Origin of the sequence: Actinocorallia sp. B10E7, assembly GCF_039871655.1 — a bacterium.
Taxonomy (GTDB): Bacteria; Actinomycetota; Actinomycetes; order Streptosporangiales; family Streptosporangiaceae; genus Actinocorallia.
This window is the reverse complement of record NZ_JBDPLZ010000010.1, coordinates 172,541-228,797: the sequence shown is the minus strand read 5'-3', so window position 1 is coordinate 228,797 and position 56,257 is coordinate 172,541. Positions and strand designations below refer to the sequence as shown.

The window sequence follows — 56,257 nt, the reverse complement described above, 5'->3', positions numbered from 1 at the left end:
GACCCGGCCTCATCCCTTCGGAAGACCGTCGTGGGAGGCGACTGATGGCACTCAAATCCTTCCGCGACCGCGACCAGGCGACGGTCGGCATCGCCTCTCTGCTGGCCCTCACGCTGGCGCTCGTCACGGTGTTCCTCACCGGCAGCACGGGCCTGCTCGAGAACCGCTACACCATGACCGGCGTGTTCGCCGGGACGGGCGGCCTGCACTCGGGCAACGAGGTCAGGGTCGCCGGGATCAAGGTCGGCGAGGTGACCGCGGTCGAACCCGACTTCGCCCACGGCACCGTCCTCGTCACCTGGAAGGTCGACCGGGAGGTGAACCTCGGCCGCCAGACCCGGGCGGAGATCAGCACCTCCAACATCCTGGGCGGCCGCTACCTGCGGCTCAGCGGCCCCGTCTCCCGCCCCTACCTGGCGGACCTGCCGGACGGGCGGCGCCGGATCCCCCAGGAGCGCACCCGCCTGCCCGTCACGGCGGGCGACCTGGTCGCCACCGGGACCCGCACGTTCGAGCAGTTGGACACCGAACTGATCGGCGACGTCATCGACCGGCTCGGCGGGATCTCGCCGAAGACCCGCGAACGCCTCACCAGCGCGCTGCACGACCTGGCCCGGCTGGCCGACGCCCTCCAGAAGGCGGACCCGCAACTGCGCGAGCTCATCTCCAGCAGTGACCGCCTCCTGTCCACGGTCCGGGCCAAGGACGCCCAGCTCGCCCGGCTCGCCCGCGGCATCCAGGCGCTGCTGGACCAGCTCCGCGACCGGCAGGCCGAGCTCTCGGTACTGCTGGGCAGCGGCAGCGGCGCGGTCACCCGGCTCTCCCGGCTGATCGACGTGCAGCAGCAGGGCCTGATCGACCTGATGGAGGACATGGGCGGCACCGTCGCGGCCCTCCAGCCGCGGCTCGACGACATGAACACCCTGCTGACCTGGCTCGGCCCGTCCATGGCCGGCTTCGCCTCCGGCAACTCCTACGGTCCTTTCCTCGACACGGCCATCACCCAGCTCGGACCGATGGCGCCCGAGGACCTGGCCAAGCTCACCGGGAGGAAGCGATGAGACCTCCGCGGATCGTCACCGCCGCGCTGCTCGCCACCGGACTCGCCCTGACCGCCGGAGGCTGCTCCGTCCTCGGCGCGCCCGACGGCTACCGGATGACCGTGTACTTCGCCAAGGCCCCGTCGCTTTACGAGAAATCCCTGGTGAAGATCATGGGAGCCGAGGCCGGTGTGATCGAGGACGTCCGGATCGAGGGGAACAAGGTCCGGGTGGACCTGCTCATCGACGAGCACGTGCCCGTCCCCGCCGACGCGCGCGCCACGATCGCCGCGGACAGCACGATCGGCGAGCGGAGCGTCATCCTGTACCCGGCCTGGAAGCCTGGGACGGGACGGGCCGCGCCCGGCGCGGTGGTCCCGGTCGAGCGCACCGACCCGCCGGTCGAGATCGACGAGGCGCTCGACTCCTTCACCACCCTGGCCGAGTCCCTCGACCCCGACAGGCTGCGCGGGCTCGTGCGCACCGGGGCCGAACTCCTGGACGGCCGGGGCGAGGGCATGAACGACGCGTTGGGCGACACCGCGGACCTGGCCGAGAGCCTGGCCGCGCAGGACGAGCAGATCGTGTCCGCGGCGACCGGGCTGCGCGATCTGGTCACCTCGCTGAACCGGCGCGACACCAAGCTGAGGGCGCTCATCGACGCGTTCAGCGCCACCAGCAGGCAGTTGGCGGACGAGCGGACCAGGTTGAAGAACCTGCTCGTCGGCCTCGAGGCCCTGGTCCGCAAGGGACAGGTGATCGTCGTCGCCTACCGCGAGACGCTGCCCCCCACCCTCGCGCAGGCCTCGTCCGTACTCATGACGCTGAAGGCCGACAGCGCGTCCATGGCTCAGGCCATGACCGGCTTGGCCGACACCACCGACGCGATCCTGAACGCCTGGGACAGGAAGAACCACCTCCTGGTCATCCGGGCCCAGCTCAATGCGACCCTGCGGATCTGGCTCCAGCCGATCTTCGACGCCATGGGCTGGGGCCGGGTGCCCTGCCTCGACGAGCCGGTCGGCAACTGCCCCACCACGATCGAACGGAAGGGGCGGCCATGAGGCGCGTCCAGGCGGTGCTGCTCGCCCTCGCCTCGGTGGCCTCGTTCACGACGGGGTGTTCCCTGCAGACCCTCGGCGCCCCCACGGGCGACCTCACCCTGTACGCGGTCTTCGACGACGTGCAGAACCTGGTGCCCGGACACAGCGTCCAGATGTACGACGTGCGGGTCGGCTCGGTCACCGACGTCCGGCTCCGGGGCTACCGCAGCCGGGTGGCCTTCTCGCTGGTGGACGGCACGCGGATCCCGGTCGGGACGAGCGCGACCATCGCCAAGACCAGCCTGCTCGGCGAGAACTACATCCAGCTGACCCCGCCCGCCGGCTCCGTGCCGCGCACCGCGCCCGCCCTGGCCGACGGCGACCGGATCACGCAGACGGCCGTCCAGCCCGATCTGGAGCGGATCACCGAGCGGGTCGGGCCGGTGCTGGCCGCGCTCGGCGGGGAGAACCTGGAGGAGATCGTCTCCGAGCTCTCCACCGGCCTCGGCGGCGCCGGGCCGCGCCTGCGGCAGATCATCCAGCGGGCCGCGGAGATCTCCGACGGTTACGCCGCGGCCGGGCGCGACCTGCGCGAGGTGATCGACGGGATGGGCCGGCTGAGCCGGTCCCTGGCCGACGGGGCCCCCGCCCTGGACCGGCTGCCCGGATCCCTGTCGGAGATGACCGAACGGGTCCGCAAGGACCGGGCCGAGCTGAAGAAGACGCTGACCGGCCTGACCGAGCTCGCCCGGACGGCGAACACCGTGATCAAGGAGCGGCACGGCGCCCGGCTGCGGACCATGCTGCTGAGGCTCGACGCCGTCCTCCGCGCGATGATCCGCGGCAAGGACCAGCTGAAGACCGTCATGCGGGACCTGCTCGACAAGCTCATGCTGGCTCCGCGCATCTCCCACGAGGGGCAGATCCTCGCCGTGGCCTGGCTGGGCGGATTCCTGCCCGAGCAGAAATCCTCCCGTCGGCGCGACCTCGGCTCGCAGCTCGAACGGCTGCTGGCACCGAGGTGAGGGGAACGCGATGAGACCACGCATCCTGCTGAACCTGTCCGTCTTCGCCGCCGTCGCCACCGTCATGTTCGTCTGGGCGGCGCTGACCCTGCTGCCGATCCGGTTCGGCGAGGAGTTCATCCGGATCGAGGCCCGGTTCGCCTCTTCCCCCGGCCTGCGCTCCGGCCTGGAGGTCGACTACCTGGGCGTGCCGATCGGGAGCGTCGAGAAGGTCCGGCTGCGTCCCGGCCGGGTCGAGGTCACCCTGCTCGTGGACCCGGACCTGAGCCCGCCGGGCACCGTGACCGCCCGGGTCCTGCGCAAGTCCGCGGTCGGAGAGCCCTATGTGGAGCTGGAGCCTCCAGACTCGGGCGCCACCGCGCCGCCGCTCGAGGACGGTGACGTCATCCCGCTCTCACGCACTGACGACACGGTGGAGTACCAGCGGCTGTTCGAGAACGCCGGGCGGATGTTGCGCGCGGTCGACCCCGAGGATCTGAAGACCCTGACGCACGAACTGGCGACCGGGCTCGACGGCCGAGGCCGGCAGGTGCACGACACCCTCGCCGACCTCGACCACCTCACCCGGACCGTCGCCGACGAGGCGGGTGTGCTCGACGCCCTCGCGGTCCAGCTGACCACCCTGGCGGGCACCCTCGCCGACAAGGGACCGCGGCTCGCCTCCGGGATGAACGACCTCGCGGCCTTCACCGCCGCGCTGAGCGATTCCGACAACGAGATCGACAGCGTGCTCGACAACGCGCCGAACCTCACGGAACAGGTGAACGCGCTGCTCGAGGAGTCACGGCCCGGCATGCGGTGCGTGCTCACCGCGGCGGGCACTCCCGGAACGCCCGTGTTCACCCCGGAGAACTCCAAGGCCCTTCAGCACGCCCTGAAGCAGCTCCGTTACGGGTTCCCCGCGATGGTCGACGACGTCCTGGTGCCTGGTCCCGAAGGCGGCTCCTACGTCCGGGCCACCGCCGTCATCACCCTCGCGGGTCCGATACCGAACTCGCAGGAGTACCCCGAGCCCCTGGCCGCTCCCGAAAAGCCGCCGCTCTACCACTGCCGCGACGCCCCCGTCCGGGACCGCTCCGTCAATGACGCCGACCGCCCGGCCCGGGAGCCCGACGAGGCGGCGCGCCCCGCGGGAACCGACCCCGAACAGGTCTTCCGGACCGTCGCCCCCCGGCCCGCCGCCGGACCCCGGGCGAAGGGGCCGACGGACCGGTGGCTGCCGCGGCTGCCGATCGCGGCCGCCGCTCTGGTCCTGCTCGGCACCGCCGTCCACACCGTACGCCGGATGCGTTCCCTGTCCGACCCGAGGAGGAGACCGTGACCACCAGGACCAGCGAAGAGCTCTCAACCGAGAAGATCCCCGAGGACACCGTGGCCGAGGACACCGCGAAGGAGACGGAGCGGAGGCGGTGGCCGTCCGCCGGAGTGTCGCGGAGGCTGGTCATGGCCGCGCTGGCGCTGGTCTTCCTCACCGCCGTGGCGACGGCCGGCATCCAGTGGCGGGAGGCCGGCCGGCTGGCCGACCGGGACCGCACCGAACAGCAGGTGCGCACCCGGTCCGCGGAGTTCGCGCGGGCTCTGCTGGCCTACCGGCACACCGAGCTGCCCGCCGCGCGGGCGCGCATCCACGACCTGACGTCCGCCGACTTCGGCCGTACCTATGAGACGGCCTTCGACGGGCTGGCCGAGGTCATCGCCAAGTACCGGGCGGACGCCACCGCCACCGTGCGCGAGAGCTACGTCGACGACTTCGACGGCGAGCGCGCCAAGACCCTCGTCGTCCTGGACAGCGAGGTGAAGAGCACCCTCGGCACCCGCCGCGTCCTGGGCACCAAGCTGATGCTGGAGCTGGTCCGGGAGAAGGGCTCCTGGCGCGTCGACTCCATGGTGACGCTCCCCGCCGACGACGAGACCCTCACCAAGCCCGACGGCACCGTCGAGAAGACCGGGGACGCCGACGCCGCGGAGCCCACCGGGCAGCCGACCCCCTGAGCGCGGAGGAGAAGGACGCGAGGGCCGGACCTCACGCTCCGCGGCCGTCCGCCGCGTAGTCGTGGTGGATGGGGCCGCTGGTCCGGCCGAGCGGCAGGGCTCCGCCCCCGCGGCGCCCTGCCACGATCTCCGCGATGATCGCCACCGCGGTCTCCTCGGGGGTGCGGGCTCCCAGATCGAGCCCGATCGGCGAATGGAGCCGTGCCAGCTCCGCGTCGGTGAGGCCGGCCTCGCGCAGCCGCTCCAGTCTCTCGGCGTGCGTGCGGCGTGAGCCCATCGCGCCGACGTAGCCGACGGGCAGCCGCAGCGCGACCTCCAGCAGCGGCAGGTCGAACTTGGCGTCATGGGTGAGGATCACGACGGCCGTGCGGGAGTCGATCTCGGTGGAGGCCAGGTAGCGGTGCGGCCAGTCGACGACGACCTCGTCGGCGTCGGGGAACCGCGCGGGGGTGGCGAACACCGGACGGGCGTCGCAGACCGTCACGCGGTAGCCGAGGAAACGGCCGAGGCGGACCACCGGCCCCGCGTAGTCGATCGCGCCGAAGACCAGCAGCCGGGGCCTGGTGGCGTAGGAGGCGATGAAGACCTCCAGGCCCGGACGGCGGCGGACCGAACGGATCCCGGTCGCGCCGCCGTCCAGCATGGCTCTCGCCTCCGCCACCACGGCGGTGTCCACGGCCGCCGTCCCGCTGCTCCCGTGGTGCCCGTCCGGCAGGATGACGAAGGTCGCGCCTGAGCCGTCCAGGACATGCGCCACGGCCACCGGGGAAGAGGCGGAGACCGCTTCGACCACCTGCGCCGGCGGCGCGGGCTGGACGAACACCTCGATGGTGCCCCCGCAGGTCAGGCCGACCGCGAAAGCGGTGTCGTCGGAGTAGCCGAAGCTCTCCCGCACCGCCGAGCCGGTCCGCAGGACCTCACGGCACAGCTCGTAGACGGCGCCTTCGACGCATCCGCCGGACACGCTGCCCACGGCCTCCCCGTCCTCGGAGACGGCCATGGCCGCGCCGGGGCGTCGGGGAGCGCTGCCGACCGCCCCGATGACGGTGGCCAGCGCGTACCGCACACCCGCACGGCTCCAGGCCTCGAGCCTCGAGGCGATCTCACGCATGCGCCTGCTCCTGGTCGGTCTCCGGGCTCAGCCGATGATGAGCGGGAGGGTCTCCCAGCCGCGGACCGTCGACGTCTGCGCCAACTTCGCTCCGTCCCAGTCCACCTCCCAGCGCGGGAAGCGCCTCAGGATCTCCTCCATCGCGATCCTGCCCTCCAGCCGGGCCAGCGCCGCGCCCAGGCAGTAGTGGCCGCCCAGGCCGAAGGCCAGTTGCTGGCTGATGTGGCGGCGGATGTCGAAGCCGTCGCCGTCGGGGTAGCGCCGCTCGTCCCGGTTGGCGGAAGCCACGTTGAAGAGCAGGGCGCTGCCCGCCGGGACGGTCTCGCCGTGGAACTCCACGTCCTGGGTGACGTACCTGCCGATGGAGTGGCCGGCCGGCTCCATGCGCAGGATCTCCTCGATGGCGTTGGGGATCAGGGACGGGTCGTCCACGAGCTCGCGGCGCTGGTCGGGATGCTGGGCGAGCAGGGATCCGATCCAGCCGATGAGCCGTCCCGTCGTCTCGTTCCCGGCGCCCGCGACGACCGTGACGTAGGTCAGGACCTCGTCGCGGGTGAGGGTGCGCGTCCGGCCGTTCTCGTCCTCGAACTCGGCGTTCAGCAGCTCGGTCATGAGGTCGTTCGACGGGTGCCTCCTGCGCCAGTCGATGTACTCGCCGAAGGCCTCGTTGCTGAGGACCGCGCCTCCCCGGAAGTCCATCTGCCCGCCGTCCTCGGTGCGCAGGACCTCGTCCGTCGTGTCGCGGATCGCCGGCTGGTCGGACTCGGGGATGCCGAGGAGCATGCCGATCACGCGCATCGGCATCTCGGCGCCGACGGCGGCCATGAGGTCGAAGCGCTTCTCGCCGAGGACGGCGTCGAGGGCGTTGGTGCAGAAGCGCCGCACCTGCGGCTCCAGCATGCCGATCCGCCGGGGGGTGAACACGCGGGCGAGCAGGCGGCGGTGGATGTCGTGGGTGGGCGGGTCCTCGAAGATGAGGGTTCCCGGCGGGATCTCGAAGTCCGACTTGATCAGCTCGAGGATGTTGCCCTTGGACGAGCGGAACGTCTTCCAGTCCGGCAGGCCGCGCTCGACGTCGGCGAAACGGCTGACCGCGTAGAAGTCGTACTTCTCGTTGTAGTAGAGCGGCGCCTCTTCCCGGAGCCGACGGTAGATCGGGTACGGATCGGTCGTGAACTCGGCGTCGTAGGGGTCCCAGTAGACCTCGTCGTCGGCTGCCATCTGTGTTCCTCCAGAGATGATCAGAACGTTCACTCGGGCGGGGGCCGGTGAGGCGCCCGCCCGGTCACTTGAGCAGGGACCCCGCGTCGATCGGAAGCGTCACGCCGGTGATGTAGCGGCCCTCGTCCGACGTCAGGAAGAGCACCGCGTTGCTGACGTCCACCGACTCCACCCACGGGACCGGCAGCATGTTCATCATCTGTGAGATCGGCGCCATGTCCTCCTGGGTGGGGTTCTCCAGGTCGGGCCGGAACATGCGGTACGTCATCTCGTTCATCAGCATCGGCGTGTTCACCTGGGTGGGGTGGACGGAGTTGACCCTGATGTTGTGCTGCGCGAGCTCCACCGCCATGGTGCGCATCAGCCCGACCACGCCGTGCTTGGTGGCGACGTAGTTGGCGATGAACGGGTGGGCCTTCAGTCCCCCGACGGAGCTGGTCAGCACGATCGAGCCGCCGCGGCCGCCCTCGATGATGTGCGGGACCGAAGCTTTGGCGGTGTGCCAGACGCCGGTCAGGTTGACGTCGACCGAGTCCTGCCACGGCTTGGCGTCCAGGTCCTGGACCGGGTCGCCGGAGGCCGCGAGGCCGGCGTTGGCCACGACGATGTCCAGTCGGCCGAGCCGGCTCACCCCGTCGTCGACGGCCGCCTTCAGCGCGTCGTAGTCGCGCACGTCCGCCTGGGTCGCGATGATGCGCCGGCCCAGCGCCTTCACCTGCTCGACCGTCTCGTCCAGGTCCTCCGGGGTGGACATGGGGATGGGCACGGTGTCGATCTGCTTGCAGATGTCGACCGCGATGATGTCCGCGCCCTCCTCCGCCAGTCGTACGGCGTGGCTGCGTCCTTGGCCGCGTGCCGCACCGGTGATGAAAGCCACCTTGCCTTCTACTCTTCCGGGCATCACTGACTCTTCTCTTGACTCGATGGCCGGCGCCGGCGGGTGTGCGGCGCGGGTGAATTCGTGGTTCTGCGGAGCCGGGGGCTGCCGGTCTCAGGCGTTCTTGCGGCCCTGCGTGTTCCTTCGGCGGTTCAGGATGATGAGGAGGAGGGTGAGCAGGGCCGCCGCGGCGGCGATGGGGCCGACCCGTTCGAGGAGGCCCCCTCCGGCCGACCGAAGGAGGTCGATCGGCTCGGCGGGGGGCGGGGGGTTTTCGTCCGGGGTCTCCTGTTCCGGCGGTTGGACGGCGGGGACGGCCGTGTGGCCGATCGCGGCCCCGCCGCCGTCCGCCGGGGGCCCGGCGAGGCCGGCGGCGAGGTTGGTGGCGAACTGGTCGATGAGGCCGGCTGCGACGTCGGCCAGCGTGCTGCGGCCGAACTGCGCGGGTCTGCCGGTGATGGCCAGGTCGGTGTCCACGAGGACGCCGGTGGTGTCCCCGTGGTCGGTGAGCGTGCAGGTGATGGTCGCCTTGGCGGTTCCGCCGCCGCGCGTCTCCCGGCCGCCCGCCTCCATGACCACGGTCCTGGCCGCCTCGTCGAGGGAGAGGAAGGTGACGGTGCCGCTGTAGGTCAGCCCGATCGGCCCGAGCTTGACCTTGACCTTGCCGCCGAACCGGTCGCCGTCGTGCGAGGTCAGGGTCGCTCCGGGCACGCAGGGGGCGATCCGCTCGATGTCGAGCAGGACCTTCCACGCCTCCTGGACGGGCACGGGGATGCTGAGGGTGTTCTGGAGCTTCATCCGGTCTCCTCCGCGGCGGCGCCGTCGGCCGCCGCCCGGACGGCCTTGAGAATCCCCTGATAACCGGTGCAGCGGCACAGGTTCCCGGACAGGCCGTCGCGGATCTGTTCGTCGGTGGGGTCGGGGTGGTCGCGCAGGAACGCGGTGACCGAGACGATCAGCCCCGGGGTGCAGAAACCGCACTGCAGCCCGTGGTGGTCGCGGAAGGCGGACTGGACCGGGGAGAGACCGCCGTCCGGCGAGGCGATCCCCTCGACGGTGGTGATCTCCGCCCCATCCGCCTGCACGGCGAACATCAGGCAGGAGCGGACGGCCTCTCCGTCCAGGAGGACCGTGCACGAGCCGCAGACGCCGTGCTCGCATCCCAGGTGGGTGCCGGTGAGCCCGCAGTGCTCGCGCAGGTAGTCGGCGAGGGTCAGCCGGGGCGGCACGGTCGCGCGCCGCGCCATGCCGTTGACCCGCATCCGGACTTCGACGTCAGGCATCGTTCGCCTCCTTGACGGCTCGCTGCCAGGCGCGCGCCACCATGACGGCGCCGACGTGTCTGCGGTAGTCGGCAGAGGCGTGCAGGTCCGAGGGCACCGACTCCGGTTCCGACAGGGCGATGCGCCCGACCTCGCCGGGCGGGAGCTCGTCGGCGCCCCGGCCGGCCAGCGCCTTTTCGGCGGACGAGGCGCGCAGCGGCGTCGGGCCGAGGCCGAACAGGCCGATGGCGCACCGGTGGATCCGCCCCCCGGCGTCGAGTTCGACGGAGACGGCGGCGCCCGCGATGGCGAAGTCGCCGGACCTGCGGGCGAACTCCTCCACGGCGAAACCGCTGCGGGGTCTCCGGACGGGGAAGGTGATCCCGGTCAGCAACTCGTCGGGTGCCAGAGCGGTGCTCCACATGCCGGTGAAGAAACCCGCCGCGGGGAGGGTCCGCCAGCCTCGCGGCGACACCGTCTCCAGTTCCGCGTCGAGCGCCAGGGCCACCGCCGGGTACTCCGCTGCGGCGTCGGCGTGGGCGATCGATCCGCCGACGGTGCCGCGGTTGCGGATCTGGAAATGCCCGATCAGCGGGGTGGCGCGGGCCAGCAGCGGGACGTTCCGAACGACCTCCGCGGACCGCTGCACCTCGGCCTGGGTGGTGGCGGCGCCGATCCACAGTCCCGTGCCGCGCCGCTCGACGCCGCGCAGCTCGGTCAGGCGGCGCAGGTCGACGAGATGGTCGAAGACCGCCAGCCGCAGGGCGAGCATGGGGACCAGGCTCTGCCCTCCGGCGATGACCTTGGCCTCCTCGCCCAGTGCCGCGAGCAGGCCGACCGCCTCGACGGCGTCCTCCGGCGCGTGGTAGGTGAAAGGCGCGGGCTTCATCCGGTCACCGTCCCCCGCGTCCGGGCCCGGCGTACCAGTGTGACGATCGACTCCGGCGTCACCGGCAAGCGGGTGATCTTCGCGCCGAATGGCGCGAGCGCGTCGGCGACCGCGTTCACGACCGCGGGAGGCGCCCCGATCGCGCCGCCCTCGCCGACGCCCTTGTAGCCGCCGGGGCCCGGCCCCGGGGTCTCGACGTGGCCGTACTCGATGACCGGCACCTCGGTGGAGGTGGGCAGGAGGTAGTCCATGAAGGTCGTGGCGATGGGGTTGCCCTCCTCGTCGTAGGCGAGGTGCTCGTACAGCACGCCGCCGATCCCCTGCACGGTGCCGCCCGCGATCTGGCCCTCCACCACACTGGGATTGATCATGGGGCCGCAGTCCTCGCTGACGATGTGGCGCAGCAGCTTCACCTCGCCCGTGGTCACGTCCACCTCGCAGGTGCACAGGTGCGTCGCGTTGGCCCAGATCATCGGAGCCCGCGCCCGGTACCGGCCGCTGGCCTCCAGGCCCGGCTGCACGCCGGGCGGCAGGTTCTCGGGCTGGAAGTAGGCGGTCGCGGCGACTTCCGCCAGGGAGAGGACGGCCTCGGGCTTGTCCGGGACGCGGGCCTGCCCGTCCGCCAGCTCGACGTCCTCGGCGGACACGCCCAGGCGGTGCGCGGCGATCGCCGTGATGCGCTCCCGCAGGACCGACGCGGTCTCCGCGATGGCCCCCGCGGTCATCGACCCCGACCGGCTGCCGCCGGTGCCGCCGCCGAACGGCGTGATCGCCGTGTCGCCCTGGATGGTGTTGACGTCCTCGATGTTCACGCCGAGGGCGTCGGCGGTGAGCTGGACGACGGTGGTCTCGATGCTGTTGCCGCTCGAGCCGCCCGCGACGTACACGTTGACCTTGCCCGAGGGCTCGATCCGGATCGTCGCCCCCTCGGTGGCGTACAGCGGCATCACGCCCGTGGTCGGCTCGACGTAGGTGCACGTGCCGACGCCCAGGAAGCGGCCCTCGGCGCGGGCCCGCTCCTGCTCCCGGCGGAACGCCCCGTAGTCGAGCATCTCGAGGGCCTGCTCGAACGTCTCCAGGGGGGTGATGTCGCTGTAGGGCATGCCGCAGGGGTTCACCAGCGGGAGCTCGTCGCGCCGCAGCAGGTTCCGGCGGCGCAGCTCGACCGGGTCCATCCCCATATCGCGGGCAGCGATGTCCAGGAGCACCTCGCGTGCCACCGACTCGAACTGCCACGGCCCGCGGTAGGCGGTGCGCCCCACGGTGTTGGAGAACACCGCCGTCGTGGCGAACGTCCCCTGCGGGACCCGGTAGGGGCCGGGGAACAGCAGCCCGACGACGGGGAGGGTCTGCACCGGCCACGGGATCGGGTAGGCGCCCACGTCCTGCACGTAGTCGATCGCGGCGGCCAGGATCGAGCCGTCGGCGTCGAAGGCCATCCGGGCGTCGGCGTGCTCGTGGCGAGCCTGCCCGGCCGACAGCAGGTTCTCCCGCCGGTCCTCGATCCACTTCAGCGGGCCGCGGACCTTTCGCGAGGCCAGCATGACGCACATGTCCTCGCGCTGCGGCATCACCTTCTGGCCGAAGCCTCCGCCGGTGTCGCGCATCACGACGCGCACCCGGTGTTCGTCGAGCCCGAGCAGCCGGGCGCAGAACAGGCGCACCTCGTGCGGCGACTGGGTCGCGGCCCAGATCGTCATCTCGCCGGTGGACGCCGACCACTCCGCCACCAGGCCCCGCGTCTCGATGGGCACGGCCGCGTAGGCCTGCTGGTGGATCGTCTCGCGCACCGTGAACGCGGCCTCGTCGAAGACCGGCGCGAGCTCCTCGACGGGAAGCCCCGCCATCTCGCCGGCGACGTTGCGGGGGTATTCGGCGTGCACCAGCTCGGCGGCCTCCCGCGCCGTGGCGTAGTCGACGACCGGAGGCAGCGGCTCGTAGTCGACGACGACCAGCTCCGCGGCGTCCTCGGCGATGTAGCGGTCGGCGGCGACCACCAGCGCCACCGGGTCCCCGACGAAGCGCACCTCGCCCTCGGCCAGCGGCGGCCGCGGCGTGTCCGGGACGTCGCGGCCGACCAGGGTGTACCACTGCTCGCGCACGCCCGGGTTGAGGTCCTCGGCGGTGAAGACCGCGTGGACCCCCTCGACGGCGAGCGCCTCGGTGACGTCGATGCCCTCGATCCGGGCGCGGGCCAGCGGGCTGCGCACGAAGTGCGCGTGGAGCATCCCGGGCCGCACCACGTCGTCCACATAGGTTCCGTGGCCGGTCAGCAGCCGCGGGTCCTCCACCCGGGGCACCCTGGTGCCGGCGTAGCGCGCCGGAGCCGTCTCCGCGGCGCTCATCCGCCGGCCGTCCTCATGCCGCGCCCGAAGGCGTCGGCCCGGCCGTCGGAGCGGGGGCGGGGATGGGGTGCCGATGCTTCGCCGCCGAAGCAGTGGACCGAACCGGAGTCGCTCACTCAGGCCTCCTCTGACCGTGTGCGCGGTCTGCCGCCGTGTGCCGCCGCGAGCACGCGGGACCTCCTGCGCCTCGCACTGCTGAGCACCTACCTAGCATTGCTGTGCACATGCCTAGCATGGCCCGAACATTGTGGTCAAGGTCACCCACACGGGTACGTACGGCGCGCACAGCACGGGAAACGGCGTGATGCTGCTCCCCGCCCCGCGCACGAACGACCGTCCGCGCACGATGACGGCCACGCCGTGCCAGGCGAGGGCGGAGCCGGTCGTGATTCGGCTACCGGCCTCTTCCGGCCACATCGAACGCGCCGACGCCGTGCCGCGTCGGCCCCGCCGCCGGCCGGTGTCTCATCACGGGTCCGGCGGACGGTCGAACTGCCGGGCTAGCGATGCGATGTACTCCCCGAACACCGCCTTCACCGGGGTCGAGGGCGCGATCAGCCACGAGGCCTCCATCCCGTTGAGGAAGGCGACGATCTCCTCGGCCTTGACCGCCGCGTCCAGGTCGGGCCGGTACCTGCCCGCGCGCTGGCCCCGGCGGATCCCCTCCGCGACCGCCTCGACCGCGGCCCGGTGCCTGGCGAGCATCCAGTCGTGCAGCGGGGCGTCGGGGTCGAGGTTCTCCATTCTGAGGACGGCGAACGTCCCGACCATCTCCGGAGCCCGGGCGATCCGCTCGGCGACGTGCTCGAGCTGCTCCAGGAGGTCCCGCGAGTCGTCCTTGTGCGCCGCGTCGTAGACGTTGCGGGCCTCGAGCACCGCTTGGAGCAGATGTTCCTTGGACCTGAAGTGATGCAGCAGGCCCGCGGGGCTGATCCCCGCCTCCCCCGCGATCTGCCCCAGCGTCGTGGTACGCCATCCGTTCCTCGTCAGCAGCCGCTGAGCGACGGCGAGGATGAGCTGTTTGCGGTGCTCCCCCTTGGCGAGGAGGGCCGCGTAGGGACGCAGGTCGGGCATGAGGCTCTCCTCTGAGATTCGCGAGCACTCATCGGACCGGTCGCCTATTTGAGTTTGGCCTTCATCTCGTCGAGTTTGACCAGGATCGGATAGCCGCCGACGCTCAGGGCGTTGCCGTGACCGGTCTGGTGGATGTCGAACACCGACTGGATCGCGGCGTAGAAACCCTGCACGTCCTGGGTCTGATTCACCGCCCGCTTGGCCTGACGCAACCCGAACGCCGGCATCTCGGCGATCTGCGCCGCCAGCTCACGCGTCGCGGCGTCCAGCTCCTCCCGCGCCACCACCCGGTTGACCATGCCGACCCTCTCGGCCTCCTCCGCCGTCAAAGGACGACCGGTGAACAGGATCTCCTTGGCCTTGCGAGGACCCAGCTCCCAGGTGTGGCCGTGGTACTCCACCCCGCCGATGCCCATCGTGACCACCGGGTCGGAGAACAAGGCGTCCTCAGAAGCCACGATCAGGTCACACGGCCAGCACAACAGCAGACCTCCCGCGATGCAACGCCCCTGGACGGCGGCGATCGACGGCTTGGGAACGTTGCGCCAGCGCAGGGAGTAGTCCAGGTAGCGGCGGGTCTCCGCGTTGTAGATCCACTCCAGGGTGATCTTCTCCGGAGCCGGGCCGCTGCCCTTCAGATCGTGGCCGGCCGAGAAGTGCCTGCCCTCCGCCCGCAGCACGATCACCGCCACGTCCTCGTCCTGCGCCGCCCTCGTCCACGCGGCGTCGAGCTCGTCGAGGAGCTGCATGTTCTGGGCGTTGGCCGCCTCGGGGCGGTTGAGGGTGATCGTCGCGATCCTGTCGGCGACCTCGTAACAGATGTACATGATGGGCTCCTCAGCCTCGGGGCAGGCCGAGCACCCGCTCGGCGATGACCGTGCGCTGGATCTCGGAGGTGCCGCCGGCGATGGTGCCGCCGAAGCTCCGCGCATAGCGTTCGAACCAGCCGGTGATGAACACGTCCAGATTCAGATGGGCGTAGGGCCCCGTGGCCGCGGGGTACAGGCCTTCGGCCCCGTGGGCGTCCAGCATCCGCTCCGCCGCCTTCTGCGTCGCTTCGGAGCCGAACAGCTTGAGCACGGACAGCGCCGCGACGTCCTCCTCGCCGCGGGCGGCGCGGGCCAGGGCCGCCGAGCCCATCAGCCGCAGGGCCTGGGCGTCCATGACGAGCGTGGCGTACCAGTCGCGGTCGAGCGGGGTCGTCGGGCGGAAGTCCCGGACCTGTTCCTCCAGGCGTGTGGCGAAGTGCAGCCACAACATGTTGCGCTCATGGCCGAGGGAGCCGGTCGCGATCCGCCAGCCGTCGTTAAGGGCGCCGACGAGGTTCTCGGCGGGGACCTTGACGTCCTCGAAGAAGACCTCGTTGAAATCCAGGTCCTCGCGTCCGGCGATCGAGCCGAACGGGCGGCGGGTCACGCCCGGCGTGTCCGTAGGGATGATCAACGTGCTGATGCCCTTGTGCTTGGGCGCGTCGGGGTCGGTGCGCACGAAGGCGAGGATGAAGTCGGCGTCATGCGCGCCCGACGTCCACACCTTCTGCCCGTTCACCGTGAAGTTGCCGCCCTCCAGCACCGCGCGGGTGCGCAGCGAGGCCAGGTCCGAGCCCGCTCCCGGCTCGCTCATGCCCAGCGCGGCCGTCTTCTCCGCACGCAGAACGGGGACCGCCCAGCGGTGCTTCTGCTCCTCGGTCCCGAACGACAACAACGAGGCCGCGATGATGCCCAGGCCCTGGGGGTTGAAGCTGTGATAGATCCGCCGCCGCGCCAACTCCTCCAGATGCACGTACTGCTGCAGGAGACTCGCGTTACGCCCGCCGAACTCCGGCGGATTGCCCGGCAGCAGCCATCCCTCGTCGAACAGCAGCCGCTGCCAGCGGCGCGCCCACTCGGGGATGTGGGCGCTGGAGCGCGGCCGCTCCACTGCCTCGGCCTCCGAGGGCGCGTGCTCGGCGAGGAACGCCGCGAACTCCGCGCGGAAGGCCTCGACCTCGGGATCAAAGGTGAGCTGCATCGTATTCCTCCACGATCAGTGACCGGTGCTCGGCGGCGCCGCCGAGCAGCAGCTCACCGGCCTTGGCGCGCTTGAGCGCGAACTGAAGGTCGTTCTCCCACGTGTAGCCCATGGCACCGAACAACTGGTAGCCGTGGCAGAACACCAGGGACTGGCACTCCCCCGCCGACGCTTTGGCCATCGAGGCCGCCAGGGCACGGCGAGGGTCGTCGGCGGCGATCGTCAACGCCGCGTAGTAGGCCAGGGCGCGGGCGCGTTCGATCGCCACGTGCATGTCGGCGGCCTTGTGCTTGACGGCCTGGAACGAGCCGATCGGCGCCCCGAACTGGTGGCGGGTGCGCACGTGTTCCAGGGTCAGGTCGAGGATCCGCTGGCAGGCTCCGACCGTCGTCAGGGCCAGACCGGTGAGAGCGAGATGGCGGGCCTCGGCCGGATCCGTCGCGCTCAGGTCGTCCGCGGAGACACCGACGTCCGCGAAGGAGACCTCCGCGACGTGCAGGATCGGGTCGAAGACCGGCGTGAGGGTGGCCGTGGTCCGCTCGGCCGGGACGGAGAAGACTCCCTCGCCGGTGACGACGGCCAGCCGGTCCGCGCGGTCGCCGTCCAGGATGTGGCGGGCGGTGCCGTTCAGCAGCCAGCCGTTACCGTGACGCCTGGCGGTGACACCCTCGAACACCGCGGTGCCGGACTCGCCACGCCCGGCGGCCTCGGGGAAGAAAGGGGCGAACTGCGTCATCGTCGCCAGGTAGGGGGTGGGATCGGTGGCCCGGCCCAGCTCCTCCAGCACGATCGCCAGCTCCACGGCCTCCGCCCGCCCGGTCAGCTCGGTCCAGCCATGGCGGACGTAGGCGGCCCAGAGCGGTCCGGGATCGGCCCCCTCGTCGGCGATCCCTCGGATCAGCGAGGTTGGGCACTCCTTGGCGACGGCCTCGCGAACCGTCGCCTGCCACAGCCGCTGGTCGTCATCGAACTCGAAGATCATCCTGGTTCCCCTCGCGCGCTATGCGTCCTGCTTTCATCGGGTCTCGCCTCACGCGGAGATGAGCCGGGCCAGATTGCCGCCCATGATGAGGGCCTGCTGCTCCCGGCTGAGGTCCTTGAGCTCGTCGACGTAGGTGATCGGGTCGGCGAGGCCCTCGGGATGGGGGTAGTCGGAGCCGAACAGCACCCGCTCCACCCCGATGAGGTCGGACAGCCTGGCCATGTCCTCCTCCCAGAAGGGGCTGACGTGGATGTTGCGCTTGACCGCGACCACCGGGTCCTCGGTGAACTCCTGCGGCATCTTCTTGTAGATGCCGGCCAGCTGCTCCAGCAGCGGGCCCACCCAGGTGGCGCCGTTCTCGATCACGGCGATCTTCAGGGCGGGGAACCGGGACAGGGCGCCATGGATGGCCAGCGCGGCCACGGTGTCCTGGATCGGACGCCACTCGAAGATCATGCGGAAGGCGTTCGGCTTGAACGGCAGCATCTCGTTGCTGACGCCCTCCCAGTCGCTGATGTAGCGGCTGTAGCCGCTGTCGGAGGAGTGCAGCGCGACCAGGATGTCGTGGTCGACGACCCGCTGCCAGAACGGGTCGAACTCCGGCAGGCCGAACGAGCGGCTGCCCTTGTACCCGGGGACGGGGGCGGGACGCACCAGGATCGCCCGGGCGCCGTTCTCCACGACCCAGTCGAGCTCCTCGATCGCCTTCTCGACGATGGGCATGGTGATGACGGGGGTGGTGAAGATGCGGTCCTCGTAGTTGAAGGACCAGGTCTCCAGCAGCCACTGGTTGAGCGCGTGGATGACCGCGTGGGTCATCTCGGGGTCGTCCTTCATGCGCTCCTCGATGAGGCTGGCCAGCGTCGGGAACATCAGCGTCCGCTGGATGCCCAGTTCGTCCATCAGTTCCAGTCGCGGGGCGGGCTCGCGGAAGGCGGGGATGGAGCGCATCGGCTCGCCGAAGATCGCCCGGCGGTCCTTTCCGTCGGGGTTGCCCACGCGGAAGTACTCCTCCATCGCGCCGGGGCGCGCGACCACCTCGAAGGTGGGGTTGGGGATGTACTCGCTGATCCGGCCGCGGACGGCGATCTTCGTGCGACCGTCGACCTGCACGTACTTGATCGCGTTCTTGTACTCCTTCGGTAGGTACTTGGTCAGCGCCTCCTGGGGCTCGTAAAGGTGGTTGTCCGCGTCGAACAGCGGATACGGCAGGTCGCGGGAGGGCATGGGATCTCCTTCGCCGGTAAGGGTGAAGCCCACCATAAATAAGTAAGCGATCACTCATCAAGACTGGTTTTTCTCCTTTTATGAGAGTACGGTTCTCTCATTCGTAACTGAACTTCTCGATAACGGCGATCGCTGTAATCGAGTCGGCGACCGACCGACCAGCTCTGCACCACCCACTGCTCTCAGTCACCCCCCCGAAGCAGAAGGAGCCATCCGATGGGACGCGTTGAGGGAAAAGTCGCCTTCATCACCGGCGCGGCTCGCGGTCAAGGCCGCAGCCACGCCGTCCGACTGGCCGAGGAGGGAGCCGACGTCATAGCGGTCGACCTCTGCCGGGACTACGAGACCGTCGGCTACCCCATGGCCGACCCGGACGACCTCAAGGAGACAGTGCGCCTGGTCGAGGAGCGGGGCCGGCGCATCGTGGCCGTCCAGGCCGACGTCCGCGAGGCGGCGCAGATGCGCGACGCGCTGGAGCAGGGCATCGCCGAGCTCGGCAAGGTCGACGTGGTCGTCGCTCAGGCCGGCATCGCCCCGCTGCACGGCGACCCCCCGCTCCAGGCGTGGACGGACGTCGTCAACGTCAACCTGCTCGGATCGATCAACGCGATCCAAGCGTCCCTTCCGTACCTGTCCGAGGGCGCCTCGGTCATCGCGGTCGCCTCCGCCGCCGCGCTGATGAGCCAGGGCATGGTCCAGAACCCCGGCACCAACCCCGGAGGCAGCGGCTACGCCTGGGCCAAGCGGATCCTGTCCGACTACATGCACGAGCTCGGACGGCAGCTCGCCCCCCGTTCCATCCGGGCCAACGTCGTGCACCCGACCAACGTCAACACCCGGATGCTGCAGAGCAAGCCCATGTACCGCTCCTTCCGCCCGGACCTGGAGGACCCGAAGCGCGAGGACGCGGAACCCGCGTTCTACGTGCAGCAGGCGATGCCGGTCCCGTACGTCGAACCCGTGGACATCAGCAACGCCATCCTCTTCCTCGCCTCCGACGAGGCCCGCTATGTGACCGGCATGCAGCTGCGGGTCGACGCCGGCGGCTACCTCAAGTGGCACGACTTCCACGTCTGAACGGCAAGGGAAGGAGAACGATCATGAAGGTCAAGGTCGACCGAACGCTCTGCCAGGGGCACACGCTCTGCGCGATGAAGGCCCCCGAGGTCTTCGAACTCGACGACGTCGACGGGCACTCCTCGCCGATCGGCCCTGACGTCCCCGCCGGCCAGGAGGCCCAGGTGATGAACGCCGTCAGATCATGCCCCGAGCGGGCGATCTCCGTGGAGGGAGCACCGTGAGCGAGGAGGACATCGTCGGCGACGAGGACCGCGAGAAGGTCAGGTACCACTTCGACCGGCACGCCCCCGACTACCGGGAGCGGTTCGAGGAGATCACCCACGAGATGCACGCCCGGTGCCCCATCGCCTGGACCGACACCCACGGGGGGCACTGGGTCGCCGCCGGAAACCGCGAGGTCTTCGAGCTCGCCGCCCGGTCCGCCGAGTACCTCTCCAACGACAACGACGTCAAGGGCGAGCGGCGCGGCTACAAGGGGATCTCCATCCCCCCTCCCCTGCGTGCCCGGAGCACCCGGGGCGGATTCCTGGAGATGGACCCGCCCGAGCAGCGCCACTTCCGCCAGGCGCTCAACCCCTACCTGTCCCCCGCGGCCATCGGCCGCTGGGTCCCCTGGATCGACGAACTCGTCCGCGCCTGCCTCGACGAGAGGATCGAGACGGGCCGCATCGACTTCGTCGAGGACCTCGTCAACATCGTGCCCGCCGTCTTCACCCTGGCCATGATGGGGATCCCCGTCAAGGACTGGACGGTCTACTGCGAACCGGCCCACGCGGTCATCTACACCCCGCTCACGTCCCCCGACATCATGCGGGTCGGGCAGCTGCACATGGCGATGCAGCAGGAGCTCGCCAGGCGGCTCGCCGAGATCAAGGAGAATCCCCGGCCGGGCCTGGTGGACGGGCTGATCAACGCCGAGATCAACGGCCGGAAGGCGCCCGACGACGAACTGCTCGGCGTGCTCGGCCTGCTCATCGGCGGCGGCTTCGACACCACGACGGCCCTCACCGCCCACGCCATCGAGTGGCTCTCGGAGAACCCGGCGGAGCGCGAACGGCTCAGCCGCGAGCGCGGCGCCCTGCTGGACTCGGCGACCGAGGAGTTCCTGCGCTTCTACACCCCGGCCGTCGGGGACGGGCGCACGATCTCGGCCGACTGCGAGATCGCCGGGGTGAGGTTCAAGGAGGGCGAGCGCCTCTGGCTGTCCTGGGCGATGGCCAACCGCGACCCCGCGGTCTTCGAGGAGCCCGACAGGATCGACATGGAGCGCGAGGGCAACAGGCACGCCAGCTTCGGCCTGGGCATCCACCGGTGCATCGGCTCGAACGTCGCGCGCACGGTGTTCAAGCGCATGATCGTCCAGGTCCTCGACCGCATGCCGGACTACGTGTGCGACCCCGAGGGGACCGTGCACTACGACACGGTCTCCGTCATCAACGGCATGCGCTGTCTCCCCGCGACCTTCACTCCCGGTCCCAGGCTCGGCCCCGGGCTCGACGAGACCCTCGAGAAGCTCCAGAGGGTCTGCGACGAGCAGCGGCTCGCCGAGCCGGTCACCGTCCGCAAGGCGAGAGCGAAGATCACCGACTGACGGGTCGTGTCCGGCCCGCGGGCTGAGAGCCCGGCGCCGAGGACCCGCGGATCACCGTTCGGCGCGTGACGCGCCGAACGGTGATCCGGTCGTGTCCGAGCATCGGCCGTACCGACTAATATGAGAGTGTGTGCTCACTTAGCTCCTGCGGAAGCCCGGTCGTCTGGGGACGCCCATGACCGAGCAGACCGCCTCCGCGACGCGGTCCCCCGAGGACGAACCGCGGCCCTCGGAGAACAAGCCGCGTCCCCGCAGGCGGCTCACCGCCGAGGCGCGCAAGAGCTCCATCCTGGCCGCCGCCAGACGCGCCTTCACCGAGACCGGTGACATGAACGGCACGACGATCAAAGTGATCGCCGAGCACAGCGGCATCAGCGAGGGCGTGATCTACCGCCATTTCGAGAGCAAGGACCAGCTGTTCTTCGAGGCGGTCGTGGAACCGCTCAAGCAGGCCGTGGACGACCTCGTCGCCGCCACCTCGGCCGTCGACCTGGACCAGCCGCTCACTCCGGAGCGCCGGATGCGGGCCACCGCGGTCCTCTACCGGCAGCTCATCTCGACGCTGGAGGAGATCCTCCCGCTGCTGGGCCTGGTGCTCTTCGGCGACCCGCAGGTGGCCCGCCGGTTCTACCAGGAGAGCTTCATGGTGGCCATGGACCGCCTGGCCGAGGCGTGGCGCGAGGTCGAGGACAGGTACGGCTACCCGTTCGAGTCCTCGGACATCTCGGCCCGCGCGGTGATGGGCGCCGCGCTCATCATGGCTCTGGAGAGCCGCCACGGCAAGGGATACGACCGCCGCCGCGCGCTGACCCTGCTCAGCGAGGGCACCATCAAGGGCTTCTTCCCGCACATGGATCCGGAGCGCCTGCGGCAGTGACGCCGGCTCCTCGGCGACGTCGATACCGGTCGGTTCCCGTCCGTGCCCTCTTCCCCGTTCAACCCGGCTCAGGCGGGCCGAACAGGCGGTGTTCCCCGGTGTAGACGTTCATCGAGGCGCCGCGCAGGAAGCCGATCAGGGTCAGGCCGCTCTCGGCCGCCAGGTCGACGGCCAGGGAGGAGGGGGCGGAGACGGCGGCGAGGAGCGGGATGCCCGCCATGACCGCCTTCTGCACCAGCTCGAAGGAGGCCCTGCCGCTGACCATGAGGATCGTCCCGCGCAGCGGCAGCAGACCTGAGCGCAGGGCGTGGCCGATGACCTTGTCGACGGCGTTGTGGCGTCCGACGTCTTCGCGCAGGCAGATCAGTTCGCCGTCGGGTGTGAACAGTCCGGCGGCGTGCAGGCCGCCGGTCTTGTCGAACACGCGTTGTGCCTCGCGCAGCCGATCCGGGAGGACGGCCAGGGCTTCGGGGGCGATGCGCAGCGGGTCCTCGGCGATGTTCCAGGGCGCGGTGGTGGCGATCGCCTCCAGGCTGGCCTTGCCGCACAACCCGCACGAGGACGTCGTGTAGAAGTTGCGCTCCAGCGAGGCGTCGGGCAGCGGCACGCCGTCGGCCAGGACCACGTCCACGATGTTGTAAGTGTTGGAGCCGTCCTCGGTGGCGCCCGCGCAGTAGCGGATGCCGGCGATCTCCTGCGCCTCCCGGACGACGCCCTCCCCCACCAGGAAACCTGCCGCGAGATCGAAATCGTCGCCGGGGGTGCGCATGGTCACCGTCAGCGCCCGCCCGCCGACCCGAAGCTCCATCGGCTCCTCCACCGCCAGGGTGTCGGGCCGGGTGGAGGGCTTCCCGTCGCGGACGCGCAGAACGGGCCGGCGAACGGTCACGCGGCCCATCAGGCGGAGCTTTCCCGCACCGCCTCCAGGCGGACCACGACCGCCTTGGAGGTGGGGGTGTTGCTGACGTCGGCGACGCTGTCCAGGGGCACCAGGACGTTGGTCTCCGGGTAGTAGGCGGCGGCCGAACCCTGTTTCGTCGGGTAGGAGACCGCGGTGAAGCCCTCGGCGCGGCGCTCCCGCCCGTCCTCCCAGACACCCACCAGATCGACCTTTTCCCCGTCGGCGATGCCGAGGTCCCTCAGATCGTCGGGGTTGACCATGACCACGCGGCGCGAGCCCTTGATGCCCCGGTAGCGGTCATCGGACGTGTAGGGGACGGTGTTCCACTGGTCGTGCGAGCGCAGGGTCTGCAGGATCAGATGGCCCCGCGGCGCCTTCAGCGAGGCGAAGGCGTTGCCGGTGAAGACGGCTTTGCCCTGCGGGGTGTTGAAGACACGGCTGTTGACCGGGTTCGGCAGCCGGAAGCCGCCCGGTTCGCGCACCCGGGCGTTGAAGTCCTCGAACCCCGGGATGACCCGGGAGATGCGGTCGCGAACGGTGTCGTAGTCGGCCTCGAACTCCTCCCACGGCAGCGCGGGCTCCTCCCCCAGGGTCAGCCGCGCCAGGCGGCTGATGATCGCCACCTCGCTCAGCAGGTGCTCCGAGGCGGGCGGCAGTTTGCCCCGTGAGGCGTGGACCTGGCTCATGGAGTCCTCGACCGTCACGAACTGCTCGCCGCCCGCCTGGACGTCCCGGTCGCTGCGGCCCAGCGTGGGCAGGATCAGCGCGGTCTCGCCGCACACGGTGTGGGAGCGGTTCGGCTTGGTCGAGATGTGCGCGGTCAGGCGGCACGAGCGCAGCGCCGCCTCGGTGACCTCGCTGTCTGGGGTGGCCCGCACGAAGTTGCCGCCCACGCCCAGGAAGACCTTCGCCTTCCCGTCGCGCATCGCCCGGATCGCCTCCACGGTGTCCATGCCGTGCGCCGCGGGCGGGGTGAAACCGAACTCCTTCTCCAGAGCGTCCAGGAACCGCGCGGGCGGCCTCTCCCAGATGCCCATCGTGCGGTCGCCCTGCACATTGCTGTGGCCGCGCACCGGGCACACCCCCGCGCCGGGGCGGCCGAGGTTGCCGCGCAGCAGCAGGAAATTGACGATCTCCCGGATCGTCGGGACGCCGTGCTTGTGCTGGGTCAACCCCATCGCCCAGCACACGATGACCTTCTCGCTCCTCAGGACGCGTTCGTGCACGTCCTCGATCTGCTCGCGGCTCAGCCCGGTGGCCTCCAGCACCTCCGGCCACGAGACGCCGCGGGCGTTCTCGGCGAACTCCTCGAACCCGGTGGTGTGGTCCCGGATGAACTCCCGGTCCAGCACGGTGCCGGGGTTCTCCTCCTCCGCCTGGAGCAGCAGCAGGTTGAGAGCCTGGAAGAGCGCGAGGTCGCCGCCGAGCCTGATCTGCAGGAACACGTCGGCGATCAGCGTACCGCGCCCCACGATCCCGCGCGCCTTCTGCGGATGCTTGAAACGCATCAGGCCCGCCTCGGGCAGCGGGTTCACCGCGATCACCTGGCCGCCCCTGCGCTTGGTCTCCTCCAGCGCCGAGAGCATGCGCGGGTGGTTCGTGCCCGGGTTCTGCCCGACCACGAAGACCAGGTCGGCCTCGTACAGGTCGTCCAGGCTCACGCTTCCCTTGCCGATGCCCAGCGTCTGGATCAGTGCCGAGCCGCTGGACTCGTGGCACATGTTCGAGCAGTCCGGCAGGTTGTTCGTCCCGAAAGCCCGCGCGAACAGCTGCAGCAGGAAGGCGCCCTCGTTGCCCAGCCGACCCGAGGTGTAGAACAGCGCCTCATCCGGGCTCTCCAGGGCGCGCAGCTCCGCGGCGATCAGGCCGAGCGCCTCGTCCCACCCGATCGGCTCGTAGTGGTCCGAGCCTGGCCGCTTGACCATCGGCTCGGTCAGCCGCCCCTGCTGGTTCAGCCACTCGTCGGAGGCGGCGGCCAACTCTGAGATCGCGTGCCTCCGGAAGAACTCCGGTGTCACCCTGCGCGAGGTCGCCTCGTCGTTGACGTGCTTGGCGCCGTTCTCGCAGTACTCGTTCATGTGGCGCCGGCCCGGCGCGGGCTCGGGCCAGGCGCATCCCGGGCAGTCCAGGCCCCCGGCCTGGTTGACGTTCAGCAGTGTCAGGGCAGTGCGCCGCACCGACGTCTGCCCCAGGGAGTACTCCAGGGCGTGGAAGACCCCGGGAAGCCCCGCGGCCCAGGCCTTGGGCCCGGTCACGCGAAGACGTTCCCCGTCCTGACCTTCGATCGTGCTCACCGGTTCTCCCGTCCCTTCGGTCACGGATCTGGCCGCTCGCCCGCGGCCAGATCCGTCCTTTCCGGCGGGGCCGCACCCCGCCGAAGCCAGGTCGATTCAGGCCACGCCTTGTTCCTTCTCGACCTGACGATTCCATTCCCGTTTGGCGGCCTGCCAGCCGTCCTCGTTCTGGCCGAGCCGCCAGTAGCCGGAAATGGAGACCTGCTCCCGCGGGACACCGCGCTCGACGAGCAGCAGCCGCCGCAGCTCCTTGACGAAGCCGGCCTCCCCGTGCACGAACGCCTGGACGGCGCCTTCGGGGAAGTCCAGCTCACTGACCGCCCTGACCAGGGCGTCGCCGACGGGTGCGTCGCCCCGGTGCACCCAGGTGATCTCCGCGTCGCCGGAGGACTCGAGCTCCAGCTCCTCCTCCGGGCCGGCGACCTCGATGAAGGCCAGTGCCCGCTTGCCTTCTGGCACCCTCTCCAGCGAGGCCGCGATGGCGGGAAGGGCGCTCTCGTCGCCCGCGAACAGGTGCCAGTCGGCGTCCGGGCCGGGGACGTAGCCGCCCCCGGGGCCCGAGAAGCGGACCTCGTCGCCCGGCTGCACCTTGGCGGCCCAGGGACCGGCCAGACCCTCGTCACCGTGGTAGACGAGGTCGACGGTCAGCTCGCGTTTCCCCGCGTCCCAGCGGCGCACGGTGTAGGTGCGCATGGCGGGCCATTGCTCCCGGGGGAAGTCCGCCCGGATCTGCTGCAGGTCGAAGGGCTCCGGGTACGTCACGCCCGGGACGGGGAACAGCAGCTTGATGTAGTGGTCGGTGTACTGCCCGGCGCTGAACCCCTCCAGCCCCGGGCCGCCCAGCACGATGCGGAGCAGGTGCGGGGTGAGCCTTTCGACCCGCTGGACCTGTGCCCGGGTGGCCCTGGGGTTCCTACGGCCCTCCGGCCCACCGCCGCCCGGACGTCCCCCGGGACGCCCCTGCCGCCCTGGACTGTCTGGAACTTCTGTCATGTGGATTCCCTCCTGGGCATGAACGACTCCGGATCAGGCTTCGCCAGGAACCTTCACACCCGGCTTCTCCGCGGCGTCGACCAGGCCCTTCCAGACCTTAGACCGTGCCCTACGTGGATTTTCGAATGATTTGCGGCGATGGTCCTGAATCGTGTTGATGTCGAGTCCGGGTCTGCGGTTGGTGCCCGATGAGCTGTGGGAGTTGTGGGGGCCGCCTCGGTGCGGGCGAAAAGGGGTGGCTCGCTGACCGGGCCGAATCCGGCCGATCGGGCAGAGAAGGGCGGCGATCTCCACGTGGTCTCGGACGCCGTCCTGGCTGCTGGGCTACCGTCGCCCGACCGTCCGCCACGAGCACCACGGCCACTTGTTCACCGCCTTCCTCACCCTTGCGGCCGCCCTGACCCGCTACAAGAAGCTCGCCAAAATCACCGCATAGGAGATGGTCTCAAGGAACCCCCCACTTTCTTAAAAGACATCATCGTCTGCTTGAATGAGCGGCGTCTTGACCCCTCCCGAGGAGTGAGTGAACATGCCCAGATTCACGCGCAAGGCCGGTGTCCTGATCGCTGCGATGGCGGCCGCGCTGCTCGCCCCCGTGGCCCCCGCGGCCCAGGCCGACACCCTCTACCCGATCGGCGGCGGCACCGGGATCTTCCAGCAGTTCGTGCAGACGCCGACGAAAGCGACGATCAAGAACTGTACGTTGACGGCGGTCGGCTATGACAGCGCCGACAACCTCGTGGGCCTGACCAACGCGCACTGCTTCGTCGACGACGCGGGCAACAAGGTGCACGGCGACAAGGTCTACCTCGACAGGTCTCCGCACGGCACCTTCTCCGCCCCCGCCCCGTTGCCCAGCAGCCTTGAGTTCCTCGAGGTCGGCGTGATCGGCGAGGTGACCTACATCAGCGAGGGCAACGGTTACTACACCGGCGGCGTGGCAGGCCCCGACTACGCCGTGATCAAGTTCGACCCGGCCAAGGTGACCCCGACGAACACTGTCAACAGCCCGTCGGGCTCGGTGACCATCACCTCACTCGGCGCCCGCCCCGCTGTCGGCACCCGCCTATGCAAGATGGGCCACCGGACCGGAAAGACCTGTGGCATCGTCACCGCCCACGGCCCGGCGAGCATCGGCCGCTTCATCAGCCTCATCGCCACCAACGGCGGCGACTCCGGCGGCCCCGTCGTCGACGGAACCACCCTCGTCGGCAACCTCTGGGGCTTCCCCGGCCACACCTCGATCGAGTTCATCATCAGCGACATGAACGCCCGAGGCGGTGTGGGCGCAGGCTTCCACCTCGCCTGACCTCCTGCCCTCGGCCCGGCGGCGCCCACCCCTGCGGTGGGCGCCGCCCGCCGTTGGCAGCCAGTCGGCCCGGGCTCATCGGGCACCAACCGCAGACCCGGACTCGACATCAACACGATCCAGGATCGTCGCCGCATTCCGTCCGAAAATCCACGTAGGACACGGCCTTAGGCCCCACCGTGGAACGAGGAGAAGATCGGCGCCCCGACCAGGACGCGGCGGCACTTCGCGTCAGCCGCTCCGCTTGCCCTCGATGACGTCCATGACGTACTCGGCGATCGCCATCGAGGACGTCGCCGCAGGTGAGGGTGCGTTGCGCACGGCCGTGATCCGGCCGAGCCGGTGGATGCGGAAGTCCTCGACGAGGGTGCCGTCGCGGTCGAGGGCCTGGGCGCGGACGCCCGAGCCTCCCGGGTGGACGTCCGCGGGGCCGATCTCCGGAACATAATGGCGCGCGGCCTCCATGAAGGCCTTCTTGGAGATCGAGCCGCGCATTTCCTTGATACCGGTGCGCCAATGCCGGGCCGCCATCTTCCAAGAGCCGGCCCAGCGCGCCATGCCGATCAGGTCGCGCACGGAGACGTCGGAGAACCGGTAGCCCTCGCGGGCGAAGGCGAGCACCGCGTTGGGGCCCACGTCGACGGTGCCGTTCACCCGGCGGGTGAAGTGCACACCGAGAAACGGGTAGCGGGGGTCGGGGACCGGGTAGATGAGGCCGCGGATCATCTCGGCCTTCTCCGGGCGGATGAGCATGTACTCACCCCGGAACGGCATGATCCGGGGGCCCGGGTCGTCGCCCGCCAGGCCGGCGACGAGGTCCGCCTGGATGCCCGCGCAGATGATCAGCTCGTCGACCTCGACCGCGTCGTGGCCGGAGGCCACCTCGATTCCGCCCGCCGTCTCGGTGATCCGGGTGACCGGGAACGACAGCCTGATCTCGCCGCCCGCCCCGACGATGTCGTCGGCGAACGACTCGGTGATCCCGACGTAGTCGGTGATCGCGGTGTGCGGCGAGTGCAGGGCCGCGAGGCCGGTGCAGTGCGGCTCGATCTCGCGGATCTCCTCGGGGCCGACGCGCCGCAGACCGGGGACGTAGTTCTCCCCTGCCCGGGAGGCCAGGGCGTCCATCCGGGCGACGTCCTGCGGGGTGACCGCCACGACGAGCTTGCCGCACTCGTCGTACGGCAGCTCCTTCTCCTGGCAGTACTCGCGGATCATCGCCGCGCCCCGCGTGCACAGCCGCGCCTTGAGGCTGCCGGGCGTGTAGTAGATGCCCGCGTGGACGACTCCGGAGTTGTGGCCGGTCTGGTGGACCGCGACCCGGTTCTCCTTCTCGAAGACGACGACGCGGGTGCCGGGCCGCCGCAGGGTGATCTCCCTGCCGATGGCGAGCCCGATGATCCCGGCGCCGACGATGCCGACCGTCCGCTCAACCATGGCTGATCACAAAGGTCTTGATCCGGGTGCGGAGGCGCAGCGCATCCGTCTGCTGCACAGGCATTTCGATGCTCCTTCGATCCTGGTGAGAAATGCCCACGATAGGGAGCGGGGACGGGCCGGGACCGAACCCGGCCACCGAAGCGGCCCGCCGAACACAGGACCCGTCCAGGTCAGCGGTGTTCGTAGTGAGGGCCAGGCCCACCTGGTAGACCTTCTTGCAGCCGTGGACGTCGCCGAACACGCCCGCGGTGAGGATCAGCGCCGCCACCGGCAGGACGAAGGCGTCCGAGACCCACGCCAGCTGCGCGGTGGACGCGCCCAGCGCCCGCTGGATCGCGGGCAGGCTCACCACGACGGTGACCACCGGCAGGTAGGCGACGAAGGCCCCCGCACAGGCCAGCGCGATCATGGCTCTCCGCCTGCCCGCGGCCTCCGTCCCCCGACTCGGACTCTTCACCGAAACCCTCTTTCGCAGTACGACACGCCGTGTTCGGCCGGCAACGCGTCAGTCTGCATCCTCTCCCTCCTTTCCGGCCGTCCGTCGGCATGCGGGGGCACCGGTGTTCGGCGCCATGAGACATCGCGAATGCAACGAGCACCACGGCAGGATGTGAATCAGGTAACAGTGCAACATTGACTTCCGATCCGGCTTTGAAGCCGACCCGGAAACAAATCCATAAAAGGTGGAACCCGGAGAGTCTTCCTTGAAATTCCTGCTGAACCGGCACCGGCAGAGCCTGTTCCTGGAACCCAAACCAATGTGCTCCCCGCGCACCGAATGGCGGTGTGCGGGGAGCACGATGCGATGAAAGGTACCGATCAGCTGTAGAAGTACTGGGAGGAGCGAGTGACCACGGTGCCCCTCTCGCCCCAGTAGGTCTTGATGTCGGCGCGGTAGTAGGTGTCCTCGTAAGCCGTGGCCAGGCTCCGGCAAGTGCTGCCCGAGTCGCCGTAGTAGTTGTTGTAGTCCTTCCAGGACGGCTCCGGGCCGGACCTGCTGATCGCCACCAGCGTCACCTGCACCCAGCGGGCGCCCTCGGTGTTGTACGCCTGGGCGCAGAACGAGTCGCCCCCGTCGTTGTAGCTGATGGTGCCGTCGCTGACCGAGATCGGTCCGAACGAGTTGGCCGACGCCGGCTGAGCGAGGGCGAAAGTCGCCGCCGCGACACCGATACCCACCACGGCCGTCTTGATGAATTTCTTCACTATTCCCCCCTGGTTCAGAGCGGATCATGAATTCCACTCGACACGATCTTGAACCAGCGGGCCATCTCGATAAAAGCCCCTGCAAGTATCGTTCACCGTCTGGTCACGAAGACTTAAATCTTCGCCGGCTGTGCCAGAACCCGTCACCGATGATGGAGAAACGGGGCGGCATAACGGTTGACCAGGAGAAACGCTCAGGCCTGGACGCGCCGTCCGCCGACCTCCTGGGGGGTCAGCCGGATGTAGGACTCGCGGCCGCCCGCCCACGACTCCACCTTCAGGTCGGCCACCTCCTCGGGGCTCAGATGATGGGCGCCGCCGCGGACCAGCACGCTCCAACCCGTCCGGGTGGCGACATCGAAATCATCGACCTGGAAGGCGACGCGGACGTCCGCGCCGACGATCGAGGTGCTCAGGGACTGGTCGAGCCACCTGCCCAGCGCCGTCTTGAACACTACCGTCCGGCCGTCCACGATGTAGTTGACCGGAACGACGGCGGGGCCGATGAGATCGTTGAAAGCCAACCTGCCCACTTCCTCCGTGGCCAGGAGTTCGAAACACTCCTCGGGGCTCAGTTCGACCAGCCTGCGAGGCTCGGCTTCGTCCACGTCTCCTCCTCCTCCGGTCCTTCGCAGCATTCGTGCCCTCCCGCACCGGGACGGAACCGTTGTACACCCACACCGGCCACATCCGTTTGCTTTCTCCCCAACGGCCGGTCGGTCCGCTCGTGCTCCCGGGGCAGAGCGCACGGGAAGAAGAGCGGGACGCCCCAAGCGTCCCGCTCTTCCCGGTCACAGTGCGGGCTTGCCCGGGGTGTAGACCCACGCGGTGAACAGGGCGTCGAGGTCCTGGCCGGAGACCTTCTCGGCGAGCGCCTTGAAGTCGGCCGTGGTGACGTTGGCGTCCTTGTACTTCGTGACCCAGGTGCGGCCGAGCTCGAAGAACTTCTCGTCGCCGATCTTCGTGCGGAGGACGTGGAGGGTCATCGCGCCGCGCGTGTAGGACGCCCAGTCGTAGATGCCGTCACGGCCCGGGTCCCCCATGACGGTCTGCCAGTACGGGTGGGTCGCGGCGCGGGCGTAGGCGCTGTCGAACGCGGCCTGGGCGGTGCGGCCTCCGGTCGCCTCGGTGTACAGCCACTCGTTGTAGGAGGCCCAGCCCTCGTTGAGCCAGATGTCCCTCCAGTGGACGGGCGTGACGCTGTCGCCGAACCACTGGTGGGCCAGCTCGTGCGCGATCGTCCCGGTGCCCGGCAGGCGGCCCGGCAGGCTGGAGTCGTAGACCGAGCGGCCCTGGGTCTCCAAGGCGTAGCCGACGCCGATGCGGTCGACGACGCCGCCGGTGGAGGTGAACGGGTAGCGACCCCAGGTCTTCTGCATCCAGTCGGTCACCGTGTTCGTCGTGTCGAAGAACGTGGCCGACTGGTTCGGAGCCGTGTCGAGCGCCGAGTCGATCGCGGTGACCGACGGGATGCCCGAGGGGGTGGTCCCCTCCGTCACGTTGAACCTGCCGATCGCGAGCATGGCGAGCTCGCTGGCCATCGGGTGCCTCATCCTCCATTTGACGGTGGTGAGGCCGCCGGCGGAGGTCTCCTCCACCTTCTCGCCGTTCGTCAGCGCCGTGAGGTCGGACGGCGCCGTGACGGTGACGCTGTAGGTGGCCTTGTCCTGCGGGGTGTCGTTGACGGGGTAGTAGGTCGCGGCGCCGAACGGCTGGTTGAGGGCCACCGCGCCGTCGCTCGTGGCGATCCAGCCGGAGGTGCCGAGAGCGTCGTCGTCGATGCGCTGCGGGACGCCGTGGTACTTCACCGTCGTCACGAACGTCCTGCCGGCCTTGATCCCCTTGCGCGGGGTGACGACGAGTTCCTGCGCGCCCTCGCGCTTCCAGCCCGCCGGCCCGTTCACCTTGACGCCGTCGACCTCCAGCGGCCCGAGGAAGTCGAGGTTGAACGATGACAGGTTCTGCGTCGCCTTGGCCCGGATCCGCGCGGTGGCGACGATCGCCCCGCTCGCGGGCTCGAAACCGAACGTCAGATCGTAGTCCTCAACGTCATACCCCCCGTTTCCGTTCTCCGGAAAGTACGGGTCCCCGGCCCCCGCCGCCCCCGGCGTGAACTCTTCCGCCGCCTGCGCCGCGGGCGCGAACGCCAGAGCCGCCGTCAACGCCGCCACCGCGACCGATCCGCCCCGTCTCATCACTGCTCCCTCCGGTTGATCACCTGTGGCTCCCGAGCCTGACGAGCCCGTGTTACGCCCACAAGTCCCGCTAATGACGCGAGTCCATTTCGCAATCACTCGCCTCGGTGGCGCGGCGCCGCAGGGTTGAGGGTGACGGTGGTCTTGGTGCCGTAGGCCCAGTCGAGCATCTTGACGGTGTCCTGGAAACGGGCGGTGCCGGAGGAGCTTCTGAGGACGACGCCGTAGACGGTGTGCTTCTTGCGGCGGGCGACGAACATGAAGCAGGAGCCGGCGGTGCCGGTGGTGCCGGTCTTGATGCCGTAGAGACCGGGGTAGCCGGTGTTGTCCTCGTTGATTCCGCTGCCGCGCAGGAGGAGGTTGTGGGTGCGCAGCGGATACCTTCGGCCGGTCGCCGAGACGATGTCCTTCTTCACCGTCCTGACGATCGCGGAGAAGGTCTTGTTCTTCATCGCGTGGCGGGCCAGCTTGAGCTGGTCGGCGGCGGTGGTGTAGTCGCCCTTGGCGGGCTGGCCGTCGAACGAGGCGTAGCGGGTGTTCTTCATGCCGAGCTTCTTGGCCAGCGCGTTCATCTTCATCTGGGCGCCGAGGTAGCCGCCGGTGCCTCCGTAGGCCTCGGCGAGCGCGTAGGCGGCGTCGCTGCCCGACTCGATGAGCATCGCCTGCAGAAGCTGGCGGGCGGTGAGCACGTCGCCGGGGACGAGGTGGCTGTTGCTGGCGCCCCAGTCGTCGACCCAGTCCTTGTACTTCTGCTTGATCGTGATCTTCGAGTCGAGCTTGCCCTTCTGCAGGACCACCAGGGCCAGCGCCACCTTGTTCATGCTGCCGACCGGCATGCGCTTGCCCGTGTTCCGCTTCCAGAGGACCTTCTTCGCGGTGGAGTCGAAGAGGATCGCGGAGGTGGCGGACACGCCCGCGGGCGCCTTCGGCTTGGCTCCGGCCTCCGCCGCGCCCACCGGGACCACGGTGATCATCGATGCGGCGAGAGCGGTCGCGGTCACTTTCTTCAACACCAGATGTCCCCTTACGTCTTTTTCGTCTCGGGCTCGGAGAGGCTATCGCGATCAACGTGCCCCCGTCGGGGCCGCGAGGCCGCGTGCTCGCGGCGTCCCGCTATCGTGCAAGTGTCTACTTATGCCGGGTGGAGCGGCCGCGCGGGTGGAGCGCAGGCGGTGCACGGCGGGGCCTTACCCAAGGTCGTTTCCGCCCCTGTTCGTCCCGAGCCAGGAGCTTTCATGACCGACCCCTATGCGGCTTTCACCTCCCTGAAGTTCGACCGCCCCTCCGACGGCGTACTGCGGATCACCTTCGACGCCCCCAACCTCAACGCCGTCGACCCGCGGATGCACCGGGAGCTGGCCGACATCTGGCCGGTGATCGACCGTGACGAGGAGACCCGCGCCGTACTGGTGCGCGGGGCGGGCAAGGCGTTCTCCGCCGGAGGCACCTTCGACCTCATCGAACGGCTGGCCGAGGACTACGCGGCACGCGCCAGGGTGATGCGCGAGGCCCGGGACATGGTCTACGGCGTCATCAACTGCGCCAAACCCGTCGTCTCCGCCCTCCACGGCCCGGCGGTCGGAGCGGGACTTGTGATCGGCATGCTCGCCGACATCTCGATCGCCGCCCGCTCGGCGAAGATCGTCGACGGGCACACCCGGCTCGGTGTCGCCGCCGGAGACCACGCGGCCATCTGCTGGCCGCTCCTGTGCGGCATGGCCAAGGCCAAGTACTACCTGCTGACCTGCGAGACCCTCACCGGGGAGGAGGCCGAACGCATCGGCCTGGTGTCCAAGTGCGTCGAAGACGACGAGGTGCAGGAGGAGGCGCTGCGGGTGGCCGCGTCGCTCGCGGCAGGACCCGTCGCCGCCATCAGCTGGACCAAACGCTCCCTCAACCACTGGTACCGCGTCGCCTCCCCGATCTTCGAGACCTCCCTCGGCCTGGAATTCCTCGGGTTCGGCGGTCATGAGGTCGCCGAGGGCCTGGCCTCTCACCGAGAGAAGCGCCGCCCGGACTTCACGTCGGTGAACCGCGAGCACCCCTTGGACCTCTGACCCACGTCGTCACACGCCGCCGGGTGGCCGACACTCCCGTCCGGTAAAGGATCGAACCAGGATGCCCGATCCTGACCGGAATATCAGCAGGTCATCGCGAGAGAGCACAAAACCCAGCGTAAGCAAGGGCTTACTTTTAACAGTGCCGTCGGGTAAAAAGTCCTTCGAACCCGACGAGAAGGCGGCTTCACGGAAGAAGGTGGATCTCGGCCCCGAAACCGCCCTCTCCCACACGGCATCCGCCCCCAGGTGCCCGAAAGGAGCCGGATCCCATGACGCCCCGCGAGCGCGGCTGATGAGCACCCCGATCGCCCTGGCCATGGCCGCGGCGTCCAGCTGCCTGTACTTCCTGGGAATCGTCCTCTTCAGGAACGCGGCGGCCGCGCTGCCGCCGCTTCGGGGAACCCGCCCGGTCCACTTCGCCGTATCCGTCCTGACCAGCAGCGTCTGGCTGGCCGGCGGGATCGTCATGGCCGGAGGGATGGCGCTGCAGTTCGCGGCCCTCACCCGGCTCTCCCTCGCCGCCCTGGTTCCGGCGCTGCTGTGCGGGCTGGTCGTCCTGGTGCTGCTGCCCGCCGTCCTCCCGGGCGAGCGCCTGAGCCGGGTCGAGCTGTCCTGCCTGGCGGTGATGGCATCGGCCGGCATGGTGATCGCCTGGTCCGGGCCGGGCACTCCGCCGCCGGTGCCCGCCCAGGTGCCGGTCCTGCTCGCCGTCCCCTCGCTCGTCATTCCGGTGCTGATCTTCTCTCTGGGAGACGCGCGGCCGGAGGGGCAGCACGCCAGGCCGCTGACCGGCATCGCCTACGGGTTGAGCGCGGGCATCCTCATCGGCCTGGCGGAGCTGGCCCTCGGCCTCCTGGCACGTGAAGGGCTCACCCCCTCCGCCCTGGCCACCCCCCTGCCGTACCTCTTCGCGCTCGCGGTCGCCTGCGGCATCGCCCAGATCCAGATCGGCCTGCAGCGCTGCCGCATGATCATCATGGTGTTCGTCGCGACCGTCGTCGCCAAGGTCTACCTGGTGGTGACCGGCGGGCTGCTGTGCCTCGGCTCGGACGTCACCCCCTTCTCCGCGCCCTGGCTCCTCGTACCGGGGCTCGTGCTCCTCTCCGCGGTGCTCTTCCTCACCCCGCGCTACGAGACGTCCCGGCAGGCCGCTCTTGCCGCGGAACCATCGCGGACCGTGACGAGGCGGCATCCCGGCCCCCCGCCGCCCTACCCGTCCCCTTGACTCCCACGGACCGGCAGGTCTTCCCTCGGGCTCGGGACGACGTCGGCCGAAGTTTCTTGCGACACGTTGTCGCACTAACCCTTTACGCGCGACGCGGTGTCGCACTAATCTCGAAGGGACGGAGCCGAGGCGAGGAGGGCGACGAGATGAGCGCGACAGGTCGGGCCACGGCCACCACGATCGAGACGGGGCGCGGGGCGGACTACCGGGAGACGCTGAGGACGCTGTCGGAGGCGTCCGTGCACCGGCACTTCGACGCCTTCCTCGACATCGCCTGGGACGACCCCGCGTACGCGGTGCGCGCCGACGACGAGCGGTGGATCCTCCCGCAGGAGGACGTGCTCGGCCGGCACCCGTGGTACCGCTCGCTCCCCAAGGAGCGGCAGGTGGAGATCGGGCTCTACCGGCAGGCCAACATCAACAAGGTGGGCCTGCAGTTCGAGCAGGTCCTGATCGCCGGGCTGATGCAGCACGCGTTCCGGCTGCGCAACGGCGACCCCGAGTTCCGGTACTCCACGCACGAGGCGACCGAGGAGTGCCACCACACGCAGATGTTCCAGGAGTTCGTGAACCGCTCGGGCGTCGATGTGCCCGGCGCGCCGCGGCTCTTCCGCCTGGCCTTCCCGTTCATCCCGCTGGCCGCCGCGTGGGTGCCCGCCGCGTTCTTCATCGGTGTCCTCGCCGGTGAGGAGCCCATCGACCACCTGCAGAAGTCGATCCTGCGGGCCGGGGCCCAGACGCACCCGCTACTGCAGCGGATCATGCAGATCCACATCGCGGAGGAGGCGCGCCACATCGGCTTCGCGCACCGGTTCCTCCAGCACCACGTGCCGCGGCTCAACCGGGTGCGGCGGGCCCTGCTCTCCCTGCTCTTCCCGCTGATCATGCGGTGGCTGTGCGACGTGATCATGGTTCCGAGCCGCGAGGCCCGCCGCGGGATGGGCATCCCCCGGTCGGTGGCGCGCGAGGTGTGGTGGCGCGGCCCCGAGTCCCGCAAGACCCTGCGCGACTTCTTCGCCGACGTCCGGATGCTCGCCGAGTCCCTGGGCCTGATGAACCCGGCCTCCCGGGTGCTGTGGCGGATGTGCCGTATCGACGGCCGCCCTGCCCGGTTCCGCAGCGAGCCGGCCTCGGCCGCGTCCTGAACGGGAGAGCCACCAGATGCCTTACGTCGTGACGCAGTCGTGCTGCAACGACGCCTCCTGCGTCGTCGCCTGCCCCGTCAACTGCATTCACCCGGCGCCGGGCGAGCCCGGGTTCGCCGAGGCGGAGATGCTGCACGTCGACCCCGCCACGTGCGTCGACTGCGGCGCCTGCGTCACCGCCTGCCCCGTGGGCGCGATCGTCCCGCACACGAAGCTGCGGCCCCACGAGCTGCCCTTCCTCGAGATCAACGCCTCCTACTACCGGAAGAACCCGCACGCCGACCGCACGCCTCTGGCGCTGGTGCCGCGGCAGCGCCGCCTCCTCGACCCCGCCCCGGTGCGGGTCGCCGTGGTCGGAGCGGGCCCGGCCGGGATGTACACCGCCGACGAGCTCCTGCGGCACCCCGAAGCGAGCGTCGACGTCTACGACCGGCTCCCCACGCCCTACGGCCTGGTCCGCGCCGGGGTCGCGCCCGACCACCAGGACACCAAGCGCGCCGAGCGGCTGTTCCACGCCATAGAGGAGCAGCCCGGCTTCCGCTACCGGCTGGGAGTGGACGTCGGCGAGGACGTGACCCTCGAGGAACTGCTGGGCCACTACCACGCGGTGGTGTACGCGGTCGGCGCCTCCGCCGACCGCTCGCTCGGCATCCCCGGGGAGGACCTCCCCGGATCCCTCTCGGCCACCGAACTGGTCGGCTGGTACAACGGCCACCCCGACCACCGGCACCTGGACGTGCGCCTCGACCGTGAACGGGTGGTCGTGGTCGGCAACGGCAACGTCGCCCTCGACGTCGCACGCGTCCTCACCTCCGATCCCGCCCGGCTGGCCGCGACCGACATCGCCGACCACGCCTTGGACGCCTTGGCGGCGAGCCGAGTCCGCGAGGTGGTGGTCCTCGGCCGCCGGGGTCCGGCGCAGGCGGCGTTCACCCTCCCCGAGCTCGTCGGCCTCGCGGCTCTCCGGGACGTCAACGTCGTGGTCGAAGCGGCGGCCGAGGACCTCGAGGGCGACGACCCGCGGCTGCCCGTGCTGGCGGAGATGGCCCGCCGCCCGGTGGACCCCGCGCTGCGCACGATCGTCCTGCGCTTCAACGCGGCGCCCGTCGAGATCCTCGGCACCGGCCGGGTGACCGTGCTCCAGGTGGCCCGCACCGAGCTGGTCCCCGACGAGCACGGGGTCCTCCGCGCCCGGCTCACCGACCAGGTGGAGCTGCTCGAGGCGGGAATGGTCCTGCGCTCGGTCGGCTACCGCGGCGTCCCGGTCCGCGACCTGCCCCACGACCCCGGCACCGGGACGGTGCGCAACACCGGCGGCAGGGTCCGTCCGGGCGTGTACGTCGCGGGCTGGGCCAAGCGCGGCCCCACCGGTTTCATCGGCAGCAACAAGACCTGCGCGCAGGAGACGGTCGGACGTCTCCTCGACGACCTCGACGCGGGCCTGATCGACCGGGGTCCGCGTGATCCGCACCGGCTCGAGGCGGAGCTGCGCCGGCGCGGTGTGCCCGTGGTCGACCTGGCGGGGTGGCGGGCCGTCGACGAGGAGGAGCGGAGGCGAGGAGCCGCCGACGGGCGTCCACGCCGGAAGATCGTCGACATCGCCGAACTCGAACAGCTGGCCGCCCTCGGCCGGCGTGCGGGCCGATACGCTGGCGGCAGCACACGCTGAGAAGGTCGAGGACGGAGTCGGACGATGTCGGTGCCGGATCACGCGACGGAGCGCCCCGACGGGCGCCAGGCCCGCTGGGACCGGCACAACCACGAACGGCACCGGCACATCGTCGCCGCCGCCATCGCCGTGATCGAGGAGAACGAGCCCGGCACCCACATCCACCTCCAGCAGATCGCCGACCGGGCCGGCCTGACCCGCAGCGTGATCTACCGGCACTTCACCGACCGCGCCGAGCTCGACCGCGCCGTGCTGACGGCGGTCGTGGACTCCCTGGCCGACGAGCTGCTGCCCGCGGTCACCCTCGACGGGACCATCCCCGACATCGTCGAGCGGGTCGTCTCCCGCTACGTGGGCTGGGCGGTCGCCCACCCCTCCCTGCACCGGCTCGCCGAGTCCGACCCCGTCACCCGCACGGCCAGCCCCCTGCAACGCGGCCTGGAGCGCATCTCCGAGCAGGTCGCGAGCGTGGTCGTCACGGCCCTCGACACGCTCGGCGTGCCCCTGCGGGACGAGGAGCGCGCGATGATCGACCCGCTGGCCTTCGGGCTCGTGGGCGCGGTCTTCAGCGCCGTCCGGCGCTGGCTGGTCCTCGGCGAGGACCAGCCCCCGGCTCCGGTGCTCGTGACCTCCCTGAGCGATTCGGTGTGGTACCTCCTGAAGGGGCACGCCCATTCCCTCGGCGTGGACCTCCGCCGGGACCAGCCGGTGCAGGCCCTGCTGGAACAGGCGTCCCTCGCCGCCGCAGGACCACCCGGTCCGGCCTGACGGCGGTCCTGCGTCGGCCAGGACCGCCGTTCTCAGCCTCGGGCACGGGGCTGCCCGGGCCTCAGGGGCAGGACCGCGAACGACAGGGTGGCGACCGCGGCCAGAACGTCCCGTCCCTCGTCGCGGACGTCCACCTGCACCACGATGAGCGACTTCCCGTGCCGCAGCACCCGTGCCGTGGCGTGCGCGGGGCCGACGGTGACCGCGGAGAGGAAGTGCATGTTCATGTCCGAGGTGGCGGCGCTGTCGCCGTCGGCGAGCCGGAGCCCCACCGCGCGTCCGGCGACGACGTCGACGAGCGTCGCCAGCAGACCGCCCTGCAGTCCTCCGCGGTTGTTCGTCACCCTGGGGGTGACCGGGAGGGTCATCGCGAGGTCGGCCCCTTCCGGGATGTCGACGTCGCGCATGCCGAGCAGGCCGAGCACGTGATCGGCGGGGTCGACGACGGCCGCCGTGACCGCCCGCTCCTCGTCCGGCCGACCGTTGGCCTTCGCCTCCATGAGACCTCCACCGAGAATAATCATTCCATATTTACGAAATCATATTCTCAGACCTCGGCCACCGCTTCGCCGTCGGGGCCTCGGGTCGCACCTCGACGAGGTCGGCCGGGCGGCCGGTGCCGTGACCGGGCGCGAAGGTCAGGGGTCCTCGCGGTGGCCGACCGTGTCGAGGGCCAGGCGCTGGTGGACGGCGGCGAGTTCCTCCGGTGACCCCGTTCGAGCACATCTACCGCCACCACCGCCCGGGTGCTGGTCGTGACCGGCGCGGGTCAGGCGGATCGCCGGCCAATCCGCCGCTGGCCGTCGCCGCCCTCAAACGGGGGCTGCGCCGTGCCCTGGACCCGGACTGAAACGACCTGGGAGCCTGGGTGAGCACGACGCTCGGCGAACTGTTCGCCACCGAGGACCACAGGGAAGGCGTGCGGGCGTTCCTGGAGAAGCGGGAGGCACGCTATGTCGGCCGTTGAACCACCTGGAGATGAAATGAGCGCTTCCCTTTTCGACCTGTCCGGGCACACCGCCCTGATCACCGGAGGCAACTCCGGGATCGGGCTGGGCATGGCCCACGGCTTGGCGCAGAGCGGGGCGGACGTCTGCATTTGGGGCACCAACACCGAACGCAACGAGGCCGCGGTGAAGCAGTTGGCCGAGCACGGCACCCGGGCCGCGGCGATCCGCTGCGACGTCGGCGACGAGGAGGCGGTCACCGCGGCCTTCGCCGAGACGCTGGAGCGTTTCGGACGGGTCGACTCCTGTTTCGCCAACGCCGGAGTGAACGGCAAGGGCACGCCGTTCCTCGAGACGTCCCTCGAAGAGTTTCGCGGCGTCACCCGGGTGAACCTCGAAGGCGCCTTCCTCACTCTGCGCGCCGCCGCGGCCCACATGGTCGAGCGCGGCGGCGGAGGCGTGCTGGTGGGCACGTCGAGCGTCTCGACCCTCCACGGAGCCCCCCGCAACCAGGCCTACGCCGCCAGCAAGGCCGGTATGGACGCGATCATCAGGGGATGCGCCGTGGAACTCGCCCGCCATGGCATCAACGCGCACTCGATCGTCGCGGGCTGGACCGAGACTCCCCTGGCCGCGCCGATCCTGCACGACCCGGGCTTCGAGAACGGCGTCATGAAGCGGATGCCGCAGCGCCGCTGGGGGCGGCCGCAGGACTTCGCCAGGCTCGCCGTCTACCTCGCCTGCGGGGTCGGCGGCTTCCACACCGGCGACACGATCGTCGTGGACGGCGCCTACTCGATCTTCTGACGAGGGAGGCCGCACCCGCGGGGAAGCGAGCGTGCGCCCTCTCTCATGAATCCGATTGCCTGTCCACATCGGCTTTCTCGAGGCGGTAGCGAACGCGGCCGTCTTTCTCGGAGATCTGTGTGACGTACACGGTCCAGCGGTCGCCCCCGGAGACGTTCAGGGAGCAGACGATGTCCTCGTAGACCGGGCCCCAGTCCTCCCTGCAGTCCGCCCAGACAGGGGCGGCGAACCAGCCGGTCAGGTCCTCCTCCAGCTGGCGTTCCAGCTCGCGGCCCGTCGTGGAGGAGAAACCGTGGTCGTAGCCGAGGAGGCTGGAGACCCCGTAGACGGAGCAGCCGGCGAAAAGGGCGGTGAGCAGGAGGGGGATCAGAAGCTTGCGCATCGGGTCCTCACGGGGCTTCAGCGGGGGTTCGATGGAGCTTGTACTTGATGTCCTGGCCCTGTACTGCGGTGACTTCCACGTGGACGATCCATTTCTCGCCGGTGTAGTGGTGCGCTTTGCAGTACGTGACGGAGCCGACCACACCCTTGAGCGGCTCGTCGCAGTCCATGTCGATGGGTTCGGCGCCCAGCTCGGCGCCCAGGATCTCGGTGATCTGGTTCTCGAGGTCGTACGGCTCGATCCTGGGGATCTCGCTCGTCATCCCGATCTGGCGGATCTCGTAGTCGATCCGGCCGACGCCGTTGGAGACGTCCGTGGCCTCCACGGTCCACGTGTCCTTCTGGACGGTGATGACGGAGCAGCGCATTTCACGTCCGTCTCCAGGAGCTCCTTCGCAGTCCACCTCGGGTCTGCCGTCGAACCAGCCGGTCAGGTCCTCCGCGATCTGACGCTCCAGTTCCCGTTCTGTGACCTTCCCGAAGACGGAACATCCGGTGATGGCTCCCGAAAGAAGGGCGGTACAGGACAGGGCGAGGGCCAGACGCTTGCGTGTCGACCTTCCCGGATGGCGGATCGGGCTCATACCGGAATGTTCTCCGCCCGCTAGTCCCGGCGGACAGTGGCGGCTGTCCTGTCTTTTACCGGGTCTTTCCTTTACGTCGGCCGCTGAGCCGGGCCCAGAGCGAAGGCCCGGCCTGGGGAGGGAGTCACCTCGGGCCGGGCCTTCGGCATGCCGTGCTTCACGCGTTCAGGACGGGAGGTGCCCGGAGACCGCCTCGATCTGGTCCACCAGGGTCGTCAGGTCCATGCCCATGGGCTGGAGGACGACGTGGTCGGCGCCGGCGTCCAGGTGCTCGCGGACGCGGGCGGCGATGACGTCCGCGCGGCCGCAGGCGAACATGGCGTCGATGACGCGGTCGGACGGCTCAGGCCCCAGATCGTCGTCGGTGTAGCCCAGGCGGCGCAGGTTGGCCAGGTACGGCGAGCCCGGGATCCTGAACAGCGACGACTGGCGGGCCAGGCCCCGGGCATGCTCGACGTCGTCGTCGAGGAAGACGGCGACGCCGACGACCAGCAGCTTGCCGGGACCGAGGGCCTTGCGGGCCAGCACGGTGTTGTCCACCGGCATCGAGTGCGGGTAGGCGCCGTCCGCCCGCTCCCCGGCCAGCTCCAGCATCTTGGGACCGAGCGCGCCCAGCAGACGCGGGAACGGGACGGCAGGGGTGATCGCGTGCCCCTTCGAGGCGTCCATGCGGTCCAGGTAGGCGCTCATCGCCTCCAGCGGCTTGCCGTAGGCGAGGCCGGAGGCCTCGACCAGCACGCGTGCGCTGACCCCCAGGCCGAGCGCCAGCCGGCCCGGGTGGGCGGCGGCCAGCGTCTCGGCGCCGGCCTGCATGACGGGAGCCTGCCGGGCCCAGATGTTGGCGATCCCCGTGCCGATGACCAGCCGCTGCGTGGCCGCCAGCATCAACCCGAGCTGGGAGAACGCCTCACCGCGGCCGATGCCCTCGTTGATCCAGACCGAGCCGTACCCCAGCTCCTCCAGCCGGGCCAGCTCCTGGCGCCACACCTCGGCCGAGGTGCCCGGAGCCGCCAGACCGACCCCCACGCGTCCCCACCGCACTGCGGCTTCGAACTGCTCTTCCGTGGCCATCGCATCCCTCCGCACCAATAAACGGGGCGTGCGCCCCGGTTGGTATCGTACGGAATATCCGCCCCGATCGACGAGAGACGGCGATGAACTCCGAGCCCGCGCCTTCACCGGCCAGACCGCTGCGCGCCGACGCCCGGCGCAACCGCGAACGGGTGCTCGCCGCCGCCCGAGAGGCCTTCGGGTCCGAGGGGATCTCGGTCCCGCTGGACGAGATCGCGCGCCGGGCCGGGGTCGGCGCCGGCACCGTCCACCGACACTTCCCCACCAAGGAGGCGCTGCTGGAGGCGATCGTCGTCGGCAACATGACGGAGCTGACCGAAGAGGCCCGCTCCCGGCTGGAGCATCCCGACCCCGGGGCCGCGTTCTTCGGCTTCTTCGCGCTGATGGTCGAGTGCGGCGCGGGCAACCGCGCGCTGACCGGGGCGCTGACCCGGGCGGGCACCGACGTCCAGAGCCTCGTCGAACGGCCCGGCCAGGATCTGCTGGCGGCTCTGGCCGCCCTGCTGGTCCGGGCGCAGCAGGCCGGCGCGGTCCGCGGCGATGTGACCGCCCAGCATGTGAAGGCGCTGCTCATCGGCGTGTACGCGGGCAGCGACTGGCTCGGCGGCGAGACCGACGCCCGACGCAGGCTCCTCGCTGTGGTCTGCGATGGCCTGCGCCCGTAGCGCCGGGCGGCCTGCGTTCTTCCCGCGGTTTTATTCGAAGGCGGTCTCGGAGGCGCCGCAGTATGCTCGCCGGGTGTCCAAGCTGAACCAGATCATCGCGGTGGAAAAGGGGACCAAGTCCCGGACCCAGCGGGACCTGACCGACGCCTACCACCGGCTGCAGAAGCCGGCCCTGCTGTCCGGCATCTCGCGGACGTACCAGCCGAACGACGACGAGGGCGAGGTCCTGCCTCCGGAGTCGACCCGGGTCCAGGTACGGGCCGAGGACGTCCTGCGGGAGGCCGGAACCGCCCTGTCGCGGCTGTTCGACGTGGTCGCGACCAAGGACCGGGCGAACTGCGAGGCGCGTGCGGACGTCGTCGTGGACGGCCGGACCATCCTGTCCGACGTGCCGGTCACCTACCTGCTGTTCCTCGAGAAGCAGCTCACCGACCTGCAGACCCTCATCGGGAAGCTCCCGGTCCTGGACGCCGCCGAGACCTGGACCTTCGACGAGTCCGCGGACGCTTGGCGCACGGAGCCGGTCCGCACGACCCGGACGAAGAAGGTCCCGCGGGCGCACGTCCTGTACGAGGCGACGGACAAGCACCCCGCCCAGGTCGAGACCTACACCGAGGACGTCATCGTCGGCACCTGGACCAAGGTCGGGTTCTCGGGCGCCATGCCGGCCAGGCGGGTCAACGAGCTGCGGGAGCGCGTCGAGAAGCTCATGGCCGCGGTGAAGTACGCTCGCGAGGAGGCGAACGGGATCGACGTCGTCGACCAGCGGGTCGGTGACGCCGTGTTCGGTTACCTGTTCGCCTGATCGAAGACTCCCCCGCTGGAGCGCGGGGGTCCGGGCCGAAGGCCCGGAAAGCTGAGGATGAGGCTCAGTCTGAACAGTGGTGACAGTGCGGGTTCGAATCCCGCCCCCGACACACGGGTCGGGGTGGCCCAATCGGTAGAGGCAGCCCGGTCAATCTCAGGCTCTCGCTCCAATCTCAGCACGCACCGCTCATCGCCGGATCGACCGGGCGGGGACGCGGTTCGGCGGGTTGCCGGTTCGAATCCGGCCCGCGCCTCCACGTGGCGCGGTAGCTCAACGGTGGAGCACGCCGTCATCACGGATGATCCCCGCCCTTAAACGCCGCCGGCGTGTCAGGAGAGCGGAACACAAGGGCCCCGGGGCTGGGTAGCTCCCGGGGCCCGCCGCGTCCCGGGACCGCCGAAATTCGTCTCCCCGCCAAAGTCGAAGTGCGATAAAACCTACCGTTAGTCCGTTTCCACATGCGCCTGCCCGGGAGCGGATGACTGACGGCTTTGGACGTTTCCTACAAACGGAGCCTCCCAGCATGCGCTGTTTCTGGCATGGCGTCTGCAACCGGTAGACGGGAAGGTGAACACTGCCGAGGATCGCCGTGCCGCGGCGCACACATCGTTGTCTGCAGAAGGGCCTGGTCGGGTGTTCAGTCGCATCGCCATTGTCAACCGCGGTGAAGCCGCCATGCGGCTCATCCACGCCGTGCGGGACCTCGCCGCGGAGACCGGGACGCGGATAGAGACCGTAGCCCTGCACACCGACGTCGACCGCGCGGCCGCCTTCGTCCGCGAGGCGGACCTGGCCTACGACCTCGGCCCCGCGTCCGCGCGCCCGTACCTCGACCTGAAGGTGCTGGAGCGCGCGCTGAAGGAGACCGGGGCCGACGCCGCGTGGGTCGGCTGGGGCTTCGTCGCGGAGGACCCGGCGTTCGCGGAGTTGTGCGAGGAGATCGGGGTCGCCTTCGTCGGGCCGAGCCCGGACGCCATGCGCAAGCTCGGCGACAAGATCGGCGCGAAGCTGATCGCCGAGGAGGTCGGTGTGCCGGTCGCGCCGTGGAGCCGCGGCGCGGTCGAGACCCTGGACGCGGCTCTGGCGGCCGCGGCCGAGATCGGCTACCCGCTGATGCTGAAGGCGACCGCGGGCGGCGGCGGGCGCGGCATCCGCGTGGTCACCGACGGGACCGAGCTCGCCGACGCCTACGAGCGCACCAGCCAGGAGGCGGCGCGGGCGTTCGGCAGCGGCGTGGTGTTCCTGGAGCGCCTGGTCACCGGCGCCCGGCACGTCGAGGTCCAAGTGATCGCCGACGGCGCCACCGCGTGGGCGCTGGGCGTCCGCGACTGCTCGGTGCAGCGGCGCAACCAGAAGGTCATCGAGGAGTCGGCGTCGCCGGTGCTCTCCCCCGAGCAGACCGCCGAGCTCAAGGCGTCGGCCGAACGGCTGGCCGTCGCGGTCGGTTACCGCGGCGCGGCGACCGTCGAGTTCCTCTACCACCCGGGCGAGAGGCTGTTCGCGTTCCTGGAGGTCAACACCCGCCTGCAGGTCGAGCACCCGATCACCGAGGCGACCACCGGGTTCGACCTGGTCAAGGCGCAGCTGCACGTGGCGTCCGGAGGCAGGCTCGAGGGCGAGCCGCCGGTGGAGCGCGGACACGCCGTCGAGGCCCGGCTGAACGCCGAGGACCCCGACCGCGACTTCGCCCCCTCCCCCGGCCGCATCGCGCGGCTGGACCTGCCCGCCGGGCCCGGCATCCGCGTGGACACCGGCGTCGGCGAGGGCGACACGATCCCCGCCGACTTCGACTCGATGATCGCGAAGATCATCGCCTACGGCCGCGACCGCGACGAGGCGCTCGGCAGGCTGCGCCGGGCGATGACGGAGACCACCGTCGTCATCGAGGGCGGCGCGACGAACAAGAGCTTCGTGCTCGACCTGCTCGACCAGCCCGAAGTGATCGACGCCAGTGCCGACACCGGCTGGATCGACCGCGTCCGCGGTGAGGGCCGACTCGTCTCGCACCGCCACTCGGCCGTCGCGCTGGCGGCCGCCGCCATCGAGGCGTACGAGGAGGAGGAGCACGTCGAGCGGCGGCGGCTATTGTCGACGGCGTCCGGCGGGCGCCCGCAGGTGCAGCACGAGAGCGGTCGGCCGCTGGACCTCAAGCTGCGCGGCGCGGGCTACCGCGTGCGCGTCGCGCGGGTCGGCCCGCACCGGTTCCGCGTCGGCATCGAGGCGGGTGACGGCGTCCGCACCGCCGACGTCGAACTCGACCGCTTCGACCGGCACACCGGGCGGATCACCGTCAACGGCACCCGGTACCGCCTGCTCACCGGCACGCACGGGCCGATCCACCTGGTCGAGGTGGACGGCGTGACCCACCGGGTCAGCCGCGACGAGGGCGGCGTCGTCCGTTCCCCCGCGCCCGCGCTGGTCGTCGCCACGCCGCTGGAGGTCGGCGCCGAGGTCGAGGCCGGCGCGCCGGTCCTGGTGCTGGAGAGCATGAAGATGGAGACGGTGCTGCGGGCGCCGTTCAAGGCGCGGCTGAAGGAATGCGCCGTGTCCGTGGGCAGCCAGGTGGAGACCGGCGCGCCGCTGCTGCGGCTGGAGCCGCTGGCCGACGACGACGGGGCCGAGGCCGGCTCGGCCGTCGAGGCGGTCGAGCTGGACCTGCCCGCCGGGCCCGCGACGACCCCGGCGCGGGAGCGCGCCGCGCGCGGACGGGAGGACCTGCACAGCCTGCTGCTGGGCTTCGACGTCGACCCGCACGACGAGCGCCGGGTCCTCGACGGCTACCTCGCCGCGCGGCGGGCGTCCGCCGAGGACGGCCACCAGACGCTGGCCGGAGAGCTCGAACTCGCCGAGGTGTTCGCCGATCTCGCCGAGCTGAGCCGCAACCGGCCGTCGGACGAGGACGGCGGCAGCGGCCACCTGCACAGCGCCCGCGAGTACTTCCACACCTACCTGCAGAGCCTCGACGTCGAGCGGGCCGGGCTGCCGGAGGCGTTCCAGGCCAGGCTCGCCAAGGCGCTCGGGCACTACGGCGTCACCGATCTCGAGCGCTCCTCCGAGCTCGAATCCGCGGTGTTCCGGATCTTCCTCGCCCAGCAGCGCGCGTCCGCCGACGCCGCGGTCGTCACCGCGCTGCTGCGCGCGTGGCTGCAGGAGCCGACGCCGGACGCGCTGCTGCGCGAGCCCGCCGGCCTGACGCTGGAGCGGCTGGTGTCCGCCACGCAGGTCCGCTTCCCCGCGATCGCCGACCTCGCGCGCGGCGTGCTGTTCACCTGGTTCGGCCAGCCGCTGCTGCGCCGCAACCGCGCCCGCGTCTACGCCGACGTCCGCAGGCACCTGCGCCACCTGGACGCGAACCCGCACGCGCCGGACCGCGCCGAGCGCATCGCCGAGATGGTGCGCAGCACCGAGCCGCTGGTGCGGCTGCTCGGGCAGCGGCTCGCTCGCAGCGGCCCGGACGGACAGGGTGGCCAGGGGCACCTCGACAATTCAGCCATGCTGGAGGTGCTGACCCGCCGGTACTACGGCAACAAGGGCCTCACCGGCGTCCGCACCCGCGAGGCGGCGGGCTGCGCGTTCACCGTCGCCGAGCGCGAGGGCTCGCACCTGGTCTCCGCCGCGGTGCGCTTCGAGGCGCTGGGTGGCGCGCTGCGCGGTCTCGCGGAGCTGGCGACCGGCGGGGACGCCGTGGACGCCGACGTCTACCTCTCCTGGGAGGGGCAGCCGGAGGACTTCGACGCGATGGCGGCCGCGCTGCAGGAGGTCGTCAGCGCCCACCCCCTGCCCGAGCAGGTCCGCAGGCTCACCACCACCGTCGCGGGCAGCCACGGCGCGGTGATGCACCACCACTTCACGTTCCGCCCGTCGACCGCCGGGATGGCCGAGGAGCGGCTGATCCGCGGCCTGCACCCGCACATCGCGCAGCGGATGCAGCTGGAGCGGCTGCGCGGGTTCGACCTCACCCGGCTGCCGTCGCTGGACGAGGAGGTCTACCTCTTCCGGGGCGTGGCGCGGGAGAACCCCTCCGACGACCGCCTCATCGCGTTCGCGCAGGTGCGGGACCTGACCGCGCTGCGCGAGCAGGACGGCAGGCTGCTCTCGCTGCCGACCGCCGAGTACTCCGTCGCCGCCTGCCTCGACTCGATCCGCCGCGCGCAGGCGCAGCGGCCGTCCAAGACGCGCTTCAACACCAACCGGGTCGTGGTCTACGTCTGGCCGCCGAGCGACCTGACCCGCTCCGAGCTGGGGATGCTCGCCGAGCGGATCCTGCCGAGGGCCGCGGGCGCCGGCGTGGAGGAGATCCTGTTCATCGCGCGTGAGCGCGACCCGCAGACCGGCGAGCTGAACAAGACCTCCATGCGGATCTCCTTCGACCCCACCGGCGGCACCGAGGTGACCTTCGGCGAGCCGCCGACGGAGCCGGTCGAGCCGCTCGACTCCTACCGGCTGAAGGTGCTGCGCGCCGCGGCCCGCAACACGACGTACCCGTACGAGCTGACCGGCCTGCTCGGCGACTTCGTCGAGCACGACCTCGATGAGGACAACGCGCTGGTGCCGGTCGACCGGCCGAAGGGGAAGAACACCGCGGCGATCGTCGCGGGCGTGGTCTCCACGCCGACCACGCTGCACCCGCAGGGCGTCACCCGGGTCGTGCTGCTCGGCGACCCGACGAAGTCGCTCGGCGCGCTGTCGGAGCCGGAGTGCCGCCGCGTGATCGCGGCGCTGGACCTGGCCGAGCGGATGCGGGTGCCGCTGGAGTGGTACGCGCTGTCCTCCGGCGCCCGGATCTCCATGGAGTCGGGCACCGAGAACATGGACTGGGTGGCCGCGGCGCTCAAGCGGATCGTCGAGTTCACCCAGGACGGCGGCGAGATCAACGTCGTGGTCGCGGGCATCAACGTCGGCGCGCAGCCGTACTGGAACGCCGAGGCGACCATGCTCATGCACACCAAGGGCATCCTGGTGATGACGCCGGACTCGGCGATGGTGCTCACCGGCAAGCAGTCGCTCGACTTCTCCGGGGGCGTCTCCGCCGAGGACAACTTCGGCATCGGCGGCTACGACCGGGTGATGGGGCCGAACGGGCAGGCGCAGTACTGGGCGCCCGACCTGCTCGCCGCGCGGGACGTGCTGATGGCGCACTACGCCCACTCCTACATCGCGCCGGGCGAGGAGGCTCCGCGGCGGGCGCCGACCAACGACCCCGCCGACCGCGACGTCTCCTCCTTCCCGCACGTGCTGGAGGGCAGCGACTTCACCACCGTCGGCGAGATCTTCTCCGCCGAGGCCAACCCGGACCGCAAGAAGCCGTTCGACATCCGGACCGTGATGCGGGCGCTGTCCGACTCCGACCACCCGGTGCTGGAGCGCTGGGCGGGCATGGCCGACGCGGAGACCGCGGTCGTGCAGGACGTGCACCTGGGCGGCATCCCGGTGTGCCTGCTCGGCATCGAGTCGCGCTCGGTGCCGCGGCGCGGCTTCCCGCCCACCGACGGCCCGGACGCCTACACCGCGGGCACGCTGTTCCCCCGCTCGTCGAAGAAGGCGGCGCGGGCGATCAACGCGGCCAGCGGCAACCGGCCGCTGGTGGTACTGGCGAACCTGTCGGGCTTCGACGGCTCGCCGGAGTCGATGCGCAGCCTGCAGCTGGAGTACGGCGCCGAGATCGGCCGCGCGATCGTGAACTTCCGCGGCCCCATCGTGTTCTGCGTGATCTCGCGGTACCACGGCGGCGCGTTCGTGGTGTTCTCCAAGGCGCTGAACCCGAACATGACCGTGCTCGCGCTGGAGGGCTCGTTCGCCTCGGTGCTCGGCGGCGCCCCCGCCGCCGCGGTGGTCTTCTCCGGCGACGTCAACGCCCGCACCGCGTCCGACCCGCGCGTCCGGGAGCTGGAGGCCCGTCTCGCGGCCGCCTCCGGAGCCGACCGCGCCGCGTTGATCGCCGAGCTCGACGAGCTCCGCTCGTCGGTCCGCGCGGAGAAGCTCGGCGAGGTCGCCGCGGAGTTCGACCGCGTGCACGACATCCGCCGCGCGGTCGAGGTCGGCTCCGTCGACGCCGTCATCCGCGCCGCGGAACTGCGTCCCCGCATCATCGAGGCCATCGAGTCCCGCTCGCACTGACCTCTCCCGCACCGCCGTCAGGCCCGGCAGCGCTCGTACGACTCGCGCTGCCGGGCCTGACGCGTACCCGCCGACGATCATCCGCCTCGGCGAAGGCGATCAACGGGTGTCCGTCCTCGAACGGCCCATGTTCGACGGCAGGTCGCGGCCGATCTCCTCGCCGTTGACCTCGACGCTCATGGGGAACCGCGGCGTCTTCGTCGCCCCTCTCCTGTAGGCCTCCATGAGGGAGGAGCCGACCAGGGTCGTACGATACGCCGATCGACTACAAAACCCCCGTACAGCCTGAAAATAAGATCATTTCTCTGAACAGCGGCGACATCGGCGCCGGACACCCACCGCGGCGACTCGAGCGCAAGTGGCTACGACGTGGAGCCATGGCCGCCGTGCTCGCGCTTTTCGCCGTCGAGCTGGCGCTGGGCTGGCCGTCCCTGACCTCGGCGCTGTCGCAGCTGCGCGCGCCGCAGCCCGGCTGGCTCACCTCCGCCGTCATCGTGGAGCTGGCCGCCATGGTCATGTACGCGCGGATGCAACGCCGCCTGCTGCGCTCCGCCGGTGTGCGCGTGCCGATCCACCGCCACGTCGCCCTCGCCTACGCCGCCCACTCCCTCAGCGTCACCCTCCCGGGCGGACCGGCGTTCTCCACCCGCTTCAACTACCAGCAGATGCGCCGCTTCGGCGCCACCCCCGCCATCGCCTCCTGGTGCATCGCGCTGTCGGGCATCTTCTCGGCCGCCGCCCTCGCAGCCGTCACCACCGGCGGAGCCCTCGCGGCCCGCGGCGCCCCGTCCTGGCACACCCTCGCCGGCTTCACCCTCGCCGGTCTCCTGATCACGCTGGGTGTCCGGCAGACCACCCACCGACCCGAGGCTCTGGAGCCGGCCACCCGCGCCGCGCTGGCACGGATCAACCGGCTCCGGCATCAGCCGGCCACCCGCGACCTCGACCGTATCCGCGCCTTCGCCGACCAGCTGCGCGCCGCCCGGCTCGGCCCCGCTCACGCCGCCGCGGCCGGGGTCTACGCTTTGCTCAACTGGCTGCTGGACGCCGTCTGCCTGTGGATGTGCCTCCAGGCCGTCAGCGACACCGGCATCAACGCCACCCAACTGCTGCTGGCCTTCTGCGCGGGCATGGCCGCCGGCACCCTCACGATCGTTCCCGGCGGGCTCGGCATCATCGACAGCGCCCTGATCCTCGGCCTCCTCACCGGCGGCGTCGACGCCCCGACCGCGATCGCGACGGTCGTGCTCTACCGCCTCATCAGCTTCGGCTTCATCATCGGCATCGGCTGGATCACCTGGCTGTTCATGCGGCGCCACCACCGCGACCGGACCGCCGGCACCGCCGAGCCCGAGGGCCTCACACCGTGAACGGCACCGCCGGAGGCATTCGGGCGTCCTGGTGGTCGGCTCAGGCGGAGGGGGCGGCTCGGTCGAGGGTCTCGCGGGTACTGCGGGGCATGGAGACGCTGAAGCCTCCGTCGATGGGCAGGTCGGTGCCGGTGATGAAACCGGAGTACGGGCCGGCGAGGAAGACGACGGCGTGGGCGACGTCGTCAGGGTGGCCCCAGCGGTCGAGGGGAACGAGGTCGAGAGCCGCCTCGCTGAGTGCGGGGTCGCGGGTGTAGGCGGTGTTGATGTCGGTGTCGATCCAGGCGGGGCTGACGGCGTTGACGCGCACGCCCGCCGGGCCGAGTTCGCAGGCGAGGGCCTGGGTGAGGTGCCGCATACCGGCCTTGGCCGCGCCGTAGGGGGCGATGGCGGGCCAGGGGGCGTGGACGGCGATGGAGGAGACGTTGATGATGGAGCCGGAGCCCCGTTCGGCCATACCCCGGCCCAGCCGCTGGCAGAACAGCAGAGTGCTGGTCAGGTTGAGGTCGAAGACCTTCTGCCAGCCGTCGGTCCGGACATCGAGGAGAGCGGCCTGGAACCTGGGGCCGCCCGCGTTGTTGACCAGGATGTCGACGGATCCCAGCTCGTCCTCGATGCGCGTGCACGCGGCCTCGATCTGCTCGGCTCGAGTGACGTCGCAGGTGACGGCCAGCCCTCGGCGGCCGGTTTCGCGGACCTGATCGGCGACTTCCTCCAGGTCGGGAAGGGAGCGGCCGAGGACCGCGACGTCGGCGCCGGCTTCGGCGAGCCGCACCGCGCAGGCCGCGCCGATGCCGCGGGACCCTCCTGTGACAAGGGCGATCCGGCCTGTGAGGGGTCCCTGGTTCTGTGCGGCGGATGGTTCTTCGTTCATCAGAGGTCCTTGCGGGAGGTGCCGAGCACCCGGGGTCGAGGGCCGGGTGCTCGGGACAGGGGCGGGTTCGTCAGGGACGCCAGCGGGCCCTGCGGGTGCCGGCCTCGCCTGCGCGGATGAGCTGGAGGCGGGGCTTGGGCCCGTCGGTGCGACCGGTCTGCGGCTTGCGCTGTCCGGCGCGCCAGGGCAGCGGCCAGGTGGCGCCGGACCCGGCGTAGTCCTGTTCGGCGGCGGCGTGCAGGGTCCAGTTGGGGTCGTAGAGGTGGACGCGGCCCAGCGCGCACAGGTCGGCCCGGCCCGCCAGGAGGAGGGAGTTGACGTCGTCGTAGGAGGAGATGACGCCGACGGCGATGGTGGGGATGCCGATCTTGTTGCGGATCCGGTCGGCGAAGGGGGTCTGGTAGGAGCGGCCGAAGGCGGGGCGTTCCTCGGGTGCGACCTGGCCGGTGGAGACGTCGATGGCCGCGGCGCCCGCCTCGGCGAAGGCACGCGCGATCTCGACGGCGTCATCGCCGGTGACTCCGTCCTCGATCCAGTCGGTGGCCGAGATGCGGACGGTCAGGGGCTTGTGGGCCGGCCAGGCCTCGCGGACCGCGGCGAAGACCTCCAGGGGGTAGCGCAGCCGGTTCTCCAGGGAGCCGCCGTAGGAGTCGGTGCGGTGATTGGTGATCGGGGAGATGAACGACGACAGCAGGTAGCCGTGCGCGCAGTGCAGTTCCAGCAGGTCGAATCCCGCCTCGTCGGCGCGGCGGGCCGCGTCGACGAACTGGCGCGTGACCTCGGCCATCTCGGCGGCGTCGATCTCGCGCGGAACCTGGTTGACGCCTTCCCTGTAAGGGATCGCCGAGCATGAGACGAGGTCCCAGTTGCCTTCGCGGAGGGGCTGGTCGATGCCCTCCCACATGAGCCGGGTGGAGCCCTTGCGGCCGGAGTGCCCGAGTTGCAGGCCGATCTTCGCTTCGCTCTCGGCGTGGACGAAGTCGGTGACCTGCCGCCACTTCGCCGCTTGTGCATCGTTCCAGATGCCGGCGCAGCCCGGCGTGATGCGCCCGGTCTCCGAGACGCACACCATCTCGGTCATCACCAGGCCGGCGCCACCGAGGGCCTTGCCGCCGAGGTGGACGAGGTGGAAGTCGTTCGGCATACCGTCGACCGCCTTGTACATGTCCATCGGGGACACCACGATGCGGTTGGCGAGCCTCAGTTCGCCGAGGCGGAACGGGTGGAACATCGGCGGAGTGGAGGCGACGTCGTCGGGGCGCTCCTGGTGTCCGGCGAACCAGCCGTCGACGGAGGCCGTGAACTCGGGGTCGCGCAGGCGCAGGTTGTCGTAGGTGATGCGGCGGCTGCGCGTCAGGATGTTGAACGCGAACTGCTCTGCGTCCTGGTCGACGTACTGGCCGAGGTTCTCGAACCATTCCAGACTGGCCTGCGCGGCGCGCTGGGTGGACTGCACGACCGGCTTGCGCTCGGCCTCGTAGGCGGACAGGGCCGCATCGACGCCCGGGTGCTCGTGCAGGCACGCGACCAGTGCGAGCGCGTCCTCCATCGCGAGCTTGGTGCCCGAGCCGATCGAGAAGTGGGCGGTGTGCGCGGCGTCGCCGAGGATGACGATGTTCTCGTGCCGCCACGAGGCGTTGCGGACGGTCGTGAAACTGATCCACTTGCTGTTGTTGGCGAGGATCTCGCCGCCGTCGAGCGCCTCGGCGAACAGCTCGCGGATCTTCGCGATGGACTTCTCGTCCGACTCGCCGGGGGCGTACTCGCGGGCGGCGAAGGCGTCGAAGCCCGCCGCACGCCAGACGTCCTCGTGCATCTCGGCGATGAAGGTGCTGCCGTGGGCGTCGAAGGGGTAGGCGTGGCCCTGCATGACGCCGTAGGGGGTCTCGAGGATGAAGAACTCGAAGGCCTCGAAGACCTTGTCGGTGCCCAGCCACATGTACTTGCAGGCGCGCTGCTCCAAATCGGGCTGGAACGACCCGGCGTACCTGGTGCGCACCGCGGAGTTCAGCCCGTCGGAGGCGACCACCAGGTCATGCGACGCCGCGAGTTCGGCGACGTCGGGCGCCTCGGTCCGGAAGTGCACGGTCACCCCCAGCTCCAGGCAGCGCGCCTGCAGGATCTCCAGCAGCCGCTTGCGGCTCATCGCGGCGAACCCGTGCCCTCCGCTGGTGAGGACCCGCCCGCGGAAGTGGATGTCGATGTCGTCCCAGCGGGCGAACTCCTCGCACATCAGCCGGTAGACCTCGGGGTCGGCGTGCTCGATGCCGCCGAGGGTCTCGTCGGAGAAGACCACGCCGAACCCGAAGGTGTCATCGGGGGCGTTGCGCTCCCACACGGTGATCTCATGCCCGGGCTCCAGCTGCTTGGCGAGCGCCGCGAAGTACAGGCCTCCCGGGCCGCCTCCGATGACCGCTATACGCACGATGCCTCCTTGTAGGACGTCGATTCGCCTCAACGTATCGCGCCCATTAGACGACCGTCAATAAAACGAAATATCAGTGCCCGGGCTCGGCGCCCCCGGCGCGCCCGTCGGGGATCACGGCGACGCCGAGGATCTCGATCATCGCCTCGGGCTGCCAGAGCGCGGTGCAGCCGATGCCCGCCATCGCGGGGTAGACCGGCCCGGCGAGCTCCCGCCAGACCTCGCCGATCTCGCGGCCGTGCGCCTGGTAGTCCGGGATGTCGGTGAGGTAGATCGTGATGCTCACCAGGTCCTCGGGCTCGCCTCCGGCCTCGCGCAGGGTGGCGAGGACGTTGCCGAAGGCCTGGCGGAACTGCTCGACGATGCCGCCCTCGACGATGCGCATGTTCTCGTCCAGCGCGGTCTGGCCGCCCAGGTAGAGCGTGTTGCCGTGCAGCGTGCCGTGGGAGTAGCCACTGGGCTCGGGCAGGGAGGCGGGGTTGATGGATCGGGGCTTCATCGCTGCTCCTCGGGGTGCGTAGGATGTATTGACAATATCTGACGATCGTGAAAGATACGATACATCCACGATGCCGAGGAGGCGCGATCATGAAGCTGGCCACCGTGTCCGCCGACGACGGGACGACCAGCGCGGCCGTTCTGGTCGACGGCCTCTGGCGGGCGCTTCCCGCGCCCGACCTCGGGACATGGCTGCAGGGCGAGCGCGAGACCGATCCGGGAGAACCGCTGACCGGCTGGGCGCCGGTGAACCCTCTGCCCTCGCCCGGCAAGGTGATCTGCTGCGGGCTCAACTACGCAGACCACATCACCGAGACCGGACGCGACCTGCCCACCCACCCGACGCTCTTCGCCAAGCACGCCGACACCCTGCTCGGCCCGGGCGAGGAGATCGTCATCCCCGACGACGTCGCGCTGGACTGGGAGGCCGAACTCGCCGTCGTCGTCGGCGCGACCCTGCGCGGCGCCGACGAAGCCCGGGCCGCGGCGGCCATCGCGGGCTACACCGTCGCCAACGACATCTCCGTCCGCGACTGGCAGAAGCGCACCCTCCAGTGGTTCCAGGGCAAGGCGTGGGACGCCACCACGCCGCTCGGCCCGATCGTGGTCACTCCCGACGAGGTCGACCCCGCGGCGGGACTCGACGTCTCCTGCCGCGTCAACGGCGAGACCGTCCAGCACGCCAACACCCGGACCCTCGTCTTCGGCCCCGCCGTGCTCCTGGCCTACATCTCCACGTTCACCGTCCTGCGCCCCGGCGATGTCGTCCTGACCGGCACGCCCGGCGGGATCGGCGCGGCGATGACCCCGCCCCGCTTCCTCGCCGACGGCGACCTCGTCGAGACCGAGATCGACGGGA

At 70.5% G+C, this 56,257-nt stretch carries 52 protein-coding genes and 1 pseudogene (2 of these 53 cut by a window edge); 24 read left to right on the top strand and 29 right to left on the bottom strand.

Annotated elements, in window-relative coordinates; translation table 11 throughout:
• The 6 genes in view from ABGB12_RS28940 to ABGB12_RS28915 are tightly spaced (at most 10 nt apart) and all read left to right on the top strand, a layout consistent with a single transcriptional unit that may run on beyond the window.
• A protein-coding gene (locus ABGB12_RS28940; protein ID WP_347682645.1) for an MCE family protein crosses the window boundary here: on the top strand, positions 1–45 show its end. The gene continues 1,020 nt to the left of window position 1, outside the view; 45 of the gene's 1,065 nt are visible here — the last part of the coding sequence; its start codon lies off the left edge, out of view; its stop codon occupies positions 43–45.
• On the top strand, positions 45–1,061 hold the full coding sequence (locus tag ABGB12_RS28935) for an MlaD family protein (protein WP_347682644.1): 1,017 nt from the start codon (positions 45–47) through the stop codon (positions 1,059–1,061). The genes ABGB12_RS28940 and ABGB12_RS28935 overlap by 1 nt, the downstream gene beginning before the upstream one ends.
• Positions 1,058–2,104 carry an MCE family protein gene (locus ABGB12_RS28930; RefSeq protein ID WP_347682643.1) on the top strand — a complete coding sequence of 349 codons (1,047 nt, stop codon included), beginning with the start codon at positions 1,058–1,060 and terminating at the stop codon, positions 2,102–2,104. The genes ABGB12_RS28935 and ABGB12_RS28930 overlap by 4 nt, the downstream gene beginning before the upstream one ends.
• Positions 2,101–3,108, top strand: a complete 1,008-nt coding sequence (locus ABGB12_RS28925; protein ID WP_347682642.1) for an MCE family protein — start codon at positions 2,101–2,103, stop codon at positions 3,106–3,108. Before ABGB12_RS28930 ends, ABGB12_RS28925 begins: the two co-directional genes overlap by 4 nt.
• Positions 3,109–3,118: 10 nt before the next feature.
• The gene (locus tag ABGB12_RS28920; RefSeq protein ID WP_347682641.1) at positions 3,119–4,429 is read left to right on the top strand and encodes an MCE family protein; all 1,311 of its coding nucleotides are present in this window, start codon (positions 3,119–3,121) and stop codon (positions 4,427–4,429) included.
• Positions 4,426–5,100 (top strand): hypothetical protein, encoded by a 675-nt coding sequence (locus ABGB12_RS28915; protein WP_347682640.1) that lies wholly within the window; start codon positions 4,426–4,428, stop codon positions 5,098–5,100. The genes ABGB12_RS28920 and ABGB12_RS28915 overlap by 4 nt, the downstream gene beginning before the upstream one ends.
• 31 nt (positions 5,101–5,131) lie before the next feature.
• Here ABGB12_RS28915 and ABGB12_RS28910 read toward each other — a convergent pair whose 3' ends face one another.
• From ABGB12_RS28910 to ABGB12_RS28855, 12 genes are all read right to left on the bottom strand, one after another.
• Entirely contained in the window at positions 5,132–6,211 is a 1,080-nt protein-coding gene (locus ABGB12_RS28910; RefSeq protein ID WP_347682639.1) for an XdhC/CoxI family protein, read from the bottom strand.
• 27 nt (positions 6,212–6,238) lie between these two features.
• On the bottom strand, positions 6,239–7,432 hold the full coding sequence (locus ABGB12_RS28905; protein WP_347682638.1) for a cytochrome P450: 1,194 nt from the start codon (positions 7,430–7,432) through the stop codon (positions 6,239–6,241).
• 64 nt (positions 7,433–7,496) lie between these two features.
• The gene (locus ABGB12_RS28900; RefSeq protein ID WP_347682637.1) at positions 7,497–8,333 is read right to left on the bottom strand and encodes a mycofactocin-coupled SDR family oxidoreductase; all 837 of its coding nucleotides are present in this window, start codon (positions 8,331–8,333) and stop codon (positions 7,497–7,499) included.
• Between the two features lie 90 nt (positions 8,334–8,423).
• Entirely contained in the window at positions 8,424–9,107 is a 684-nt protein-coding gene (locus ABGB12_RS28895) for an SRPBCC family protein (RefSeq protein ID WP_347682636.1), read from the bottom strand.
• Complete coding sequence (locus ABGB12_RS28890) at positions 9,104–9,592, bottom strand: (2Fe-2S)-binding protein (protein WP_347682635.1); 489 nt, start codon at positions 9,590–9,592, stop codon at positions 9,104–9,106. Before ABGB12_RS28890 ends, ABGB12_RS28895 begins: the two co-directional genes overlap by 4 nt.
• Positions 9,585–10,460, bottom strand: coding sequence for a xanthine dehydrogenase family protein subunit M (locus ABGB12_RS28885; RefSeq protein ID WP_347682634.1), 876 nt, complete (start codon positions 10,458–10,460; stop codon positions 9,585–9,587). Before ABGB12_RS28885 ends, ABGB12_RS28890 begins: the two co-directional genes overlap by 8 nt.
• Positions 10,457–12,805, bottom strand: coding sequence for a xanthine dehydrogenase family protein molybdopterin-binding subunit (locus ABGB12_RS28880; protein ID WP_347682633.1), 2,349 nt, complete (start codon positions 12,803–12,805; stop codon positions 10,457–10,459). The genes ABGB12_RS28885 and ABGB12_RS28880 overlap by 4 nt, the downstream gene beginning before the upstream one ends.
• A gap of 468 nt (positions 12,806–13,273) precedes the next feature.
• Complete coding sequence (locus ABGB12_RS28875) at positions 13,274–13,879, bottom strand: helix-turn-helix domain-containing protein (RefSeq protein ID WP_347682632.1); 606 nt, start codon at positions 13,877–13,879, stop codon at positions 13,274–13,276.
• Positions 13,880–13,923: 44 nt separating this feature from the next.
• On the bottom strand, positions 13,924–14,706 hold the full coding sequence (locus ABGB12_RS28870; RefSeq protein ID WP_347682631.1) for an enoyl-CoA hydratase: 783 nt from the start codon (positions 14,704–14,706) through the stop codon (positions 13,924–13,926).
• 10 nt (positions 14,707–14,716) lie between these two features.
• Positions 14,717–15,889 carry an acyl-CoA dehydrogenase family protein gene (locus ABGB12_RS28865; protein ID WP_347682630.1) on the bottom strand — a complete coding sequence of 391 codons (1,173 nt, stop codon included), beginning with the start codon at positions 15,887–15,889 and terminating at the stop codon, positions 14,717–14,719.
• Positions 15,873–16,871 carry an acyl-CoA dehydrogenase family protein gene (locus tag ABGB12_RS28860; RefSeq protein WP_347682629.1) on the bottom strand — a complete coding sequence of 333 codons (999 nt, stop codon included), beginning with the start codon at positions 16,869–16,871 and terminating at the stop codon, positions 15,873–15,875. The genes ABGB12_RS28865 and ABGB12_RS28860 overlap by 17 nt, the downstream gene beginning before the upstream one ends.
• 48 nt (positions 16,872–16,919) lie before the next feature.
• Positions 16,920–18,098 carry an amidohydrolase family protein gene (locus ABGB12_RS28855; protein ID WP_347682628.1) on the bottom strand — a complete coding sequence of 393 codons (1,179 nt, stop codon included), beginning with the start codon at positions 18,096–18,098 and terminating at the stop codon, positions 16,920–16,922.
• Positions 18,099–18,314: 216 nt separating this feature from the next.
• Here ABGB12_RS28855 and ABGB12_RS28850 point away from each other — a divergent pair, with 216 nt between their 5' ends.
• The 4 genes from ABGB12_RS28850 (at position 18,315) to ABGB12_RS28835 (ending at position 21,646) form a co-directional block, all read left to right on the top strand.
• Positions 18,315–19,175, top strand: coding sequence for a mycofactocin-coupled SDR family oxidoreductase (locus tag ABGB12_RS28850; RefSeq protein ID WP_347682627.1), 861 nt, complete (start codon positions 18,315–18,317; stop codon positions 19,173–19,175).
• Positions 19,176–19,198: 23 nt separating this feature from the next.
• Entirely contained in the window at positions 19,199–19,399 is a 201-nt protein-coding gene (locus ABGB12_RS28845) for a ferredoxin (protein WP_347682626.1), read from the top strand.
• Positions 19,396–20,769: a cytochrome P450 gene (locus ABGB12_RS28840; protein ID WP_347682625.1), complete on the top strand. Its 1,374-nt coding sequence runs from the start codon at positions 19,396–19,398 to the stop codon at positions 20,767–20,769. Before ABGB12_RS28845 ends, ABGB12_RS28840 begins: the two co-directional genes overlap by 4 nt.
• 175 nt (positions 20,770–20,944) lie before the next feature.
• The gene (locus ABGB12_RS28835; RefSeq protein ID WP_347682624.1) at positions 20,945–21,646 is read left to right on the top strand and encodes a helix-turn-helix domain-containing protein; all 702 of its coding nucleotides are present in this window, start codon (positions 20,945–20,947) and stop codon (positions 21,644–21,646) included.
• Positions 21,647–21,704: 58 nt separating this feature from the next.
• On the opposite strand, the gene fdhD is transcribed toward ABGB12_RS28835, so the two are convergent.
• The 3 genes from fdhD to ABGB12_RS28820 form a co-directional block, all read right to left on the bottom strand.
• Positions 21,705–22,544, bottom strand: a complete 840-nt coding sequence (fdhD, locus tag ABGB12_RS28830) for a formate dehydrogenase accessory sulfurtransferase FdhD (protein ID WP_347682623.1) — start codon at positions 22,542–22,544, stop codon at positions 21,705–21,707.
• Positions 22,544–24,841, bottom strand: a complete 2,298-nt coding sequence (locus ABGB12_RS28825) for an FdhF/YdeP family oxidoreductase (RefSeq protein ID WP_347682622.1) — start codon at positions 24,839–24,841, stop codon at positions 22,544–22,546. The genes fdhD and ABGB12_RS28825 overlap by 1 nt, the downstream gene beginning before the upstream one ends.
• Before the next feature lie 96 nt (positions 24,842–24,937).
• Positions 24,938–25,834, bottom strand: coding sequence for a siderophore-interacting protein (locus tag ABGB12_RS28820; protein ID WP_347682621.1), 897 nt, complete (start codon positions 25,832–25,834; stop codon positions 24,938–24,940).
• A 213-nt stretch (positions 25,835–26,047) separates the two neighbouring features.
• Here ABGB12_RS28820 and ABGB12_RS28815 point away from each other — a divergent pair.
• Both ABGB12_RS28815 and ABGB12_RS28810 read left to right on the top strand, forming a co-directional pair.
• A pseudogene (locus tag ABGB12_RS28815) lies at positions 26,048–26,140 on the top strand (IS5/IS1182 family transposase); the annotation flags it as partial.
• Between the two features lie 223 nt (positions 26,141–26,363).
• Positions 26,364–27,143: a hypothetical protein gene (locus tag ABGB12_RS28810; RefSeq protein WP_347682620.1), complete on the top strand. Its 780-nt coding sequence runs from the start codon at positions 26,364–26,366 to the stop codon at positions 27,141–27,143.
• Between the two features lie 231 nt (positions 27,144–27,374).
• Here the strand turns inward: ABGB12_RS28810 and lhgO are convergent, their stop codons facing one another.
• From lhgO to ABGB12_RS28780, 6 genes are all read right to left on the bottom strand, one after another.
• The gene (gene lhgO, locus ABGB12_RS28805) at positions 27,375–28,580 is read right to left on the bottom strand and encodes an L-2-hydroxyglutarate oxidase (RefSeq protein ID WP_347682619.1); all 1,206 of its coding nucleotides are present in this window, start codon (positions 28,578–28,580) and stop codon (positions 27,375–27,377) included.
• Entirely contained in the window at positions 28,573–28,992 is a 420-nt protein-coding gene (locus ABGB12_RS28800) for an MFS transporter (protein WP_347682618.1), read from the bottom strand. Before ABGB12_RS28800 ends, lhgO begins: the two co-directional genes overlap by 8 nt.
• A gap of 410 nt (positions 28,993–29,402) precedes the next feature.
• A complete protein-coding gene (locus ABGB12_RS28795) occupies positions 29,403–29,789 on the bottom strand; it encodes a hypothetical protein (RefSeq protein ID WP_347682617.1) in 387 nt (128 codons plus the stop codon).
• 194 nt (positions 29,790–29,983) lie between these two features.
• Positions 29,984–30,397 carry a pyridoxamine 5'-phosphate oxidase family protein gene (locus ABGB12_RS28790; RefSeq protein WP_347682616.1) on the bottom strand — a complete coding sequence of 138 codons (414 nt, stop codon included), beginning with the start codon at positions 30,395–30,397 and terminating at the stop codon, positions 29,984–29,986.
• Positions 30,398–30,580: 183 nt separating this feature from the next.
• Positions 30,581–31,984 carry a M1 family metallopeptidase gene (locus ABGB12_RS28785; RefSeq protein WP_347682615.1) on the bottom strand — a complete coding sequence of 468 codons (1,404 nt, stop codon included), beginning with the start codon at positions 31,982–31,984 and terminating at the stop codon, positions 30,581–30,583.
• 95 nt (positions 31,985–32,079) lie between these two features.
• Positions 32,080–32,997, bottom strand: coding sequence for a serine hydrolase (locus ABGB12_RS28780; RefSeq protein WP_347682614.1), 918 nt, complete (start codon positions 32,995–32,997; stop codon positions 32,080–32,082).
• 222 nt (positions 32,998–33,219) lie between these two features.
• Between ABGB12_RS28780 and ABGB12_RS28775 the strand changes: the two genes are divergently transcribed.
• The 5 genes from ABGB12_RS28775 to ABGB12_RS28755 all read left to right on the top strand — a co-directional run bounded on the left by ABGB12_RS28775 (position 33,220) and on the right by ABGB12_RS28755 (position 38,851).
• Positions 33,220–34,041, top strand: a complete 822-nt coding sequence (locus tag ABGB12_RS28775) for an enoyl-CoA hydratase/isomerase family protein (protein ID WP_347682613.1) — start codon at positions 33,220–33,222, stop codon at positions 34,039–34,041.
• 295 nt (positions 34,042–34,336) lie between these two features.
• The gene (locus ABGB12_RS28770; protein WP_347682612.1) at positions 34,337–35,269 is read left to right on the top strand and encodes a hypothetical protein; all 933 of its coding nucleotides are present in this window, start codon (positions 34,337–34,339) and stop codon (positions 35,267–35,269) included.
• A gap of 146 nt (positions 35,270–35,415) precedes the next feature.
• Entirely contained in the window at positions 35,416–36,414 is a 999-nt protein-coding gene (locus tag ABGB12_RS28765; protein WP_347682611.1) for a diiron oxygenase, read from the top strand.
• Between the two features lie 16 nt (positions 36,415–36,430).
• Positions 36,431–38,083, top strand: a complete 1,653-nt coding sequence (locus ABGB12_RS28760; RefSeq protein WP_347682610.1) for an FAD-dependent oxidoreductase — start codon at positions 36,431–36,433, stop codon at positions 38,081–38,083.
• A 24-nt stretch (positions 38,084–38,107) separates the two neighbouring features.
• On the top strand, positions 38,108–38,851 hold the full coding sequence (locus tag ABGB12_RS28755; protein ID WP_347682609.1) for a TetR/AcrR family transcriptional regulator: 744 nt from the start codon (positions 38,108–38,110) through the stop codon (positions 38,849–38,851).
• A gap of 32 nt (positions 38,852–38,883) precedes the next feature.
• Here ABGB12_RS28755 and ABGB12_RS28750 read toward each other — a convergent pair whose 3' ends face one another.
• Complete coding sequence (locus tag ABGB12_RS28750; protein ID WP_347682608.1) at positions 38,884–39,351, bottom strand: PaaI family thioesterase; 468 nt, start codon at positions 39,349–39,351, stop codon at positions 38,884–38,886.
• 206 nt (positions 39,352–39,557) lie between these two features.
• Here ABGB12_RS28750 and ABGB12_RS28745 point away from each other — a divergent pair, with 206 nt between their 5' ends.
• Positions 39,558–39,701, top strand: coding sequence for a hypothetical protein (locus tag ABGB12_RS28745; RefSeq protein ID WP_347682607.1), 144 nt, complete (start codon positions 39,558–39,560; stop codon positions 39,699–39,701).
• Positions 39,702–39,834: 133 nt separating this feature from the next.
• Positions 39,835–40,605, top strand: a complete 771-nt coding sequence (locus tag ABGB12_RS28740) for an SDR family oxidoreductase (RefSeq protein WP_347682606.1) — start codon at positions 39,835–39,837, stop codon at positions 40,603–40,605.
• Between the two features lie 43 nt (positions 40,606–40,648).
• Here ABGB12_RS28740 and ABGB12_RS28735 read toward each other — a convergent pair whose 3' ends face one another.
• The 3 genes from ABGB12_RS28735 to ABGB12_RS28725 all read right to left on the bottom strand — a co-directional run bounded on the left by ABGB12_RS28735 (position 40,649) and on the right by ABGB12_RS28725 (position 42,641).
• Positions 40,649–40,987: a hypothetical protein gene (locus ABGB12_RS28735; protein WP_347682605.1), complete on the bottom strand. Its 339-nt coding sequence runs from the start codon at positions 40,985–40,987 to the stop codon at positions 40,649–40,651.
• Positions 40,988–40,994: 7 nt separating this feature from the next.
• Positions 40,995–41,570, bottom strand: coding sequence for a DUF4333 domain-containing protein (locus tag ABGB12_RS28730; RefSeq protein WP_347682604.1), 576 nt, complete (start codon positions 41,568–41,570; stop codon positions 40,995–40,997).
• A gap of 165 nt (positions 41,571–41,735) precedes the next feature.
• Positions 41,736–42,641, bottom strand: a complete 906-nt coding sequence (locus ABGB12_RS28725; protein ID WP_347682603.1) for a TIGR03620 family F420-dependent LLM class oxidoreductase — start codon at positions 42,639–42,641, stop codon at positions 41,736–41,738.
• 83 nt (positions 42,642–42,724) lie between these two features.
• On the opposite strand from ABGB12_RS28725, the gene ABGB12_RS28720 reads away from it, so the two are divergent.
• The 3 genes from ABGB12_RS28720 (at position 42,725) to ABGB12_RS28710 (ending at position 50,231) form a co-directional block, all read left to right on the top strand.
• Complete coding sequence (locus ABGB12_RS28720) at positions 42,725–43,306, top strand: helix-turn-helix domain-containing protein (protein WP_347682602.1); 582 nt, start codon at positions 42,725–42,727, stop codon at positions 43,304–43,306.
• A gap of 73 nt (positions 43,307–43,379) precedes the next feature.
• Positions 43,380–44,111 (top strand): hypothetical protein, encoded by a 732-nt coding sequence (locus tag ABGB12_RS28715; protein WP_347682601.1) that lies wholly within the window; start codon positions 43,380–43,382, stop codon positions 44,109–44,111.
• A gap of 636 nt (positions 44,112–44,747) precedes the next feature.
• Entirely contained in the window at positions 44,748–50,231 is a 5,484-nt protein-coding gene (locus tag ABGB12_RS28710; protein WP_347682600.1) for a carboxyl transferase domain-containing protein, read from the top strand.
• A 99-nt stretch (positions 50,232–50,330) separates the two neighbouring features.
• Here the strand turns inward: ABGB12_RS28710 and ABGB12_RS28705 are convergent, their stop codons facing one another.
• Positions 50,331–50,456 (bottom strand): hypothetical protein, encoded by a 126-nt coding sequence (locus ABGB12_RS28705; RefSeq protein WP_347682599.1) that lies wholly within the window; start codon positions 50,454–50,456, stop codon positions 50,331–50,333.
• Positions 50,457–50,608: 152 nt separating this feature from the next.
• Here ABGB12_RS28705 and ABGB12_RS28700 point away from each other — a divergent pair, with 152 nt between their 5' ends.
• Entirely contained in the window at positions 50,609–51,601 is a 993-nt protein-coding gene (locus ABGB12_RS28700) for a YbhN family protein (RefSeq protein WP_347682598.1), read from the top strand.
• Between the two features lie 40 nt (positions 51,602–51,641).
• Here the strand turns inward: ABGB12_RS28700 and ABGB12_RS28695 are convergent, their stop codons facing one another.
• The 3 genes from ABGB12_RS28695 to ABGB12_RS28685 form a co-directional block, all read right to left on the bottom strand.
• Complete coding sequence (locus tag ABGB12_RS28695) at positions 51,642–52,475, bottom strand: SDR family NAD(P)-dependent oxidoreductase (protein WP_347682597.1); 834 nt, start codon at positions 52,473–52,475, stop codon at positions 51,642–51,644.
• 70 nt (positions 52,476–52,545) lie between these two features.
• Complete coding sequence (locus ABGB12_RS28690; protein WP_347682596.1) at positions 52,546–54,900, bottom strand: bifunctional salicylyl-CoA 5-hydroxylase/oxidoreductase; 2,355 nt, start codon at positions 54,898–54,900, stop codon at positions 52,546–52,548.
• 73 nt (positions 54,901–54,973) lie between these two features.
• On the bottom strand, positions 54,974–55,399 hold the full coding sequence (locus ABGB12_RS28685) for a RidA family protein (protein ID WP_347682595.1): 426 nt from the start codon (positions 55,397–55,399) through the stop codon (positions 54,974–54,976).
• An 89-nt stretch (positions 55,400–55,488) separates the two neighbouring features.
• On the opposite strand from ABGB12_RS28685, the gene ABGB12_RS28680 reads away from it, so the two are divergent.
• Positions 55,489–56,257 carry the 5' portion of a fumarylacetoacetate hydrolase family protein gene (locus ABGB12_RS28680; protein WP_347682594.1) on the top strand. It continues 44 nt past the right edge of the window, so only the first 769 of its 813 coding nucleotides appear in the window; the start codon lies at positions 55,489–55,491; the stop codon falls past the right edge of the window.

Coding starts and splice junctions, on each gene's coding strand:
- ABGB12_RS28720 (WP_347682602.1), top strand. CDS start 42,725: ATGAACTCCGAGCCCGCGCCTTCACCGGCCAGACCGCTGCGCGCCGAC.
- ABGB12_RS28755 (WP_347682609.1), top strand. CDS start 38,108: ATGTCGGTGCCGGATCACGCGACGGAGCGCCCCGACGGGCGCCAGGCC.
- ABGB12_RS28870 (WP_347682631.1), bottom strand. CDS start 14,706: ATGTACATCTGTTACGAGGTCGCCGACAGGATCGCGACGATCACCCTC.
- ABGB12_RS28895 (WP_347682636.1), bottom strand. CDS start 9,107: ATGAAGCTCCAGAACACCCTCAGCATCCCCGTGCCCGTCCAGGAGGCG.
- ABGB12_RS28700 (WP_347682598.1), top strand. CDS start 50,609: ATGGCCGCCGTGCTCGCGCTTTTCGCCGTCGAGCTGGCGCTGGGCTGG.
- ABGB12_RS28850 (WP_347682627.1), top strand. CDS start 18,315: ATGGGACGCGTTGAGGGAAAAGTCGCCTTCATCACCGGCGCGGCTCGC.
- ABGB12_RS28685 (WP_347682595.1), bottom strand. CDS start 55,399: ATGAAGCCCCGATCCATCAACCCCGCCTCCCTGCCCGAGCCCAGTGGC.
- ABGB12_RS28765 (WP_347682611.1), top strand. CDS start 35,416: ATGAGCGCGACAGGTCGGGCCACGGCCACCACGATCGAGACGGGGCGC.
- ABGB12_RS28785 (WP_347682615.1), bottom strand. CDS start 31,984: ATGAGACGGGGCGGATCGGTCGCGGTGGCGGCGTTGACGGCGGCTCTG.
- ABGB12_RS28885 (WP_347682634.1), bottom strand. CDS start 10,460: ATGAAGCCCGCGCCTTTCACCTACCACGCGCCGGAGGACGCCGTCGAG.
- ABGB12_RS28705 (WP_347682599.1), bottom strand. CDS start 50,456: ATGGAGGCCTACAGGAGAGGGGCGACGAAGACGCCGCGGTTCCCCATG.
- ABGB12_RS28810 (WP_347682620.1), top strand. CDS start 26,364: ATGCCCAGATTCACGCGCAAGGCCGGTGTCCTGATCGCTGCGATGGCG.
- ABGB12_RS28760 (WP_347682610.1), top strand. CDS start 36,431: ATGCCTTACGTCGTGACGCAGTCGTGCTGCAACGACGCCTCCTGCGTC.
- ABGB12_RS28860 (WP_347682629.1), bottom strand. CDS start 16,871: ATGATCTTCGAGTTCGATGACGACCAGCGGCTGTGGCAGGCGACGGTT.
- ABGB12_RS28900 (WP_347682637.1), bottom strand. CDS start 8,333: ATGCCCGGAAGAGTAGAAGGCAAGGTGGCTTTCATCACCGGTGCGGCA.
- ABGB12_RS28905 (WP_347682638.1), bottom strand. CDS start 7,432: ATGGCAGCCGACGACGAGGTCTACTGGGACCCCTACGACGCCGAGTTC.
- ABGB12_RS28880 (WP_347682633.1), bottom strand. CDS start 12,805: ATGAGCGCCGCGGAGACGGCTCCGGCGCGCTACGCCGGCACCAGGGTG.
- ABGB12_RS28730 (WP_347682604.1), bottom strand. CDS start 41,570: ATGAGCCCGATCCGCCATCCGGGAAGGTCGACACGCAAGCGTCTGGCC.
- ABGB12_RS28800 (WP_347682618.1), bottom strand. CDS start 28,992: ATGATCGCGCTGGCCTGTGCGGGGGCCTTCGTCGCCTACCTGCCGGTG.
- ABGB12_RS28930 (WP_347682643.1), top strand. CDS start 1,058: ATGAGACCTCCGCGGATCGTCACCGCCGCGCTGCTCGCCACCGGACTC.
- ABGB12_RS28820 (WP_347682621.1), bottom strand. CDS start 25,834: ATGACAGAAGTTCCAGACAGTCCAGGGCGGCAGGGGCGTCCCGGGGGA.
- ABGB12_RS28875 (WP_347682632.1), bottom strand. CDS start 13,879: ATGCCCGACCTGCGTCCCTACGCGGCCCTCCTCGCCAAGGGGGAGCAC.
- ABGB12_RS28770 (WP_347682612.1), top strand. CDS start 34,337: ATGAGCACCCCGATCGCCCTGGCCATGGCCGCGGCGTCCAGCTGCCTG.
- ABGB12_RS28735 (WP_347682605.1), bottom strand. CDS start 40,987: ATGCGCAAGCTTCTGATCCCCCTCCTGCTCACCGCCCTTTTCGCCGGC.
- ABGB12_RS28725 (WP_347682603.1), bottom strand. CDS start 42,641: ATGGCCACGGAAGAGCAGTTCGAAGCCGCAGTGCGGTGGGGACGCGTG.
- ABGB12_RS28845 (WP_347682626.1), top strand. CDS start 19,199: ATGAAGGTCAAGGTCGACCGAACGCTCTGCCAGGGGCACACGCTCTGC.
- ABGB12_RS28865 (WP_347682630.1), bottom strand. CDS start 15,889: ATGCAGCTCACCTTTGATCCCGAGGTCGAGGCCTTCCGCGCGGAGTTC.
- ABGB12_RS28775 (WP_347682613.1), top strand. CDS start 33,220: ATGACCGACCCCTATGCGGCTTTCACCTCCCTGAAGTTCGACCGCCCC.
- ABGB12_RS28890 (WP_347682635.1), bottom strand. CDS start 9,592: ATGCCTGACGTCGAAGTCCGGATGCGGGTCAACGGCATGGCGCGGCGC.
- ABGB12_RS28695 (WP_347682597.1), bottom strand. CDS start 52,475: ATGAACGAAGAACCATCCGCCGCACAGAACCAGGGACCCCTCACAGGC.
- ABGB12_RS28750 (WP_347682608.1), bottom strand. CDS start 39,351: ATGGAGGCGAAGGCCAACGGTCGGCCGGACGAGGAGCGGGCGGTCACG.
- lhgO (WP_347682619.1), bottom strand. CDS start 28,580: ATGGTTGAGCGGACGGTCGGCATCGTCGGCGCCGGGATCATCGGGCTC.
- ABGB12_RS28925 (WP_347682642.1), top strand. CDS start 2,101: ATGAGGCGCGTCCAGGCGGTGCTGCTCGCCCTCGCCTCGGTGGCCTCG.
- ABGB12_RS28835 (WP_347682624.1), top strand. CDS start 20,945: ATGACCGAGCAGACCGCCTCCGCGACGCGGTCCCCCGAGGACGAACCG.
- ABGB12_RS28910 (WP_347682639.1), bottom strand. CDS start 6,211: ATGCGTGAGATCGCCTCGAGGCTCGAGGCCTGGAGCCGTGCGGGTGTG.
- ABGB12_RS28855 (WP_347682628.1), bottom strand. CDS start 18,098: ATGCCCTCCCGCGACCTGCCGTATCCGCTGTTCGACGCGGACAACCAC.
- ABGB12_RS28935 (WP_347682644.1), top strand. CDS start 45: ATGGCACTCAAATCCTTCCGCGACCGCGACCAGGCGACGGTCGGCATC.
- fdhD (WP_347682623.1), bottom strand. CDS start 22,544: ATGGGCCGCGTGACCGTTCGCCGGCCCGTTCTGCGCGTCCGCGACGGG.
- ABGB12_RS28740 (WP_347682606.1), top strand. CDS start 39,835: ATGAGCGCTTCCCTTTTCGACCTGTCCGGGCACACCGCCCTGATCACC.
- ABGB12_RS28920 (WP_347682641.1), top strand. CDS start 3,119: ATGAGACCACGCATCCTGCTGAACCTGTCCGTCTTCGCCGCCGTCGCC.